This is a genomic window from Amycolatopsis sp. NBC_00438 (genome assembly GCF_036026695.1).
Classification (GTDB): domain Bacteria; phylum Actinomycetota; class Actinomycetes; order Mycobacteriales; family Pseudonocardiaceae; genus Amycolatopsis.
Window position 1 is genome coordinate 1,809,319 of the sequence record NZ_CP107923.1, and the last position, 53,947, is coordinate 1,863,265.

The following is a 53,947-nucleotide window of genomic DNA, read 5'->3' on the forward strand; positions in this document are numbered from 1 at the left end:
TGGCCACCGCGGGTGGTGCGGCGGCGGTGCTGGAACCGCGGCACGCCGACGTCCGGGTGCTGCGCCTCGAAAGCGACGGCCGGCCGATGTTCGTCGTGCTCAGCGAGCGCGCCGACGCCGTCGAGCTGACCGCGACCTTCCCGGCGACCGGCGTGCCCGAGGTGTGGGACCCCGACACCGGCACCACGGCACCCGTCGGCGTCTGGCGGCGGGCGCCGTCCGGGAGCACGGCGACCGTCCTGCGCTTGGAACCGAAAGCCACGCTGCTGGTCGTGTTCCGCGCCGGGCCGGAACCCGCGCACGCGGTGAGCGCGTCGGCGCCGGTGGAGCGGGTGCGTGCCGACGGCCGGGCCGCGACCTTGCGCGCGGTCGCCCCGGGACCGGTCAGCGTTACGGTGAATGCGGGCGGCCGGACGCTTTCCGGAACTGCCACGGTTTCCGATCCGCTCACGGCCATTCCGTCCGGCGGGGACTGGGTGTTCCGCTTCGATCGTCCGGACGCGCCGGCGACCGCGCGCCCCTTGGGTTCCTGGACCGACCTGGAACCGGCGTACTCCGGATCGGCTTGGTACGAAAAGGACTTCGATGTCACGGCCGCGACGTTGGCCGGTCGCAAGTGGACCCTCGACCTCGGCGACGTCCACGAAGTGGCCGAGATCGAGGTCAACGGGACCGCACTCGGGTCGCGCCTGTGGGCGCCGTACCGGCTGGACGTCACCGCGGCCCTGAAGCCGGGCCGCAACCGGCTGCGGGTGCGGGTCACCAACACGGGCGCGAACGCGCGCGGCGACGTGCTCGCGTCCGGTTTGCTCGGTCCGGTGAGCCTCCGGCCGTACCGCCTCGTCGACGTCTCACTGTCCCCGGCGGCCGGACCGCGCTAGCTCGCGTCCACATCGGACGGTGTGGTGATACACGCGGGCCGGAAATGTCCCAGAAAGGCGGGCGCGGCATTCAGTCGAATGGAAAAGGCCGTTCGGTCGAGGTCCCTTTTCCGGAGGCCGGGCGCCGGGTCGTGTTACAGTGTCCTTTGGGGACGGTGGGCAGGCGCCCTGCCACAGCAAATGCTCCGGGCGTGGGAAAAAGAGTGGTGTGGACGACTGGCCGCCGGATTGGTTACGGTCCGCGGCGGTGTCGATCAGTTGAGATTGCTCACGCCGGGATATTCCTGTTTTCGGGTTTCCGGTTCCGCTCACGGTGCACTCCTACGAGGTCGAACCACCCCTCGAAAGGAGCCTTCAGTGAGAATCGGAAAGCTCGGCCGCTCCGCGGTCGTCGCCTTGCTCGTCACCGGCCTCGTAGCCTTCTTCGCCGGTGCGGGAACGGCTTCCGCGGCTCCGGCCCCGGCCGCCCAGGCCGCTTCGGCGCTGACCGCGCCGATCACCGGCACGTTCACCGACGCGTCGGGCGGAACCGGTACGGCGGCGGGTACCTTCACGCCGACCGGCTTCACCACCGACGGCACCAGCACGCTCGCCGACGGTGTCGCCGACCTGACCATGGTCGACTCCGCCGGCCAGCAGGTCGGCACCGTCTCGCAGGCCGTCACCGTGCCGGTCGGCGTCGCGGCGGCGTCCTGCCAGATCCTCGACCTGGTGCTCGGGCCGCTCGATCTCGACCTGCTCGGCCTGGTCGTGCACCTCAACCAGGTGCACCTGAACATCACGGCCGACGCCGGTCCCGGCAACCTGCTGGGCAACCTCCTGTGCGCGATCGCGGGCCTGCTCGACCCGGGCCCCTTGAGCAACCTGCAGGCGCTGGTCAACCTGCTGAACCAGATCCTCGCGATCCTCGGCGGCTGACCATCCACATCGGACACCCCGGTTCGCCGGAGTGACGGAACGGCCCACCCGGAAACCCCGGGTGGGCCGTCGTCGTGTGCGCTACTGCGTCGAGAAGTCCGCCATCATCGCCATGTCCTCGTGTTCGAGGTTGTGGCAGTGCAGCATGTACCGGCCCGCGTAGTCGGTGAACTTCACCGCCACCTCGACCGCCTCCGACGGGCGGACGTCGACCGTGTCCTTCCAGTCCGCGTCGTACCGGCCCGGCGCCAGCGCGAAGAGCATGCCCGACATGCGGTGCGCGGCCAGCATCGAATAGTGGCCCTGCAGGAAGGCGCCGGCCGGCACCGGCTGCAGGCAACCGAGCACAGTCGCCACGACGGCGCTCGCCCGGAGCAGCACGAGCGCGCCGCGGAAAAATTACCGTAGCCGAAAATATCCGGGCGGTGCACTAAGTTGGAGCCCATGAGTCCGCGAACGGTGAACTGGGCGGCCTCGCGCACCCGGCGCAACGGGGAGTCCGAGGTCGAGGGGTTGCGAGAGCGCAAGAAGCGGCTGATGCGCCAGCAGCTCTCGGACACGGCGACGGAGATGTTCGTCGAGCGGGGTTTCGACGCCGTGCGCGTGGCGGAGATCGCCGAGGCGTGCGGGGTGTCGGAGAAGACCGTCTTCAACTACTTCCCGACCAAGGAGTCGCTGATCCTCGACCACCCGGACGCGGCGCTGACCGCGCTGCGGGCCGACTTGGCCGAGCCCGGCGTGTCCCCGGTCGAAGCGGCGCTGCGGATCCTCGCGGAGGAACGCGCCGCCGTCCTGTCCTGGCTCGCCGAGCAGGACGACCCGGCCGAGGCGATCACGAAGTCCCGGCGGTTCGGGCTGCTGATCGCGACCACGCCGGCCCTGCGCGCGCACCGCCTGGAGATGACCGAGCAGCTCGTCGTGGCCGCCGCCGAGGCCTTGGCCGAGCGGGCCGGGACCACGCCGGACGACCCGGAACCGCGGGTGCTGGCGACCGCGCTCGTCGCGCTCTGGCAGATCCAGTTCCGGTCGATGGCCAAGCACCTCGACGTCACCCGCACGGCAGAGCAGGTCGAGGACTTGGTCTCGGCCGACGTCGGGCGGGCGGCGGGACTCGTCGCAGCCGGGCTCGCGGCTCTCCCGGAGTTCGCGGGAGAAGCCTGAGCCCGGCTGGTCCGCTACTTCGTGACCGAACGACGGCGGGCGATGTGGTGCGCGACGGCGGTCGCGACGCCGACCGCGGTGAACACGCCGGTGGCGACCGGGCTCAGGAACTTCGACAGGCTCGGCGCGTCGCTCGGGCCGAGCAGCCAGACCGCGAGCGACCCGGCGTAGACGGCGGTCAGGGCGGCCGTCGGCCAGCGGACGGCGTGCAGGCGGGGTTCGCGCAGGGTGCCGGCCAGCACGACGACGATCGGGATCCCGGCGAGCAGGGCGAACTGTCCGGCGACGAAGACCGGGACGGCCCAGGCCGCGATCAGCACGGCGAGCGAGGTCTTGCGGGCGGTGGTGGTGGTCATCGTTCTCTCCTGACGGTTGCGGGGTTTCAGCAGGTTTCGGCGGCGGTCTTGAGCGCGGCCAGCCAGGCGTCGAGGCCCGGGGCGAGGTACCGGATCGCGGTGGCCGGGTCGGTCTCGATCTGCGCGCCGGTCCAGCTCTCCTCGGTGCTGACGAGGACGCCGCCCCGGACCGGGGTGAAGGTCCAGACGTGGACGCCGCGGTCGATGCTCAGGCCGTCACCGATCGCCGGCCCGGTCCAGCGGATGCACTGACCCGGCTTGACCTGCTGGACGGTCGAGGTGATGACGAGGGTCGTCGCCGGGGTGGTGGGCGTGGCGGGGGCCGGCGTCGTCCACCGGAACCGCGAGCCCGGCCGCAGCGGGCCCGGATCGAGCCGCTTCATGCTGGTGACGGCGTTCTGCCAGGACGGCCAGCCCTCGACGTCGGTGTGCCGTTTCCAGACGGTGCTCAGTGGCGCCTTGATCAGCGTCTCGGTCCGGTGGTGGAGCTGGGCGGCGGCGTCGATCCCGGCGCCGCGGCAGGTCAGGCTCGTCGCGGCGTCGGCCGGGGCGGCAGCGGTGACGCCGAAGATCCCGGCGGCGGCCAGCGGGATCGCGATCAGAGCGGAACGGAAGCGCATCGGATGCTCCTTGTTAGTGGTCGTTGTGTTGGTTAGAAGCTATAACTCTTCTGCTGTGAGTGTCAATAGGAAAAGTGATAGCCTCTAACTCATGACGGATCCAGCTGGTCAGAGCCCACGCGAGCGCTACCGGGCCCAGGTGCGCGCGGAGATCAAGCAGCACGCGTGGGAGCAGATCGCCGCGGCGGGCGTGCCGGCGCTGTCGCTCAACGCGATCGCCAAGCAGGTGGGCATGAGCGGCCCGGCGCTGTACCGGTACTTCGCGAGCCGCGACGAGCTGATCACCGCCCTGATCCGCGACGCCTACCGAAGCCTCGCCGACACGGTCCGAGAGGCCCGCTCCTCGGGCGCCGGGCTGGCGGAGCTGGCCCATGTCGTGCGGGACTGGGGGCGCAGTGACCCGCAGCGGTACTTCCTCATCTACGGCACCCCGGTCCCCGGCTACCACGCACCGGACGACATCACGGCGATCTCGTTCGAGGTCATGACGGTGCTCCTCGACGCGAGCGACGCGCTACCGGAGGACCGCCAGCAGACCCCGTTCGACACGCACTTAGAGACCCACCGCGACTGGGCCGCGAATCACCCGGCGGACGCCGCGACGTTGCACCGGGCACTGTCGTTCTGGACGCGCCTGCACGGCGTGCTGTCCCTGGAACTGGCCGGCCACTTCGCGGGCATGAAGTTCGACCCGGACCTGCTGATCGACGAGGAACTCAAGTCCCTGCTGGAAAACTGACCGGCCGCCTTGCGTACGGCGGGCGCTGTCGTGAGTGTTTAGGGGGGTTCTAACCCTCCTAAACACTCACGACGACCCACGGCGGAACTCGGCGGCGGGATCGGTGCTGGAGGCCTCGGGAACTGAGCGGCGAACATGTCCGCCGGAAGTAGCGAACTTGCTGCCTGGTGAGGTCAACTTGCCGTCGGGAGCGGCGAGGCGCGCCACTGTATGGGTGCGGGTCTGCCCGCCAGGTCAAAGCCGTGAGGGGCACCCTCATGGCTCTTGTGTCCCTGAGGGGTGCCCCTCACGGCAGGCCGGTTCGACGGCCCGCGGCCGACACGCTGCCGGGCGCGGCCAACACGTCCGCCGGGAGCGGCCAAGTTGCCGACTGGCGCGGTGAACTTGCCGCCGGGGGCGGCGAGGCGCGACACCGCACGGGGGCGGGTCGGCCCGCCAGATCAAAGCCGTGAGGGGCACCCTCATGGCTTTTGTGTCCCTGAGGGTGCCCCTCACGGCAGGCCGGTCCGACGGCTTGCGGCCGACCTGCTGCCGGGGAGCCAGCGTGCGACGGGAGCGCCGCCGACAGTGGCCATCATGCTGACCGGGCGACCCGGGGCCGGTGCTCAGACGATGCCCGCCGCGATCAGCATTGGCCAGATTTCACCCTGGTCGACTACCTCGACGCCGAACTTCTCCGCCTTCGTGAGCTTGGCCGCGCCGACGTCGGTGCCCGTGATGAGCATGTCCGTCGTCGCCGAGACCGAGGACGCCGTGGTGGCGCCCGCCTTTTCGCACAGGCGCTGGAATGTCGGGCGGGGGACCTTCTCGCCCGAGCGCGGGTCGTTGATGCCGCCGGTGATCACCACCGTCTTGCCCGCCAAGGGCGCGCCGGCCGCGACGACCGGGGGCAGGTCTTCCTCGCGGACGTCCAGCGAGACGCCGGCTTCGCGCAGCCGCTCGAGTTCGGGGCGCAGCCGGGTGAGGTGCTCGATCAGCGACGTCGCGACCTTCGGGCCGATGTCCTCCACTGCGACCAGGCCGTCGACGCCCGCGTCCAGGACGTCTTCCAGAGAGCCGAACCCGGCTCGGCACAGCCGGGCGGCGGTGCCCTCGGACGCCATCGGGATCGCGAGGCCGATCAGCGCGCGGCGCAGGCCGACCCGGCGGCTCGTGTCGATCGACTCGATCATGCGGGTGGCCGAGACCTCGCCGATGCGGTCGTACTCCAGCAGGGTTTCCTTCGTCAGCCCGTAGAAGTCCGACGGCTGTTCCAGGATCCCCGTCTCGGCCAGCCGTTCGATCCACACGCCGCCGATGGCGTCGATGTCCGCCGCCGCGCGCGAGGCCCAGTGGATCAACCGCCGCACGGTCTGGGCGGGGCAGGACACGTTGGTGCAGAACAGTTCCCGGCTGTTGCCCTGCTCGGTCAGCGGATGCCCGCACGACGGGCACACCGTCGGCGGCACGATCTCCTGCTCCGCGCCCGTGCGCTTCGACGCGTCGAGCACTCCGGCGACGAACGGGATCACGTCACCGGCGCGGCGCACCAGCACGGTGTCGCCGATCTTGATGCCGCGGGCGCGGATCACCTCCTGGTTGGCCAGCGTCGCGCGGGTCACCGTGGTGCCGCCCACGAAGACCGGCTCCAGCCAGGCGACCGGGGCGATCTTGCCCGTCTTGCCGACGTCCCAGACCACGTCGGCCAGCACGGTGGTCTTCTCCTCGGCGGCGAACTTGAACGCCAGGGCGCCACGCGGTGAGCTCGACCGGGTGCCGGCGGCGGCGTACGCGTCCCGGTCGGCCAGCCGCAGCACGGCGCCGTCGAGGTCGTAGTCCAGGTCGTTGCGCTGCTGCTCGATCGTGGTGATCACCGCCTGCGCGGCCTCCGCGTCGGTGCAGCGCCGCATGTCGGCCGCGGTGAACCCGAGGGTCTGCAGCGCGCTGCCGAGGTCGGTCTCCGCGCTGTCCGGGTCGGTGTAGAGGTCGAAGGCGAAGAACCGCAGGTTCCGCCCGGCGACGGTGGCCGGGTCCTTGGCCCGCAGGGTGCCCGCGGCGGCGTTGCGCGGGTTGATCAGCGGCTTGTCCGGGTGTGCGGTGTTGTAGGCCGCGAAGGTGGACCGCAGCATCACGGCCTCGCCGCGCACCTCGACGCGGCCCGGGGCGTCGAGCCGGTCCGGGATCCCGTCGGTCAGCGCGCGCACCAGCAGCGTCACGTCGTCGCCGGTCGTCCCGTCGCCGCGGGTGACCGCGCGGGCCAGCCGGCCGTTCTCGTAGACCAGCGCCAGCGACAGGCCGTCCAGCTTCGGCATGACGACCACCGGCTGGCCGGGGAAGCGCTCGAAGAACGCCACGACCTGCTCGGGCCGGGTCGCCTTCTCCAGCGACAGCATCGGGCGCGAGTGCCGGATCGGGGCGTGCAGCACCGCGGGCGCGCCCACCTGCTCGAGGGGGTTCGGGTCCGGGGCCAGCTCCGGGTTCGCCTCGACCAGGCCGCGCAGCTCGTCTTCGACGGCGTCGTACTCCGCGTCCGCCACCGTGGGCGAGCCCCGGTAGTAGGCGTCGCGCATGACGACGATCCGATCGGCGAGTTCCTGGATGCGTTCCCGAGCGTTCACGGCCCAGACGTTACCGGGGACCACCGACAGAAAGGACGTCCCGGATCGTGTCGCGCAACCACGTGTGGGCGGTGTCGCGTTCGTGGCGGGTGTGCCAGGCCAGCACCGCGGGGATTTCCGGCGTCGGCACGGGAAGCGGCCACGCGCGCAGCTCCGGCCCGAGCCCGGCGACGGCCATCCCGGGGACGACGGTGAGGAGCCCGGCGGCGGTCACGGCGGCCAGGGCCATCGCCAAAGTGGGCACGGTGAGAGAAACGCGCCGGGCGGTGCCGTGCGCCTCGAGGACGTCGTCGACGCGGTCGCGCCGGCGGCCGCGGCGGGAGACGACCACGTGCCCCACCGCGGTGAACCCGGCCGTGGTCGCCGGGTCGGCGGCCAGGTCGTGGCGGCCGACCGCGACCAGGGTGTCGGTCAGGACGGTCGCCGAGCGCACGTCGGCGGGGTGCGTCGTCTCGTCGGTCAGCCGGACGTCGACCGTGCCCTGGCGCAGCCCGTCGAGGTTGGTGTCCGCTTCGCCGAGCACGCGCAGGCAGACGCCCGGCGCGGTCGCCGCGACGCAGGCGGCGAGGCGGGGGACCAGGGCGCTCGCCACGACGTCGTTGCACTGCAAGGTGAACGTGCGCTCCAGGGTGGCCAGGTCGAGCTCGGTCTCGGGGACGAAGATCGTCCGGGCGCGCGCGACCAGCTGGTGCACCTCGCCGCGGATCTGCTCGGCGTAGGGCGTCGGCAGCATCACCCGGCCGGCGCGCACGAGGATCTCGTCGCCGGTCGCGCGCCGGATCCGCCCGAGCGTCCGGCTCATGGCCGGCTGGGAGAGGTGGAGCCGGTCCGCGGCGGCGCCGACGCTGCCCTCGTCGAGCAGGACGTCCAGCGCGACCAGCAGGTTCAGATCAAGATGCACGCAGGTAATGCTACAGATAGCGAGTATGCATTTGTCATTATGACGGCGTCGCCCTTGACTGGAGTCGGGAGCGAACGAAGGAGCGGGAGATGCACACAGTGATCGCGGGTGGCGGCCTCGTCGGGCTCACCACCGCCGCGGCCCTGCGGCGGATCGGGCACGACGTCACCGTCCTCGAGCAGGCGCCGGAAATCCGCGCCGCCGGGGCCGGGATCGGCCTGTGGGCCAACGCCGTGCGGGTGCTCGACGACGTCGGTGTCGACGTCCGCGCGCTGGGGCAGGAGATCACCGCGTGGTTCTTCGACCCGGCCGGAAAACCGTTGCGCGCCAACGGGTACGACGACAGCGACCACCGCTTCCTGCTGGTGCCCCGGCCGGCGCTGAACACGGTGCTCGCCGATGCCGTCGGCCGGGACCGGATCCGGCTTTCCGCCCGGCTGACCGGCTTCGAGGACCACGCGGACGAGGTCGTCGTCCACCTCGACGGCGGCGAGAGCCTGCGCGCCGACCTGCTGATCGGCGCCGACGGCGTCCACTCCCGCGTCCGCGCGCGGCTGCTGCCGGGCAGCGACGCCCAGGAGCACGCCGGGCACTACGCGTGGCGCGCGATCGTCCCGGCCGGGGACGAACGCCCCGAAGGCACCGTGCTGACCATCGGGACCGCCGGCACGCGCGGTGGGTACACCCGCGTCGCCGAGGGGCGGACCATGTGGATGGTCAACCAGTTCGAGACCGGGCCGCTGCCGGGAACCAGACGGGACCGAGCCCTGGCGCGCGCCCGCAACCTCGCCGACGCGGGCCGGCACGACGAGCTCCTGCGGATGATCGCGGCCACCCCCGAGGACACGATCCTGGAGAACCGGATCATGCTCGTTCCGCCGCTGCCGCACTGGACCGGTTCGCGCGTGGCCCTCATCGGCGACGCCGCCCACGGCCTGTCACCGCACATCGCCGCGGGCGGCACGCTCGGGGTCGAGGACGTCGGCGTGCTGCGGACGGCGCTGGCGACGTCGGACCCGACCGGGGCTCTCAAGCGGTACGAAGACTCTCGCAGGGCCCGGTTCGAGCGGGTCCGGGAGTTCTCCGCCGCGGTCGAGAAGGCCGTCGGTCCGGCCGATTTCGCGGAGCGGTACGCCGCTTTCAGCCACTGGATGCTGACCACCGCGCCGGGCTGAAGGAACAGAACGCAGTGGGCACGATCCGAGATGTCCGCCTCACCCGGCCGGCTTTTTCTTGCCAGAATCGGAGATATGGAGATCACGACCAGCAACGCGTCATACGTACTGATCGACGATGCTCGCCACCGGGGTGAGGCGTGAACACGACAGCCGCCACGTCCTACCGCGACGCGAAAGCCCACTACACCTCGCCCAAGCGCCGGGATCCGGTCAAGACCATGCTCGAAGAAGTGGTCTCGCACCAGGTCCTGCGCGACGCCGTCGGCCGGGTCCGGTCCCGGCCGGACCAGCCGCTGCGCGTGCTCGACATCGGGGCCGGCACCGGGGACGGGCTCGCCCTGCTCACCGAGCCGCACGGCGGCCTCGCCCCGGTGACCGACGACGGCCGGCTCGCCTACCTCGGCGTCGACCTCGATCCCGGGATGGTCGAGACGGCGCGCTCGCTGCACGCCGGGCGGCCCGCCGAGTTCGAGGTCGCCGACATGCGCGCCGAGCCCCCGGCGGGCGACTTCGACCTCTACATGTCTTGCGGGGTGCCCTATTCGCACCTCCCGCACGCCGACACGATCGAAGTCCTGACCGGCCTCATGCGGCGGATCGTCGAGACCCGCGACAGCGCGGTGCTGGTCGTCGACGTGCTCGGGCGGTACTCGGTCGAATGGACGCCACGCTGGCCGGAGACGCGGTGGGCGTACAACATGAGCTTCTTCGAGGGCGCGAACGAGACCGTCCACGACCAGATGAGCTTCTACGACCGCGGTTCCCTCGACGACGCCCTCGTCCAGGCCGCGATCGGCGCGGGCGCCCGGCTGGGCGCGGTGACCTTCACCGACCGGTCGATCCTGGCCGGCCGGCACACCGCCACCCGCGCGTTCAACCAGGGGATCCCGCCTTATCGCACGCTGCTCAACGAGCTCGCGCGCGGCGCCACCGACGTCACGGCCGCGCAGCTGCGCTTCAAACCGCCCGCGGGAGACGTCCCGCAGCGGGTCGAGACGTTCTTCGCGACGTTCGCCGAGCGCTGGAACGGCGTCCTCGCGTCGGCGGGGGAACTGCGCGCACCGGACCAGGCGAAGCGGCTGGCGCAGGCCCTGTTCGCGTGTGAACAGCAGTCCCAGCAGGGCCTGGGGGTCGGCCATTCCCTGATGGCCACGGTGGTCGTCGAGCGTCCGACCGGCGACTGAGCCGTGGGCGCGGGCCGCTCACCGGAGTGGGCGGCCCGCGCTCGTGCTCACTGGCAGGCTTCGCAGTCCGGGTCGTCGATGCGGCAGGCGGCACCGTCGGTGAGCGGGAAGTCGAAGTCGTCGAGCACGGGCACGACCGGCGCGGTGGACGCCTCCTGCGGCGTGGTGGTGGCGGACATGTCACTCCCTCGGATCGGAACGCTTTCTCTCCTGTGTTCAGCGCGGAAGATCGACAGGCATTCCGTGACGCGCGCCACACGGTCCCGCTCATCGAAACACGCGTGCGCGGCCGCTTGCCGGTCTTTGCTAGCTTCCCGGGAATGCGTGCACGGGTTCCGTTTGCAGCTTTCGTCCTGGTGCTGGTGATGTCGCTGCTCAGCACGGCGACGGCGAGCGCGTCGCCCGCCGGCTCGTGCGCGTGCGCGACCCCGTCGATCGACGGCTACCAGCAGTGGCTCGCCAGCGGCGAGGGCACGACGGTGCCGGCGACGGGCAGCCTGCTCGTGCGCGACCACGGCCGGTACGCGGCCGAGGTGAGCTTTCTCGGCGCCGAATGGCACGTGGCCGTCCTCTGGCTCGGCAACCGGTTCGAGGCGCAGGCCGACCTCTCCCGGTCGGCGGGCTTCCGGCTGACCTACAGCGCGACCGACGACCTCTACGTCCAGCTGCGCCCGGCGTCGCACTGGAGCGGCGGCGACAAGTGGCTGACGCTCGTGCCCTCGACGCACGGGAAGGTCGTGACGAAGTTCTTCAGCTTCGCGCCCCGCGCCTGGACGTCGCTGCCCGAACTGGGCACGCCGGCCTACTCGTTCGCTTCGGCGCTGACCGAGGCCCGCGGCCTGGTGTTCGTCGGCAAGACGCCGAACGTGCTGACCTTCCGCGGCCTGCACGTCGACGGTTACCGGCCGCCCTGCCTGTAGGCGCGCGCGGGCTCCGCATCACACCTTCGCCGACCGTGGCCGGACTCAACGGGGTGCGGCGGTCCAGCCGTGGGTGAGGATTGCGAACGCGGCTTCGGCTGTCGCGACCGGATCCGCGGCGCGCATCGCGAGCGCCGACGTCTCCAGGGCGAAGTGGGCCAGCGCGGCGCACCCGGGATCGTCTTCGGGGACGCCGGTTTCGGTGGCGAGGGCGCCTCTGAGCGCGTCCTCGTGGCGCATCCACATCCGGTGCCAGTAGCTGCTCAGCGCGGGCGTGCGGTGCACGAGTCCGAGGAACGCCGACGCGCCTTCGCTCGCGGCGCCCAGCCGGACGCGGGCGAGCGTGTAGTCCCGTAGCGCGTCCAGCACCGAGGTGGCGGGCGCGCGGTCGCGCACCGCGGCGATCAGGTCCTCTTCGACGGCGCCGTCGCGGTCGAAGACCAGGGATTCCTTGGTGGGGAAGTGTTTCTGCAGGGTCGTGGTGGACACGTCGGCGGCCTCGGCGATCTCGCGGACGCCGACGTCGTCGAACCCGCGCTCGAGGAACAGGCGCAGGGCCGCGTCGGCCAGCGCCCGGTGGGTGGCCGCCTTCTTGCGCTCGCGCCGGCCCGGCCCGGTCTCCGTGGTCATGGCTTGACGATATCACTAGTTGCACGGTGTACTGAGTTGTACCGTGTCACTTTTAGAGGGAGTCTTCCATGATCACACGTGTCCCCGTCCTGATCAGCGGCGGCGGGATCGCCGGCCTGACCGCCGCGTTGCTGCTGCGTCGCGAAGGGGTTTTCCCGGTCCTGGTGGACCGGCGCGACGGTGCGTCGCCGCAGCCGAAGGCGCGCCGGTTCAACCCCCGCAGCACCGAGTTGTTCCGCCTGCTCGGCCTGGCCGACGAGGTCGACGAGGCGAGCGCGCCACTGGCGGCGTTCAGCCAGGTGCTGACCGGCCCGACGCTGGCCGCGGCCCGCCCGCGGGAGCTGACCGACCTGCTGCGCGCCCGGCGGGGGCAGCAGGGACGGATGCCCGAACTGAGCCCGGGGCCGAACGTCCTGTGCCCCCAGGCCGTGCTGGAGCCGCTGCTGCGCCGGGCCGCCCGCGAGCGGGGCGTGTCCGTGCGCCTCGGCACCGAACTCGTGTCGTTCACCCAGGACGACCACGGCGTGACGGCACGGCTGCGCCCGGCGGACGGCGAGCCGTACGAGCTGGCCGCGGACTACCTGATCGCCGCCGACGGCGCCCACAGCCCGGTCCGCGAGGCGCTGGGCATCACCCGCAGCGGTCACGGCCACCTCGCCGACAACCTCGACCTGCACTTCCGCGCCGATCTCGCGGACCTGGTGCGGGACAAGCCGTTCAACCTCTGCCAGATCGAGAACCCGGTGGCCTCGGGCGCGTTCCTCTCGGTCAACGGCACCGACCGCTGGCTGTTCTCCACCGCCGACTTCCCCGACGCGGGCACCCTCGGCGACGGCGACTGGCAGGACCTCCTGCGGATCGTGGTCGGCGTGCCCGATCTCGACGTCGAGCTGCTCGGACGCTCACCGTGGGAGTCCGCGATGCGCGTGGCCGACCGGTTCGCCGACGGCCGGGTGTTCCTGACGGGCGACGCCGCGCACGTGATGCCGCCGATGGCCGCGGCCGGCGCCAACACGGCCATCGCCGACGCGGCCAACCTCGCCTGGAAGCTCGCCGCCGTGCTCGCCGGAAAGGCCACCCCGGCGCTGCTCGACACGTACGACACCGAACGCCGTCCGGCCGGCTACGCGATCGCCGAGGCGTCCAGCACGGTGATCGGGCACGTGGGCGACATGCTGTCCGCCTTCACCAAGGGCGGCGGGCTGCCGGGCGACCCGATGACCACGATGTTCGGCACCCAGTACGCGGAAGGCGCGTTCGTCCCGGACGGCCGCGACCCCGCACCCGCCGACCACTACGCCCCGGCGGGCCGGCCGGGCACCCGCGTCCCGCACGCGTGGCTCGACGCGACGACGTCCACTGTGGACTACGCCGGGCCGGGTCTGACGCTGCTCACCGGCCCGGACAACGGCCACTGGATCGCCGAGGCGGACCGGCTCGGGCTGCGGTGGGCCGAGGTATCGCACGAGGGCTGGCTCGCCGAGGTCTGCCTGCCCGCCGACGGTGCCTTGCTGCTGCGGCCCGACGTTGTGGTCGCGTGGCATTCGACGTCCGAGACGTCGCTGGCCGACGCGCTCACGCGGGTGCTCGGGTCCCGCGTGAGCGCCGGTCAGCTCAGCGGGACAGCGCGGTGATCAGCCCCGCGGCGCCGGGCGCGCCGAGGCGCACGAACATCGGGGTGGTGCCGAGCGGCGCCGGGTAGCCGCGCAGGGTGCGGCCGCCGAGTTCGACGCGGTGGGTGTTCGGGTCGAACCACAGACCGGCCGGCAGGACCACGTCTCGCGACGTGCCCGACATGATCACCGGCGCGGCCAGCAGAGCCGGGCCGAGCAGCCACTCGTCGTCGATCGTGTCGAAGCGGTGGTCGGCGGGGAAGTCGAAGAACACCGGCCGCATGATCGGGGTGCCGTCCGCGACCGCCTGCTTCACCTGCGTCTGCAGGTAACCGGCCAGCTTCGCGTGCGTGCGCACCGCGTCGGCGTACAGACGGGCGGTGTCGGCGGGGTAGGTCACCGGCTTGCCCGTGGTGGTGTCGACGGTCGTCACCGGGGACGTCGAGGCGTACATCAGCGGCATCAGCGATGCCGCCTGCGCCCAGCGCACCAGGACTTCCTTCGACGGCGGCGGCATGCTCTCGGAGCCGCCGATCATGTCGGTCTCGACGAACGGGTAACCGTCGGCAGAGATCGCCGAGGCCCGGCGCAGGGAGGTGCGCAGGCCGTCCCACGTCGTGTCCGCGTCGACCGCGCGGATCACGAAGCCGTAGCGCTGGTTGCCCCAGTGTGTGCGGATGCCGGCACCCTGCTGGTCGAACCGGTCGGTCATGTCCGCGCCGAGCTTCTGGTAGTCCTGCGGGGTCAGGCCGTTCGACGTCGCGCAGCTGTCGTCGAAGAACCGGGTGTCGAACTTGAAGCCGTCGACGCCGTAGTCCGCCATCAGCGTGCGCAGGTTCCCGGTGTACCAGTCGCGGGCCTGGGGGTTGCCGAGGTCGATGATCCCCGCCGTGCCGTTCCACCACTTCACGGTGCACGGCTCGGCGGGGTTCGCCTTGGCGTGCAACAGATAGCCGTGGTCGCGGGCGTACCCGTAGTTCGCCGAGTCGAGGTTGATCCAGAACGTCGTCCACAGCCCGAACTTCTGGCCCATGCCGTGGATGTCGGCGACGAGCTTCTTCGGGTCGGGGAACGTCTTCGCGTCGAAAGTCAGGTTGCCGTAGTTCGACTCCCACTTGTCGTCGAGCTGCACGGTGTGCCCGGCGACGTTCGCGGCCTTCAGGTCACGCGCCCACGCGACGACCTTGTCCTGGTCGATGTCCCGGTAGTACTGCGCCCACGAGTTCCACAGCGGACTGGCGTACTCGGCGTCTGTGGCGTCGCTCTTCTCGGGTTTGCCGACCTCGCCGACGTAGTCGTCGTAGACCGCGCGGCGGCTCGACTCGACGAACACCGTGCTCGAGTACTCCGCCGACCCGGTCACGGCGAGATCGGCGCGCCCGTTCGCCAGCGCGACCTTCATCGGCTGCGCGGTGCGGACGTACACCCCGACCGACTTCGAAGTGAAGAAGTACGGCTCCTGCATCATGTAGCTGGCCGGGGAGAACTCCGGTTCGTCCACCACGCCCGCCGAGAGCGGGTACGGCTGGACCTGGCCTTCGCTGGTCTCCCCGCCGCCGTACCAGTGTCCGGACGCCGCCAGGTCGAAGTGCGTCGCGCGGTCGCCGGCCGGCTCCCCGGCGACCGACCAGCTCAGGTCGAACCGGTCCGCGCGCGGCGTCAGCCGCAGGGTCACCGTCTTGCCCGCCGTGCTGCCGGCTTCGGCGACCACGGTCACGCCCTGCTTCGAGACGGACCGCACGCGCGTCGCCACCGCGTCGCCGAAGGTGAACGCGTCCGAGGCCGTGCGCAGCAGTGGCTCACCACCTCGCGAAACGGTGACGCCGAGGTGGGCGGTGTTGATCCGCACCTGGTAACCCGGGGCGTCGCCGCTGCGGGGGACCGTGAAGGCCGACGCCGTGAGCCGGTCCGCCGCCGCGGGCGCCGCGAGGGCTCCCGTGAGGGTCAGGGCGACGGCGCCGCACAGCAGCCGTCGAGGGGTTCCGCTGAGCCGTCGATGCACCCGAGCCTCCAGAAAGTGCGAGAAACTGCTCGTTTCTGCGTCCATTCGTGCAGGAGTAAGCAGACAGGCTGGCGGGGTTGCTTGTCAAGAGTTCGCGAGACCCGCGCCGTTGGGTCATGATCGGGACCCGAGCCCGCGGGGCTCCCGGCGGAGTGGAGTCGTATGTCGTCGCAGCCTGTCAAGGCCGGGAGCCGCGCGCTGCCGGTGTGGGCGTACCTCGCCCTGGTCGTCGGGTACGTGGTGGTGACCGGGCTGATCGGCTGGGCGGCGACGATCGGGATCGACGTCGCGTACGCCAGCCCGACCTCGCTCGACGAGGTCTGGCGCAGCCTCACGCTCCCGGTCGGCATCGGGCTGGTGCTGGTCGCCGTGGCGATCACGGCGCTGCGGTGGTGGCGGCCGGTGCTGACCGACGACCGGCCCGTGCAGCGCTGGGTGCTCGCCGTCCCGGTGATCATGGTCGTGGCGATCCTGCTCGCGACCGACTACGCCGGGCTCGCCGACCGCGGCCTCGGCTTCACGCTGCTGCTCCTGCTGAGCGCGTTGTTCGTCGGCTACGCCGAGGAGGCGCTCTTCCGCGGGATCGGCGTGACGGTCTTCCGCGCCCACGGCTTTTCCGAGGGCAAGGTCGCGCTGTGGTCGTCGGTCGTCTTCGGCCTCGCACACGCCGCGAACCTGTTCTCCACCGGCCCCAAGGCGCTCGTCCAGGTGCTGGTGGTCGCGGTGGCGGGCTACTTCTTCTACCTCGTCCGGCGGCGCTCCGGCGGGTTGCTGCTGCCCGGCCTGCTCCACGGGCTCTGGGACTTCTCGCTCATCTCGTCCGCGGTCGTCCCCGGTCGCGCGTACGCGGGTCCGATCGCGAGTGTGGTCGCCCTGATCGTGCTCGCGGTGCTCGTCCTCGTCCGGCGACGCCACATCGAGGTGTGACCCTCGGTCGCTCAGTCGTCGAGGGTGTGGTCGAGCGACTTCTACGACCACGACCGTGGTCGGCTGGTGCCGCGCGGCGCGTCAGGTTCCAGTGGTGTCAGTGGATCGGCTGCAGCAACGGCCGCGGGTCGGCCAGGACCGTCGTGATCGCGCTGTCCCGCGGTGACGGCGGGGGCAGGCCCGGGCCGGGGGTCATCACCGTGTCGGCGACCGGTACCTGCGCACCGCAGGTGACGCACGCGCCCGCCGGGGTCACCTCGCCGCCGCACGAACCGTGCACGAACACCCGCCGGCGGCCTTCGGGCGCGTAGTACTCGTCGCCCCACGCCGACAGTGAGCGGACGACCGGCCACAACGCGAGGCCCTTCGCCGTCAGCTCGTACTCGCTTCGCTTGCCCGGCCCCGGAACGCGGGTCAGGACCTCTTCGCGGACCAGGAACTCCAGCCGTTCGGTCAGCACCGCGCGGGGAGTGCCCAGGTGCTCCAGGAAGTCGCTGAACCGCCGGACGCCGAAGACCGCGTCACGCACGATCAGCAGCGTCCAGCGCTCGCCGACGATTTCCAGGGCGCGCACGATCGAGCAAGCCTGGCCGGTGTACTCGCGGGGGAGTGCCATGCCCCCAGTGTGCCACAGAAAGGTTCGGTGAACGAACAAACCGTGCTAGCCTCCGGGCAAAGAGTTCGGTCACCGAATCAACTGGAGTCCGCATGGACCGCCGCCCGGCCGCTGTGCTCGTCGCCTCCGGCGGCGGCACGCTACTCGCCATGTTCGTGTTCACCGCGCCGCTGTCGATCGTCCCGTCGGTGGCCCGCGGGCTCGGCGCCGGCGCGATCGCGACATCGTGGATCCTCAGCTCGATGAGCCTCGGCCTGGCGGTCGCGCTGCTGCCGGCCGGGGCGATCGGCGACGACTTCGGCCGGCGGCGCGTGTTCGCGGCCGGCGGGGGAGTGCTTGCCGCCGGATCGCTGCTGTGCGCGGTCGCGCCCGGGCCGGTGACCTTCATCGCCGGCCGGGTCGTCGAAGGGCTCGGGGCGGCCGCGCTGATCGCCTGCGGTCTCGCGGTGCTCGGGCACGCCTTCCCGGACGCCGCCGGCCGCGCCCGTGCCACCGGCGTGTGGGGCGCGTGCCTCGGCGCCGGCATCGCGACCGGTCCGGTGGCCGGCGCGGTCCTCGACCTCGCGGCCGGCTGGCGCACGCTCTACCTCGTCACGACCGTGCTGTCCGCGGGCGTCGCCGTGCTCGGCCGGGTCCTGCTCGAAGAGTCCGTCTCGGGCCGGGCGCGCAAGGTCGACGTCCTCGGGTCGCTGCTGCTCGGCGGCGGTCTCGCGGCGCTGCTCGCCGCGCTCACCGAAGGACGCCAGGGCTGGACGAGCCCGCTGGAGGTGACGCTGCTCGTCGCCGCGGTCGTCCTGCTCGCCGCGTTCTTCGCGCACCAGAACCGCGCCGAGGGCGGGATGCTCGACCTGACGCTGTTCCGCCGTCCGGCGCTGCTTTCGGCGACGACCGGCGCGTTCGTGGCGGGCGGCGGCGTCACGGCGTTGATGGCCTTCCTGTGCACGATGCTGGAGAACGGCCTGGCGTTCACCCCGCTGACGGCGTCGCTGGTGGTGCTGGTCTGGTCGGCGACCAGCGTGGTCTCGGCGCTGCTGACCCGGCGGCTGCCCGCGGCGTTCTCCGGCGGGGCGCGGCTGAGCGCCGGCCTGCTGGTGGTGGCCGCCGGGCTGGTGCCGCTCGCGTTCGTCACCCCGGGCTCCGGCGCGGGCCCGCTGCTCGGCGGGTTGCTGCTGGCGGGGATCGGGACCGGCGTGGTGAACGCGTCGCTGGGCCGCGAGGCGGTCGCGAGCGTGCCGCCGCACCGCGCCGGGATGGGGAGTGGCATCAACAACACGAGCCGGTACGTCGGCGCGGCGCTGGGCGTCACCGTGGTGACGGTGCTCGCGGTTCACCCGTCGGCGACCCCGGCAACAGACCTCGTCGCGGGCTGGAACGTCGCCGTACTGGTGGGAATCGCGCTGTCGGTGGCCGGCGCGGCGGTCATCGCCGCCCTGGGCGCGGCGGCGAAACGCGCCGGGGTTCCCGTCGCCCGGTAGCGCCGGCGGTCACCTGTACACGGGAGATGGGGGTCACACGATCGGGTCGTGACGATCTTCCCAGCGCGTTGTCTGTCCTGTGTGGAAGAACAATCAAGGGGCTTCCGCGACAACACAACGCATTCCCGATGTGCGAAGGAGACGTCATGACGAACGCCACCGCCACCAAGGTGCCCGCCCAGCAGGCACCGTCGGACCAGGCCAAGAAGAGCGGCGACGGCGCGCTGGTGACGACCGAGGGCGCCACGTCGATCGCCGACGTCGTCGTCCAGAAGATCGCCGGCCTGGCCACCCGGGAGATCCCCGGCGTGCACGCCCTCGGCGGCGGCGCCGCGCGGGCGTTCTCCGCGATCCGCGAGCGGATCCCGGGCGCGACCGCCTCGGCCGGGCAGGGCGTGTCGGTCGAGGTCGGCGAGAAGCAGGCGGCCGTCGACCTGCAGATCGTCGTCGAGTACGGCGTGTCCATCGCGGACCTGTCGCGTTCGGTGCGCCGCAACGTGATCACCGCCGTCGAGCAGATGACCGGCCTGGAGGTGGTCGAGGTGAACATCAACGTCGGCGACCTGCACCTGCCGTCCGAGGACGAGGGCGAGACCACCGAAACCGGCCGGGTGCAGTGAATCCCGAACCCGACGCCGCGCGGATCGCCGCCGCGGTCCGGATCGCGCCCGGGGTGACCGGGCTGCACGGCGGGCGGTTCGGCGAGATCGCCACGCTCGACCCGCCGCGGCGGATCGCCGGCGTCCGGGTCCGCGACGAGGACGTCACGATCGCGGTCACCACGCGCTACCCGCTGGTGGCCGCGGACGTCGCCGCCGCCGTGCGCACCGCCGCCGCCGTCGCGGGGCGGCCGGTGCACGTCGTGATCGCGGATCTGGCCGAGCCGGCCGGCGCCGCACCGGAGAGCACCGGACCGGAGATCCCTGCACCGGAGGTCCCCGTACAAGTGGTTGCCGCACAAGAGAAGGAGAGGGTCTCGTGAAGTCCACGCAGCTGGGCCTGCTGACCGGCCTCGTCCTGGGGCTGGCCGTCGCGTTCGGCGGCTTCGGCGCGTTCGCCGCGGTCGCCGTGCTGGGGGCGATCGGCTTCCTGGTCGGCCGCTACCTCGACGGCAAGCTCGACCTGTCGCAGCTCGCCGGCCGCGATCGGGGCTGAGCGTGACTGCCACCCTGACCGCGCCGGTCGCCGAGCGCGGCGTGCTGACCATCTCGGCGCAGGCGGTCGAACGGCTGGCCGCCTGCGCCGTGCTCGAGGTCGACGACGTCGGCGGCGCGGCCGGCCGGGTCCTCGGCGTCAGCCTGAGCGGTGAGGACCTCGACCACTCCGCGAAGGTGAGCGCCCACGTCGGCGACGGGACCGTGACGCTCGACGTCCGGATCTCGATCGTCTACCCGGCGTCGGTCGCGCGCACCACCGAGCGGGCGCGCGAACACCTCGTTTCGCGCGTGGAGGCGCTGACCGGGCTCGCGGTGACGCGCGTCGACCTCACGGTCACCGCCCTGCACACCACCGCGGGCCCAGTACGGAGGGTCGAATGAAACGCCGTCCCCGCCGGAGCGTCCCGGCCGTCCTGACCGCGGTGGTGGTGCTGGCCGCGTGCGTGCTCGTCGCCGTCGTGGCGGTCCAGCTGATCCTCGGCGAACGTCCGTGGGTGAGCCCCGACGCGGTCGCGTCCCGGCTGCACGACCTGCGCTGGACGGACGTGCTGCCGGCCGTGGCCGGGGGCGTCGTCGCGCTGCTCGGCCTGGTCCTGGTGCTCGGCGCGATCCTGCCGGGGACCCTGACCGTGCTGCCGCTGGGCGGATCCTTCGACGCGGGCGCCGCTCGCGGCGGCTACCGCTCGACCCTGCGCGCCGCCGCGGCGGGCGTCGACGGTGTGTCCGGCGCCGCGGTCAAGCTCGGCACCCGGCGCGTGAAGGTCCGGGTCGAGACGGCCCGGACCCGGACCGAAGGCCTCGCCGACGCCGTCCGCGAGGCGGTCGGCCACCGGCTCGACCAGGTCGGCCCGGCCACCCGGCCGGCGATCTCGGTGCGAGTCCGCGCTCCCCGGAAGAAGGCGTCATGACGAACCTGAACCGCCCGGCCCGGCTCAACCGCGTCCTGCTCGGCCTGGTCGGGCTGGTGCTGCTGGCCGCGGGCGGGTTCGCGGTCGCGACCCACTTCCGGCGCCTGACCGTCGTCGATCCCGAGGCGCCGCTGGTCCCGGGCACGGCCATGCCGCCGACGTGGGTGCTCTACGTCGCCGCCGCGGTGGCCGTGGTGCTCGGGCTGCTGGTGCTGCGCTGGCTGCTCGCCCAGCTGGCGCGTCGCCCGCGGACGCAGACGTGGCGCTTCGAGTCCGACCCGGACGGCGGCCGGACCGAGCTGGCGGCCGACGCCGCGGTGGCGCCGTTCACCGAGGAGCTCCGGACCTACCCGGGTGTGCACCAGGCCCGCGCCACGCTGGCCGGGACCCGCGAGGACCCGACGCTGGCGCTGGTCGTCTCGGTGGAGCAGGACGGCGATCCCACGGAGATCCGCGAACGCCTGGAGACCGAGGGCCTGCCCCGGCTGCGCCAGGCGCTCGACCTCGACGCGGTGCCGGTCGCCATCGAGTTCCGCTTCACCACGTCCGCCGGCCCGCGGATCCGCTGACGCGGCTTCCTGAGCCGGATGGGGCCGTATCGTGCCTGTTCGGTGGCTGTAAGCCGCGGCCGCGGTGACTTAGCGTGGAGGGATGGAACCGTCGGCAGGCGGGCTCCTGGTCACCGGGGACCGGGTCCACGGCGTGCGCCTCTGCGACGTCCTGCGCGAAGGCCCGTTGCCGGGGGACACGCGGCACAAGATGGCGAGCCTGACGGTCGTCGTGCCGGCGGTGGCCGAGGACGGCTTCCAGGTCGTGCTGTCCCTGGCGGAACTGGACCCGGAGTTCGGCGTGTGCGCGGCCTTGCCTGCGACCCGGTACAACGGCGAGCTGCCGGCCCGGCCGACGCTGGTGCTGCCGAGCGACCAGCGGGCGAGCCGGTACGTGCGGGGACTGGCCCGGCTGCAGCTGATGTGCGTCGGCGGCGATCCGGTCCGGAACGGCACTCGCGGTTCCGGACCGGATCGGGTCAGCGGCGGCCGCTGATGGTCGACGCGCCGGCGTAACGGGCTTCGGCGCCGAGCTCCTCTTCGATGCGGATGAGCTGGTTGTACTTGGCGGTGCGGTCCGACCGCGACAGCGAGCCGGTCTTGATCTGGCCGCAGTTGGTGGCCACGGCGAGATCGGCGATCGTGGTGTCCTCGGTTTCGCCGGACCGGTGCGACATGACGGCCGAGTAGCCCGCCTTGTGCGCGGTCTCGACGGCGTCGAGCGTCTCGGTGAGCGTGCCGATCTGGTTGACCTTGATCAGGATCGAGTTGCCGATCCCGCGCTCGATGCCGTCCTTGAGCAGATTCACGTTGGTGCAGAACAGGTCGTCGCCGACGAGCTGCACGCGGTCGCCGATCCGGTCCGTCAGCTGCTTCCAGCCGGCGAAGTCGTCCTGCGCCAAGCCGTCTTCGATGGAGACGATCGGGTACTTGGCCGTCAGCTCCGCGAGGTAGGCGACGTGCTCCTCGATGCTGCGCTTGCGGCCTTCACCGGTGTAGTCGTAGACCTCGCCGTTGTAGAACTCGGACGCGGCCGGGTCGAGCAGCAGCGCGATGTCCTCACCCGGCTTGTAGCCGGACTGCTCGATCGCGCGCAGGACGAACTCGAGCGCTTCGTCGGCGGAGCTGAGGTTCGGCGCGAAGCCGCCTTCGTCGCCGACGTTGGTGCCGTGCCCGGCTTCGTGGAGCGACTTGCGCAGCGTGTGGAAGACCTCGGAGCCCATCCGGACGGCGTCGGCGAAGGTCTCCGCGCCGATCGGGCCGATCATGAACTCCTGGAAGTCGATCGGGTTGTCCGCGTGCGCGCCGCCGTTGATGATGTTCATCATCGGCATCGGCAGCAGGTGCGCGAACACGCCGCCGACGTAGCGGTAGAGCGGCAGCCCGCTGGCGGCCGCGGCGGCCTTGACCACCGCGAGCGAGACGCCGAGCGTGGCGTTCGCGCCGAGCCGGGCCTTGTTCGGGGTGCCGTCGAGGGCGATCAGCGCGCGGTCGACCTCGGTCTGCGACTCGGCGTCGAGCCCGACGACGGCCTCGGCGATCTCGGAGTTGACCGCGTCGACGGCCTTGCGCACGCCCTTGCCGTGGAACCGCGACTTGTCCCCGTCACGCAGCTCGACCGCTTCCTTCGTGCCGGTGGAAGCGCCCGACGGCACGGCGGCCCGGCCGAGCGAACCGTCCGCCAGCTCGACGTCGACCTCGACGGTCGGGTTGCCCCGGCTGTCGAGGACCTGGCGGCCGTGGACCCGGACGATGGCTGTCATTTCGCTCCTCGATGAGTTGGTGCCGCAACACGCTTACGGTGCAACAGCTACAGGCGCGGCGCCACGGTGAGCCGCGAAACACGGGGGAGACTAGCAGAATTTACTGAATCGATCCTGAACTTTTCCCTGCGAAGGGATTGATTCCGTTGCTGCTCAAGGTGCTTCCGGTGCCGATCCGCGGATCGTGGGCAGTTTGCCGACCACCATCGACGAGTTCCCGGCCACCGTCATCTTCAACGTCAACGGCGCACAGCAGTGTGCGGGCACCCCCGGTGCCGGCGGCAGCACGTACGACAAGGCGTCCCTGTTCTGCGCGGGTTTCGTGGGGCCGGGCTCGCGCATCGGCTGACCTGTGCGCGTCCGGCTCGGACAACTGAATCATCCTTGACAAATTTTCTTGTCGGTGTGACGCTCTGCTCGTCAGCAAGGACGAGCAGGCGGAGGTCGACATGGGCAGGCGCATCGCGGCACTGGTGATCGCGGCGGCGGCACTACTGGGCACCGGGGGCGTCGCCACCGCCCAGGGCCAGGACGCCGGGGTGGTGCGGACCGACGCCGGTCCGGTCCGCGGCACGGTCACCACGGACAGCAAGACGTTCCAAGGGGTGCCCTACGCGGCACCGCCCGTCGGCGAACTGCGGTGGAGAGCGCCTCAGCCGCCTCGACATTGGACCGTGCCGAGAGACGCCACCACCCCGGCGTCGCGCTGCGCCCAGCCGCAGAACATCGGGCCGGCCAGTGCGTCCGAGGACTGCCTCTACCTGAACGTCACGGCCCCGCGCACCGGCGGGCTCAAGCCGGTCATGGTGTGGCTGCACGGCGGTGGCAACGCCTTCGGCGCGGGCAGCGACTACGACGCGCGGCGCCTGGCCGTGGGCGGTGACGTCGTGGTGGTCACAGTGAACTACCGCCTCGGCGTGTTCGGCTTCCTCGGCCTGCCCCGCCTCGACGGCGCCGGCACGTTCGGGATGCAGGACCAGCAGGCGGCGCTGCGCTGGGTGCAGCGCAACGCGGCGGCGTTCGGCGGGAGCCCGGCCAACGTCACGCTCTTCGGCCAGTCGGCCGGTTCGTACGACATCTGCGCGCAGCTCACCTCGCCGGCCGCCCGCGGGCTGTTCCAGCGGGCGATCATGGAGAGCGGGTCGTGCTCGATGACCTGGCCGCGCAACGGCGTCAACCCCGGCATCCCGGCCGGCTCGCCGTGGCAGGCACAGTCCTCAGTGGACGCGCAGGGTGCCACGCTCGCGGCGTCGCTCGGCTGCCCGGCCGGACCGTCCCAAGTGGACTGTCTGCGCCGGATTCCGGTGCCGCAGCTGCTGTCCGCGTCGCAGAGCGCCGCGCTGCCCGCGGTGGCGTACGGCAACCGGGTGCTGCCGTCGCGTCCCGACCGGGCGCTGGCCGAAGGCCGTTACGCGAAGATCCCGGTGATCTCCGGGACCAACCTCGACGAACAGCGCCTCGCGACGGCCTTCCTGCCCCAGGCCTTCACCGAAGAGGGCTACCAGCAGCTGCTCGCCGACGCGTTCGGCACGAAGGCCCCTGCGGTCGCGGCGAAGTACCCGTCGAGCGCGTACGCGTCCCCGGCCGTCGCCTGGGCCACGGTGGCGACCGACCGCGTCTGGTCCTGCACCCAGGTGACCGACCAGCGCACGCTCGCCCGCTCCGCGCCGGCGTACGCCTACGAGTTCGCCGACCGGACCGCGCCCGCGCAGTTCCCGTTCCCCGAAGGCCTGCCGTCCGGTGCCTACCACGGCGCCGAGATGGAGTACCTGTTCGACCTCAACGGCGTGCCCACGCCCCTGAACGCCGAGCAGCAGGCCCTGGCCGACCGGATGATCCGCTACTGGACGACGTTCGCCCGCACCGGCAACCCCAACGCGACGGGCACGCCGACGTGGCCGCGCTTCGGCGGCGGCACGACGACACTGTCGCTCGTCCCGGGTGCGGCGCGCACCGTGGACCTGGCCGCGGAGCACAACTGCGCCTTCTGGGCGGGTCTCTGATCCCCGGACGGGGCGGGGTTCGAGTGGACCCCGCCCGTTCAGGCGTCCAGTCCGAGGTGCTCCCGCAGTGTCGATCCGGTGTATTCGGTGCGGAACGAGCCGCGTTCCTGCAGCAGCGGGACCACCTTGTCGGCGAACTCGTCGAGGCCGCCGGGCGTGACGTGCGGGACGAGGATGAAGCCGTCGCTCGCGTCGGCCTGGACCAGGTCGTCGATCGTGGCGGCGACGGTCGCGGGGGAGCCGATGAACGTCTGGCGCCCGGTGACCTCGATGATCAGCTCGCGGATGGACAGGTTCTTCGCTTCCGCCAGCTGACGCCATTCCCTGGACGTCGCCAGCGGATCGCGGTACATCCGGACGCTGGCCCGGCCGCGGGCGATCGTGTGCTCCCCGAGCACCGGGTCGATGTCGGGCAGGGGGCCGTCCGGGTCGTAACCGGACAGGTCGGCGTTCCACAGCTGCTCGAGGAACTTGATCGCCGTCTGGCCGCTCACCTGCTGCAGCCGGACGACGTGGGCGCGCTCGTGGGCGTCGGCGTCGGTGTCGCCGAGCACGAACGTCGCCGCCGGGAGGATCACCAGCTGCTCCGACGTCCTGCCGTACTTCGCCAGCCGGCCCTTGACGTCGGTGTAGAACGCCTGCCCGGCCTCGAGGGTGCCGTAGCGGCTGAAGATCGCGTCGGCGGTGGCCGCGGCGAACTCGCGGCCCTCGTCGGAGTCGCCGGCCTGGATGATCACCGGGCGGCCCTGGGGGCTGCGCGGCACCGGGAACCGGCCCTCGATGTCGAAGTGCTCGTCGTGGTGGGCGAAGGCGCCCGCGTTCGCGTCCCGGAGGAAGACGCCGGTGCCGGCGTCGGCGGCGATCTCGTCGCCGCGCCAGGAGTCGAACAGCTCCCAGGCGGTGCGCAGGAACGTCGCGGCGCGGGAGTAGCGCTGGTCCTGCGGCAGGAAGCCGGCGCGCCGGAAGTTCTCGCCGGTGAAGGCGTCCCACGACGTGACGACGTTCCAGGCCGCGCGCCCGGCGGAGAGGTGGTCGAGCGAGGCGAACTGGCGGGCCACCTCGAACGGCTCGTTGAACGTCGAGTTGATGGTGCCGGCCAGGCCGAGCCGCTCGGTGACCGCGGCCAGCGCCGACAGCACGGTGAAGGTGTCGGGGCGGCCGACGACGTCGAGGTCGTAGATCTCGCCGTTCTGCTCGCGCAGCCGGAGGCCTTCGGCGAGGAAGAAGAAGTCGAACTTGGCGCGCTCGGCCGTCTGCGCGAGCTTGACGAACGAGCTGAACTCGATGTGGCTGCCGGCTTCGGGGTCGCTCCACACGGTCGTGTTGTTCACGCCGGGGAAGTGCGCCGCGAGGTGTATCTGCTTGCGGGGCTGGGTCATCGCGGGCCTCCTCAGGCGGTCGCGTAACGGTTGGCGGGCTTCGCGAGGCCGAGCAGCCCGCGCAAGGTGGCCGCCTCGTACTCGGTGCGGAACGCGCCGCGGGCCCGCAGCTCGGGGACCAGGCCGCGGGTGATCGCGGTCAGGTCGTGCGGCACCGCGCCCGGCCGCAGCCGGAACCCGGAGAGCCCGGCGGCCTGCCAGTCCAGCAGCAGGTCGGCGAGGCCGGCGGGGGTGCCGGTGAAGACGTGGGCGTCCGAGGTGTACTTCGCGCCGGACAAGTCGTCGAGCCGGGCCTTGCGGTCGGCCGCGGCCTGCTCGGTCTCGTCGAGGAAGACGACGACGTCGCCGAACACGTGCAGCGTCTCGGCGGCGCGCCCGGCCCGGTCCTGCTCGTCGCGGACGGCGGTGACGATCTCGCCGGCCTGCGTGCGGTCGAATGGCGTCACGTAGACGACGTCGGCCGAGCGGGCGGCGAGGCGGTAGGGGACCGCCGCGTGCGCCAGCGCGGTGACCGGCGGCTGGCCCTGCGGCGGGCGCGGGGTGATCGACGGGCCCTTGACCTTGAACCAGCGGCCTTCGAAGTCGATGTAGTGCAGCTTCTCGCGGTCGACGAACCGGCCGGTCGCGACGTCGCGGATCTCGGCGTCGTCCTCCCAGCTGTCCCAGAGCCGGCGCAGCACCTCGACGTAGTCCGCGGCCTCGTCGAACAGCTCCGACAGCGGGCTCGGCACGTCCGGGGTGGCGGAGTCCTCGAGCCGGAACTCGCCGAATTCACGGCGGCCGAAGTGGCGGTTGTCCGCGGGCCGCCCGGCGACCTGGACGCGAACGCCGGCGCGGCCGGTGCTGACGTAGTCGAGCGTCGCGATCGCCTTCGACAGGTGGAACGGCTCGGTGTGGGTGACGATCGCGGTCGGCACGAGCCCGATGTGCGAGGTCAGCGGCGCGACACGGGCGGCGATGAGCACCGCGTCGAGGCGACCTTGGACGATGTCGGTGCGCTCGCCCGGCCGGTCGAGGTACTGCTCGGTCTGCAGGGCCAGCGAGTCCTCGAGGGTGACGAAGTCCAGCTTCGCGGCCTCGGCCTCGCGGACCAGATCGGCCCAGTACCCCGCGGTGAGCAGCTCACCCGGCCGCGCCCCCGGCTCACGCCACGCGGCGGGGTGCCACCCGGCACCGTCCAGCGCGACGGCGATCCGTGGTCCGTTTCCTGCTGCCATCCCGGCTTTCCTTCCCTCGGCCCGTACCGACAGTGTGCGCCGGTTCCCGGCCGGCGGGCAGGAGTGGCCAGGGGGTGGGATCGCGGGAACTTTCCGGACGGGCCGGGAATAACCACGGCGCGCACGAAACGGCCGCCGCACTCCGGAGTGCGGCGGCCGTCTTGCGAGAAAATCAGTCCTTGTGACCCGTCACGGCGTCCTTGACCTTGTCGGCGGCCTGCTTGAGGGCACCCTTGCCCTGCTCGGCCTTGCCTTCGGCCTGCCACTGCTCGTTCCCGGTGGCGTCGCCGACCGTTTCCTTGGCCCGGCCCTTGAGCTCTTCGGCCTTGTGTTCCGCCTTGTCGTTCATCGTCCACCTTTCCTGGGGTGCTCTACGGCTACCCGGTGCCGCGGCGGCTACACATCGCGGCGGAAATCAGGGGCGTGGCGGCCTCATCGCCGCGGCGGAGTTCCACGGAGGTCCGGCTGTGGTCGTCCGGCCTGCGTCCGGTCTCCGGGTAGCCGGGCGCGTGCCGCCAGAACGTGGCGTACCTCGGGTCCACAGAGGAATGGCGGACCGCGGGCGTGTTCCGCAGCGCCGTGGAAACTTCCCGCATGACCAGGTCCTGGACCCTCTCCGGGCCCCCGGCGCGTCCATCGCCGGACGGGGGAGCGCGGGTCCCGTGCCGGAGCCGCGTGCGTGCCACGGCCACCGGATACCCGGGGGCGATCTTCCGAAAACGGACCGAAGCGTCGCCCGAGTCTGACATCATTCGGACGGATGTCACCAGACCGCGCAAGGGAGACACGATGTCCGCGCACATGGACGAGCTGATCGCCCAGTTCCAGAACTTCCAGGCGAAGGTTCGCCAGGCCGAAACCCGCTTCGCCGGGGTCGGCGACATGCAGGAGCGGATCGCCCAGCTCGAGACCACCGTGACCTCGCCGGACGGCAACGTCACCGTGGTGGCCGGCGCCGGCGGGACCGTCACCGACCTGCGGCTCGCCGCCGGCGCGACGCACCTCGAAGCGGGCCGCCTGGCCACGATCATCATGACCACCCTGCGCCAGGCCGTGGCCGGGGCGGTCCAGCAGCAGGCCGGGATCGTGGACGACGCCTTCGGCGACACGCTGGGCGTCAACACGCAGGAGCAGGTGCGCGAGGCCCAGGCCGAAGCGTTCGGAACCGTGGCGGAGCCGCCTGCGTCGGAGCCGCAAGCGCCCCCGGCACCGCAGGCCGCACCGCGACGCCGGCCCGCCCCGCGGGACGACGACTACTTCGAAGAGAACACGATCCTCCGCCGCGACTGACCCCGACCGAGAGAGCTCCCGCGATGCCAGAAGGAATACAGACGAACATCGGCGCGATCTCCGCGTACGCCAAGCAGCTGCCGTTCTACGAGCAGGAAGCGGACAAGTTCGGCGCCAAGATCGACGCCGCCGACGTGACCGACGAGGCGTGGGGGCTCATCGGCCTGTTCGCGAAGCAGGGCTACACCGACCGCCTCGGCGAACTGCGCTCGCTGCTGACCGACCTGAAGGACGGCGTGGACGGGTTCACCACCAAGCTGACCAAGGCCGCGGAGATGTACCAGGGCATGGAAGACGCCGGTGTGGTCACCTTCGGCCGGTACGAGGCGGAGATCGACGCGGTCGGGGAGGGCAAGTGAGCGAGCACAAGAGCATCGCCGACGCGCTGGACGTCCAGCCGTACGACGAGAGCACGGGCGCGAACCTGGACCGCGCGGCGGGGTACGTGCCGGTGGCGGGCACGGCGTACAAGGCCGGCAAGTCGATCGGCGAGCACGCCCAGCAGGCGGCCCAGGCGGGCAACTTCGGCGAGCTGGCCTCCGCGGGTGGCGCGCTGGTCGGCGACGGCGCGACGTTCGTCGGCGCCGCGGCCAGCGACATGGTCACCTTCGCCATGGACCCGATCGGCTGGCTCGTCAGCCACGGCCTGAACATGCTGCTCGAGCTGGTCCAGCCGCTGCAGGACGCGCTGCACCAGGTCACCGGCGACGGCCCGGCCATCGGGCACGCGTCGGAGAACTTCGTGACGATCGCCCAGGGCTTCGTCGCGCTCGCCGAGGACTTCGAGAAGACCGGCGACACCGCGCTGGCCGAGTGGGTGGACGACGCCGGCAACGCCGCGAAGGCAGCGCTCGGCGACTTCTCCTCCGGCATCCGCGGCGTCGGCTCGGCCGCCGGTTCGGTGGCCGAAGTGCTGCAGATGTGGTCGATGGTGATGGTGGTCATCGAAGAGGTGATCAAGGGGATCATCACCGAGCTGGTGTCCTGGCTGATCACGCTCTGGCTGCCCGCGCTGGCGGCGTCGGTGATCAGCTTCGGCAGCTCGGTCGCCGCCGCGATGACCGCGTCGATCGCCAAGGCCGCCAGCGTGCTGAAGAAGGTCACCGGCTACCTGGGCAAGTTCGGGAAGCTCCTCGACACCTTCATCGAGTTCATGGCGAAGTACTCGACGAAGCTCGTGGAGTTCACCACCAAGCTGCGGGTCGGCGTGATGCCCGGCCAGACGAAGTTCGGGTTCGGCGCGGCCGCCCAGGGCTTCCAGCCGAGCAACCGGGTGCTCACGACGATGTTCGGCACCTCGGCCGGGGCCGGGCCGCTGCTCGCCGGCGCGGGCGTCAAGGCGGGCATCGGCGCGGCGAAGGGCGCCTTCGCCGAAGGCAAGGAAGCTGTCACGCCCGAGGGGGACGAACCGTGGTTCGACAAGAGCGAGATCGGCGGGGACCGGAGTCCGGAGGACACCCGGAAGGACCTCGACATCTGACCGACCGCGCGGCCGGGCTCCAGGACCGCGCCGAGCGCTGGGCGGCCGACGCCCAGGTCCGTCCCGGGTTCCGCGAGCGGGTCGAAGGATTCCTCCGGGACCAGTGGCACGAGCCGGTGATCGTGCTGCGCCTGGGCGACACCGACCTGGGCTTCGGCGTCCCCGGCCGGCGCCACGACGGGACGGTCGCGGGAAAGCGGCTGGTCCGCAGGTTCTTCTGGAACATCGCCCGCGGCATCGGCGGCGCGGTGATGTACGTGTTCTTCCTGGCCAACGGAGGAGGCGAGGCGGGCCGCCCATTCCAGCGGGAGATCCGCGTCGCCGGCCCGGCGGACGCGCAGGCCCTGGACCTGGTCGACCGGCTCCGGGCGGTGCGCGGGCCGTGGCTGGCGTTCTCGCCGACGGCGGTCGCGCTGGTGGACACGGGATCGACGTACGTGGACCCCGCCGACGCGCCGGCGCCGCGGATCCTGTGGCAGGCAAGGGTTCCGCAGGCCCCGGAGGTCGGCTTCCGCAAGCGGACGCTCACCTGGCCGGACGGGTCGAGCTTCCGGTTCCCGCTGCACGGCCGGACCGAGGACCAGCACTTGCGGAAGTTCGTGGAGCCGCCGGACGTCGTGCACTGGAACGGCCGCCCGGAGTAGGGAACCGCTGAGGCACGGTCGATGGGGCTTCCGGTGCGGCCGACGTGACCGCAGGGTCGACGGGTCCTGACCGCGGGGTCGACGGGTCCTGCTGCGGCCGGCCTTGGTGTCGGGAGCAGCCGACACGGCGCTCGGGACGGCCAACACGGCGTTCGGGACGGCCAACACGGCGTTCGGGACGGCCAACACGGTGCCCGGCGGGGCCAGCACGTTGCCTGGCGGGGCCAGCACGGTGCCTGGCGGGGCCAGCACGGTGCTCGGGTGGCCAAGACAGCGCCCGGTGCGGCCGCCACAGTGTCCAGAGTCGCCACCACGGCGCCCAGGCCGACCGATGCGGCGCCCGGAATGGCCAACACCAGGCCCGGACCGGCCAACGCAGCACTCCGGCCAGCCAGTTCGGCGTCCGGAGCGGCCAACACAGTGCCCGGAGCGGTCAAACGTGGCGTGCGGAGTGGCTACGCCGCACTCTGGCCAGCCAACACGGCGCCCAGCGCGGTCAACACGGTGTCGGAGCGGCCAGCAGAGTGCTCGGTGCGGAACACGGTGCCGGAGGGGTCAGCCAGCGCCGGTGTTCGGGCCCATCAACGCGGTGCCGGTGCGGTCAACCAGTGCCAGTGTTCGGTCAGCCAACGCGGTGCCGGTGCGGCTAACACGGTGCCGGAGCGGCCAACCAGTGCCAGCGCTCGGGCCAGCCAATGAGGTGCCGGGGTTGGCCAACGCGGTGCCCGGGGTGGCCAACACAGCGTCCGGCGCGGCCCACTCGGCTGCCGAGCGCGGGAGCGCCCGTGTAGTTACTGCTGTGCGGTGGCGGGATCGCCGAAACGTACGCCGCCGCGGCGGTGGCGGGGGCCCAGCTCCTCCGCGAGGATCGCGTCCAGGTCGCTCGCGGCCCGGCGCAGCGGCCGCCGGACCGTCCACAGGACGGCCAGGGTCGCGAACACCAGGATCACCACCGTGACCCCGAGGGCCGTGTCGGCCAGCAGCAGGATCGTCGCCGCCAGCACGAGGACCGGGGACAGCCCGATGGCCGGGCGGCGTGCGTGGCGCGGGCGGTGCGTCCAGGCCCGTAGGCCCGCCTGCCGGTGGTGCGTGGTCATCCGTCCTCCACCCCCTCTGCGCCTCCGACGAGTCGCTACGCTGCGTTCTCGCCATTAGCTCCAAAGTGTCGCAGACGACGGCGTTCGGATGATCAGTCCGGGGCGTGGTGTACCCGAAAGACTGTCCCCCATCGCCCAGTAGGCCGTACAGGATCGGGCCAGATGCGCAATGAGGTGAGGAGCGTGTCGGGATATTTCACCGTATCGGGTGATGGTCTACGGATTCCGCGGTCAAACACCGTCACTCTGAACAGGACTGTTTAAAAGTCACGGCGACCGGCTACCAGTCCGAGGTGGCCCCCGAACGGAGCAGCGAGTCGGTCGTCCACGCCGCGCGCCGGGCGCAGCTGGTGGACGCGGCGATCGACGTGCTCGCCCGCGACGGGTACGCGGCCGCGTCCACCGTGCGGATCGCGCGGGCGGCCGGGGTCAGCCGCGGGGTGCTCACCTACCACTTCCGGGACCGGGCGGACCTGATCGCCGCGGTCGTCCAATCCGTGTACGCGCTCGCCGGGGCGGAGCTGGGGCCGCGGGTGGTCCGGGCCGGGTCGCCGCGGGCGAGCCTGCTCGCGTTCATCGGCGGCAGCGTCGGGTTTTACGCCGCCCACCCCCGGCACCTGGCCGCGCTGAGCGCCGTCTTCACCGCCCAGGAGCGGGACGGCACCCGGCACCACCGGACCGAGATGGACGACGTCGGCGCGTTGCTGCGCGCCGGGGTCGAGGCCGGCGAGTTCCGGGCCTTCGACGTCGAAATCATGGCCGGCACGATCCGTGCCGCGCTCGACGCCGCCCTGGTCCGGGTCACCGCCGACCGCACGCCCGCCGCCGCGGCGCGGGTGCGCGACGAACTGGTCCGCACGTTCGACCTGGCGACCCGAAAGGAAAACCCATGAGCGTCCTCGCCCGGACCGCCGGCGCGCTGGCCGTGGCATCGGCCCTCACCGCGGCCGCGTGTTCGAGCCCGCGACCCGAAGGGCCGCAGCTGACCGTCGGCACCACCGGCGGTCAGGTGCACGGCCTGGCCACCGCGTCGGCGCGGGAGTTCCTCGGCCTCCGCTACGCGCTCGCGCCGACGGGGGAGCGGCGCTGGACCGCGCCCCAGCCGGCCCCGGCCCGGGACGACGTCGCCGACGCGACCCACCCCGGCGCCCGGTGCTCCCAGGGGACGCAGGCCGCCGGCACCTCCGAAGACTGCCTGTTCCTCAACGTGACGACCCCGCGCGACCAGGCGCCCGGCGAGCGGCTGCCGGTCATGGTGTGGTGGCACGGCGGCGGGTACACCAGCGGCTCCGGCGCGGACTACGACGCTCAGCGGCTGGCCTCCCGCGGGCACGTCGTCGTGGTCACGGTCAACTACCGCCTCGGCGTCTTCGGCTACCTCGGGCTGCCCGGCCTGGCCGGCTCGGGCAACTTCGGCTTCGCCGACCAGCTCGCCGCCACCCACTGGGCGAAGGACAACGCCGCGGCGTTCGGCGGCGATCCGGGCAACCTCACCGTCTTCGGCGAGTCCGCGGGCGGGATGTCGGCGTGCGCGCTGCTGACGTCGCCGCAGGCCGCCGGGCTCGTCCAGCGCGTCGCGATCTCCTCCGGCTCCTGCTTCCTGAACTGGCCGGCGGGCGGGCTGTTCCCCGGCACGCCGGCGCAGACGCCCTACACCTCGCTGGCCACCGACCAGGCCGACGGCGTCGCGACCGCGAACCAGCTGGGCTGCACCGGATCCGGTGCGCTGCGGTGCCTCCGGGACCTGCCCGCCGCCCAGCTGCTGCCGGTGAGCACGGCGTTCTCCGACCACCTGGCCTACGGCACCGACCTGCTGCCGGAGAACCCGCCGGACGCGGTCCGCGCCGGCCGGATCGCCCGGATCCCGGTCCTCTCCGGCGGCAACCACGACGAAGCCCGTTCGTTCGCGGGCGGCGCCGCGATGGCCGACCCGGCCGCGATCACCGAGGCGACCTACCCCGGCCTCCTGCGGACGGCCTTCGGCGACCCGAAGGCCTCGGACGTCCTGCGGCAGTACCCGCTCCAGCGCTATCCGACGGCCGTCGAGGCCTGGTCGAGCGTCGTCACCGACTCGGCGTGGAGCTGTCCCACCCTGGCGGGCGACCAGGCTCTCGCGCGCGCGACGAAGGTGTTCCCCTACGAGTTCGCCGAGCCCCACGCACCCAACGTCAGCCAGGTGACCGTGCCCGGGATGGCCCAGGGTGCCGCGCACGCCACCGACACGCCGTACTTGTTCGACCTCGGCGGCAAGAACCTCCTGGCCGATCCCGCGCAGGCCCGCCTGGGGGAGCGGATGATCGATCTCTGGAGCGGCTTCGCCCGTACGGGAGCACCCGCGGGCGCCGTCCCCGGTACCGCCACCTCGACGACCGTCCTGAGCCTGACGGCCGGCGGCGCCACACCCGTCGACAGCGGATCCGACCACCGCTGCGGGTTCTGGCCGCCGAACCGGTAGCCCGCCGGACGTATTGCGCCGAACGTGCGACCTGCGTAACGGCCCGGTCGCTCTGCGGGACTGACTTCTCAGTGCAACGGGGAGCAGACCCGAGAGCCGACGGAGGCCGTGGATGCAGATCGACCTGTTCAACGAGATCCAGAACCCCCGGCCGTGGCCGGAAGGCCACGAGCAGCTCAGGTTCACCCAGGCGATCGAGCAGGCCGTCCTGGCGGACGAGCTGGGGTACGGGTGCTGGTGGCAGGTCGAGCACCACGGCGCGGGCGAGTTCAGCCTGTCGTCGGCGCCGGAGCTGATGCTGGCGGCGCTTTCCCAGCGCACGAGCCGGATCCGGCTGGGGCACTCCGCGGTGCTCGCGCCGGGCCGGTTCAACCACCCGATCCGCGTCGCCGAGCGCGCCGCGACACTCGATCACCTCAGCGGCGGCCGGGTGGAGCTCGGCCTGACCCGCTCGACCATCCCGGAGTGGCGCCTGTTCGGCATCGAACCGGACGACGCCCGCGCCCAGACGCAGGAAGCGTTCGAGATGGTGCCGCGGATGTGGACCTCCGAGCGATTCTCCTACGAGAGCGACGCCTACCGCGTCGACGACGTCGCGATCGCGCCGAAACCGTTGCAGCGGCCGCATCCGCCGCTGTGGCAGGCGGCGGCGAGCGCGTCCTCGTTCGAGGAGGCCGGGCGCCGCGGCGTCGGCGTGCTGGGCACGACCATGTGGGAGTCGCTCGAGCGCGCCGGCCGGCTGATCGGCCTGTACCGGGCGGCGGCCGCGCAGTGCACGGACCCGGTCGGCGCGTTCGTCAACAACCAGGTCGGGTTCTTCACGTTCGTGCACTGCGCGGACACCGACGAGGAGGCGATGCGCAACGGCGCCGCCGCGGCCGCGGCCTGGTACACCGTGACGGCGTTGACGTTCTTCGAAGCGGCGAGTGAGTTCGTCCGGTTGAACGCCCGCCAGCAGGAGATCGCGGCGGCGCCGGACGGCGGTGGCCTCACGGGTGAGTTCCTGCGTGGCGAGGCGCAGAACGGCCCGACGGACGCGAACCTGCTGATCGCCCGGATCCTGCAAGGGGAATCGGTGCCGGACGACGAGATCTTCGCGGTGCTCAGCGCGCAGGACTCACTGATCGTCGGCAGCCCGGACACCTGCCGCAAGAAACTGCGGGCCTACGCCGACCTGGGCATCGACCGGCTGATGTGCCTGCAGCAGATCGGCGGCATCCCGCACGACAAGGTGCTGAAGAGCATCCGCCTGATCGGCGAGCTGATCCCGGACCTGGCCTGAGGTTCAGGCGGCGGCGCCGAGGTCGTCGAGCACCGGCGGCAGGCCCTCGGCCAGCATCCGGCGGCGGACCCGCTGCAGCAGACGGGACATGACCAGCCCGCCCACGCCGTGGAAGCCGGTGTGCGAATAGGTGAAGCGGGTGCCGCCGGCGGTGTCCTCGAGGCGGTAGGTGACGAAGCTCGGCTCGTCGGTTTCCTTGTTGCGCCAGGAGAAGCGCAGCAAGGCGGGCGCGTCGGCGGCGAGGACCTCGCAGCGGACGACGCCGTCCCAGCCGGGCACGGGCTTGCCGACGAACCGGAACCGCGTGCCGACCTCCGGCGCGAAGTCCTCGGGGCGCCCGCCTCGCCCGGTGGACGTCCACCGCGGCACCAGGGCCGGGTCGGTCAGGGCCTGCCACACCCGGTCGCGGGGGTGGGGGTACTCGGTGACGATCTCGAACTCGCTCACGGGCGGGGTCCTCTCGTTGTTTACAGTCACCGTATCACTTCAGTGACTGTAAACAACGAGGGATCCGGCCTCAGTTCAGCTTGCGGGTGTCGGCCGGCAGCCCGCCGCCGGCGTAGACGTCTTCGGCCAGCTTGGCCAGGGCGGTCAGCGCGACGTTCTGGCTCCACGGCCCGTAGGACACCCGGGAGACGCCGAGCTTCTGCGCGGCGGCCAGGGGGATCGAGCCCGGGATGCCGATCAGGTTGACCTTGCGCTCGCCGAGGGCCTCGACCAGCCGGCCGACCTGGGTCTCGTCGAGCTTGCCGGGCGCGAAGAAGTTCGACGCGCCCGCGTCGAGGTAGGCGCGGCCGCGGGTGATCGCCTCGGTGAGCGCCTCCTCCTGGTCGGCGATCTTGAGGAACGCGTCGGTGCGGGCGTTGAGCACGAAGTCGATTCCGGCCGACTGTGCGGCGGCGACGGCGGCTTCGACCGCCTTGACCGACTCGGCGAGCGGCTTCATCTGGTCTTCGAGGTTGCAGCCGACCGCGCCGGCCTCGATGGCCCGGGCGACGGTGCCGCCCGGGTCGCCGTACCCGGCCTCCAGGTCGGCGGTGACCGGCAGGTCGCCCGCGGTCCGCACGATCAGCGCGACCTCGGCGATCATCTCGTCCCGCGGGATCTTTTCGCCGTCCGGGTAACCGCGGGAGGCGGCGATGCCGTGGCTCGGGGTGGCGAGGGCCTGCGTGCCCGGCGTCTCGGCGACGACCTTCGCGGTGATCGCGTCCCAGACGTTGACGACGAGCAGCAGTTCCGGAGCCGCGTGCAGCTCCTGCAGGCGCTTGGCCTTGTCGGCGGTGGAAGTCATGTCCCCAATCTAGGAGGAGAGCGCGACGGCGGCGAATGCTATCGTCGCGAATGCTTTCGAACGAGGCCTCGCCGGGTGACGCCGAGGAGATCGCCGGACCCCTCACCCGCGCCGCGATCTTCCTCGTACTGCGGATCGACAGCGGCGGCGAGGACGTCGTCAAGGATCTGCTGGCGGATCTGCCCGGGCTGCGGCGCTCCGTCGGGTTCCGGTCGCTGACCGGCGGCCTGTCGTGCCTGGCCGGGATCGGCTCCGCCGCCTGGGACCGGATCTACGGCGGCGCGCGCCCGGCCGAGCTGCACGAGCTGCCCGTGTTCAAGGGCGAGCGCCACGAAAGCGTGACGAGCGACGCAGATCTCCTGTTCCACCTCCGCGCCGACCGGATGGACCTGTGCTTCGAGCTGGAGACGCTGATCATGGCGCGGCTCGCCGGCGCGGTCACCGTCGTCGACGAGGTGCAGGGCTTCCGCTACTTCGACGCGCGTGACGTGCTGGGGTTCGTCGACGGCACCGAAAACCCGACCGGCCGCGCCGCGCGGGCGGCTGTGTTCGTCGACGACGACGGCGGTTTCAACGGCGGCAGCTACGTCGTCGTCCAGAAGTACCTGCACGACATGACCGCGTGGAACGCGCTGTCCACCGAAGAGCAGGAGCGGGTGATCGGCCGGCGCAAACTGTCCGATGTGGAGCTGTCGGACGCGGAGAAGCCGAGCGATTCCCACATCGCCCTGAACGTGATCACCGACGACGACGGCAACGAGCTGGACATCCTGCGCGACAACATGCCGTTCGGCCGCCCGGCGTACGGCGAGTTCGGCACCTACTTCATCGGCTACGCGAAGTCGCCGGTGGTGATCGAGCGGATGCTGGAGAACATGTTCGTCGGGTCGCCGCCCGGCAACCACGACCGCATCCTGGACTTCTCGACCCCGCACACCGGGGCGCTGTTCTACGTGCCGACGGCGGACTTCCTGGAGGACCCGCCCGAGCCGGCACCCGAAGCGGAACCGGAAGAAGCGCCGGCGGCGGAAGCACTGCCGGCACCGGAAGAAGCGCCGGAACCCGACGACTCGCTCGGCATCGGCGGCCTCCGGGAGACCGCCGAGCCGGCCGCGGGTGTCAGCTGGTTTCGAGGGTGAGGCCGTAGCGGTCCAGCACCTCCTGCACGGGCTGGAAGAAGGTGTTGCCGCCGGTCTCGCAGTCACCGGACCCGCCGGACGTCATTCCCTGCGCCTGCACCGTTTTCGTGCCGGCACCGGCCGCCGGGCGGCTGACGAACGAGCCGCCCGAGTCGCCGGGTTCGGCGCAGGCGTCGGTCTGGGTGAGCCCGTGGACGATGTTGCCGTTGCCGTAGTTCACCGCCTGGTCCAAGGCGATCACCCGCCCGCACTGCCAGTGGGTGGTGATGCCGGACCGGCAGATCCGGCCGCCGGCCGGCACGACGTCCGTGCCGTCGATCCGCACGTCGGTGCCGTCTTCGTAGCGGTCCACCCGCGGCGGGGCCGAGACGTTGCCGTCGGTGACCTTGACGGTGCCGTAGTCGTTGTCGGGGAACGAGGATTTCGCGACCTTGCCGACGGGGCCGCCGGCGCCGCTCACCGCGCCGCCGAGTGCGGTGCAGTGTCCCGCGGTGATGACGAAGTGGACGTCGTCGTCGTTGTACGCGTTGAACCCGATGGAACAGGCGCCGCCGCTGAAGTAGAGCCCCTGCCCGCCGACGGCGTCCCACAGCGGCCGCGGGGCACTGGCGACGCGCTCGACCCGGACCGGCGCGCCGCCGGCGGTGGCCCACGCCAGGCCCGCGGGGTCGCCGCCCACCACGCTCACCACGACCTCGTTGGCCGGCGCGTCGACGTACCAGCCGGCGACCGAGGCGGGTACGCCGGCCGCTCTGCGGTCCAGTGTGGACTGGACGTCCTTCAGTTCGGACGCGCTGTGCCGCACCACTTTCGGCGTCGCCCCGGCGGCCCGGATCTGACCGGCGCGGGCGGCGTCGGTCGTGCCGACGACCAGGCCGCCGGTGGCGGCGTCCAGCCAGGACAGCCCGAACGCGCCGCCCAGGGAACCGCCGAGGGTGTGCTGCGCGGCGGCCAGCGCGGCCGGACCCGTGGCTTCCGTCAACGGTACGGCGGCCGCCGAGGCCGGCGTCGCGAACGCGGTGGTCGCGGCCGCGGCGCCGACGAGGGCGGCCACAGTGCGCAGGGGTCGTCGGATCACGAGAACCTCCAGGAGTCGCGAGTGCGAGAACCGCACCCGTGAATCGACGCTACGGCAGTGATCAGCGGGTCGGATAGCTGCCATTTGAGTAGCGCTCGCAATTCCCCTTTCCGGCTCAACGGGCCTGGTCAACGGCCCGTCGGTTGTCACTCCTGTGAGTGATCACGGCGTTTGCGGCGCCCCGCATGGGCGCTCGAAGCGCGACAATCCGCGACGGCTTTCGCGGCATTGGGGAATCGTTTCTTCTTGATGAACCACCGGTTTCTCACCTGATCGGGGCCGAAACCTGGGTTCGGTAGCAGCCGGGCCCGCGCAGGCTGGGGACGTCCCGAACGAACGGAGGTGGGTGCGGTGAACACGAAGGATCCGGCGCGGGCCCGGCACGAACGCCTGGAACGGTGGCGCGGGCACCCGGTGGTGCTCGCCGCGGTGGTCGTGGTTTCGCTCGCGACCGTGGCGCTGGGCGTGTTGGCCGGGCTCGGGTTCGGCGGGTTCATGGAGCAGTTCCGGACCATGGCGATCGACAGCGTCTTCGACGACCGCGGCGACGGCGACCCGCCGTACGTGGTCGTCTGGGGCACCCTGGGCGTCTTCGGCTGCCTGCTCTCGGCCACCCTGGCGGGCGCCGCCGCGCGACGGTACGGGGGACGGCCGGCGGGCCCCGCGTTCCCGGCGGTCCTCGCGCTCGCGGGTGCCACGGCCGGTGCCTGGGTGTCGGCCCGGGCGTGGCTGCCGCCGCTCGCCGTCGGCACGGCGGTCGACCTGGTCTTCCACCACGACGAGCCGTGGGGTTTCTGGCGCTGGTTCTTCTACTACGCCGACTGGTGGGTGCCCGCGCTGCTGCTCGTGGCGACCTCGCTGGTGCTGGGGTACGCCGTGGCCGGCCACCGCCGGTACACCGCGATGGTCCGGACCCGCGGACGGCTGCCGGCGCACGGCCGCCGCGTGCCGGCGGACGTCGTCGAGGTCAAGCTCCGCCTCGCGGGCGACGAGACGGGCACGCGGGTCGTCGGCGCGACCGTCACCGTGTCCTTCGCCGACCTCGCGGGCGTCCGGCGCTGGGTGACCCGCCGCAGCCGGGACACCGAGGTCAGCGCGGCGGAAGTACTGTTCGACCCGGCGCGGCCCGGGGACGAGAAGTCGATCTTCGTCGCCCTCCGCCGCCACCCCGTCCTCGCCGACTGGCTGCCGGTCCGATGAGTTCCTTCGAGAGTCCGGAGTTCCCCATGATCAGGCTCGCTCGCGGGTTCCTGACCGGCGGCGTCGTCGGGGTGACGCCGAGCGCCTTCGTCACCGGCATCATCATCGGGAACGTCCCGTTGCTCCTCACCGGGGCAGGACTCCCGTTCGCCTACGGCTTTCTCCTGTTCGTGGCCGGGATCCCGCGGCGGGCGCGGGAAGCGGCGGTCGTGCCGCGCACGGCGCTCGCGAAGATCGAGAGCCTGCGCGCCGGCGGCACGGAGACGGGTGACGTGTCGCTCCGGTTCGACCTCACGATCGCCCCGCACGGCGAGCCGCCGTTCCGCGCCGAAGCCCGCCTCGACGTCAACCTGGTCGACCTGCCGGGCTATCGGCCGGGTGACGTCCTGGTCGTCGCGTACCCGCCGGACCGGCCGTGGCAGGCCCGGATCGTGAAGCCGGACGCGGAGTGGGCGCGGCGGGCGGCCGGCGCCACCGTGGTGTCCGCGCCCGAGTCCACTGTGGTCCGGAAGCCGGCGGGGGCCGGGGCCGGCTTTCTCGTCCTCCTCGGGTTCCTGCTCGGCGTGGCCGCGATCGTCCTGCCGTTCCGCGCCGAGCTGTTCGCCCCGTCGGCGGACGCCTCGGAGGTTTCGGAGTCCGCCGAACCCACGTCGGTCACGTCCTCCTCGGGCTCGGCGACGGTCACCGTCGGCCCGGGGCAGTCCATGGCGGACGCGGGCGAGCTGCGCCGGGCGGTCGACGGCCTGGCGCAGCACGCGGACGTCGCGAAGGTGCTCACCGCGGTCGTCGAGGAGCACCGCCTGTCGGTGGTGTTCGCGCCGACCGGCGTCACCGCTCCGTCGTTCGACCTGCGCTCCCTGCCGGTCGACCGCATCCCGGCCCTGGTGACGAAGGCCCGGACCACCCTGGACGTCGGCTCGCCGCAGACGTGGCAGGTCACGGTGGTCCCGTTTGCGGGCGAGGTGACCCTCCGGATCGTGGCCACCGGCCCCGGCGGCAGCGGCTCCCTCGGCGGCTGAGTCAGAAGCCGATGGCTTCGCGCAGCAACAGGACGGTGACGCGCCCCGGGCCTTCCGCGTTGAGGACCAGCAGGCGGTTGATCGCGCTCGGCTGGCCGTAGACCGCCCGGGCGCGGGCGTTTTCCAGCGGCAGCGCGTGTTCTTCGAGGCGGCGCAACGCGGTGGCCATGTCGGGGACCACCTTCTGCGCGCCGACGATCCAGATCGCGCGGCCCGCGCCGCCGGCGTAGGCGGGCACCTGGCTGCCGCTGCCCGAAGCGACGACCACGGACCCGGTCTCGGTGACCGCCGCGACGCTGCCCACCACGAAGTCGGGCGTGGCGATCAGCCGCCGGATGTCGTCGGCCCGGGTGGCGCGGTCCAGCGCCAGGACCCGGGGTTTGACGGCGTCGTACCGGCCGCCGGTGTTGAGGTCCTGCTCGATGCCGGACAGCCGGGTCGTTTCGCTGGCGGAGGTGAACACGCTCGCGCCGGCCGGGATCAGGTCGCCGACGCGGCCGCGCGCGGCCGCGACGTCGTCGAGGATCTCGACGGCGAAGCCGTGTTCCTTCAGGGCGGTGGCCGCCCGCTCCAGGCTTTCGGCGGGGGCGGCGTCGGTGAACGGGGTCATGGGTCTCCTCCTGCGCGGTCGTGTCACAACGAAGCCGTGGGGTTCGTCAGGACTACGACCACGCAGTACCGCGGAATGTGAGGCAACGATGACCCGGCCCGACCCGATCACGAGCGAGCGACGGCACTTGACGAACCTCGCCTACCGGCTCCTCGGCTCGCTGGCCGACGCCGAGGACGTCGTCCAGGAGACCTACGCCCGCTGGTACGCCCTGTCCGCGCCGGCGCGGAACGCGATCGAGGCGCCCGGGGCCTGGCTGACGACGGTCGCGAGCCGGATCTGCCTGACCCAGCTCGGTTCGGCCCGCGTGCGGCGCGAGGCCTACGTGGGGGAGTGGATCCCGGAGCCGCTGCCGGGGCGCGCGGAGCGGCCGGACGTCGTCGACCCGGCGGACCGGGTCACCCTCGACGAGTCGGTCGACATGGCCTTCCTCATCGTGCTCGAGGCGATGACCCCGGCCGAGCGCGTCGCGTTCGTCCTCCACGACGTCTACCGCTACCCGTTCGCCGAAGTGGCCGGGATCGTCGGCCGGTCGACGGCGGCGTGCCGGCAGCTGGCCTCCTCGGCCCGCCGGCGGATCCAGGCGTCGCGGGCACCGGTGGCGACGCCGACCGCCCGGCAGGCGGACCTCGTCCGCGCCTTCAAGGCGGCCTGGGAAGCCCAGGACATCGCCGCCCTCGTCGGCCTCCTCGACCCGGACGTCACGGCGACCGCCGACGGCGGCGGGCTGGCGGCCGCCCGCCTGGAACCGATGTACGGCGGCGAAGCGGTCGCGCGGGCCTGCGCCGGGATCCTGGACGTGCTGCCCGGCATGACCTTCTCGGAGACCACGGTCAACGGCCGGCCCGGCCTGCTCTCCCGGCAGGACGGCGTCACCGTGACGGTCTTCGCGTTCCACGTCGAGGGCGACCGGATCAAGCACATCTGGGCGATCCGCAACCCCGACAAGCTGCGCGCGTGGACGGCGGCCTGAGCGTCAGCGGGCCGGGGGAGCGACGGTGGCGTCCGGCTGGTTCGCACGCCGCAACGCGTCGGCGACGAAGCCGCTCGCCTTCAGGTCCTCGACGACGTCGTGCAGGAACGCGACGGTCCCGGGGCGGCGGTCCTTCGCCGTGCCGACGGCCTGCTCGATCTGCATGAACCGGTCGGGGATCACCCGGACCTCCGGGTGCGCGGCGGCGTACGACGTCATCGGCCGGCGGATGCCGGCCGCCGCTTCGAGGCCCTGGGTTTCGAACGTCGTGACGCCTTCGTCGCCGCGGACGACGGTCGCGTGCTCCAGGGTGCGGGAGAGGAACAGGTCGTAGGCGGAGCCCTGCTTCACGCCGATCCGGACGTCCGGCCGGTCGACGTCGGCCGGGGTGGTGAACGCCGAGCCGCGCGGCACCACGTACACGCCCTCGATGACGACATACGGTGCGGTGAAAGCGACTTCCGTCGCGCGCGCCGGGTCGATCGCCAGGAAGCAGAGGTCGGCGGCGCCGGAGGTCAGGGCCGCGAACGACTTCCGTGCCGCGTCGAAGCACACGAACGCCACCGGGACGGCCAGCCGCGCGGCTACTTCGCGCGCGATGTCGACCGTGACGCCCGTCGGCGCGTCCGGGGTGCCCTGCGCGAGGACGGCGTTGCCCAGGTTGATCGAGGCGCGCAGGACGCCGGTCGGGGCGAGGTCTTCGGTGATCGGCGTTCCCATGTCCGCGACCCTAGCGACGGGCCGGATGAGATCCAGGTCACGTCGACCTCACCCGGCGCGCCGCCGCGACGCCCGGCTGCCATCCTGTGCCGTCTAGGTCGAGCGTGGATGAGAGGAGCAGTCCGTGGGCATCATCGGCTGGATCGTGCTGGGGCTCATCGCCGGCGTGATCGCGAAGATCCTCATGCCGGGCAAGGATCCCGGCGGCTGCATCGTCACGATCCTGCTCGGCATCGGCGGCGCCTTCGTCGGCGGCTGGGTCGGCAAGACCCTCTTCCACACCGACATCGGCACGTTCTTCGACCTGCGGACGTGGGGCCTGGCCGTGCTGGGCGCGCTGATCATCCTCGTCGGCTACCGCATGATCTTCGGCAGCCGCCGCGACTGAGGTGCGTGACGCGCAAAGGTAACCCGATCACCTTGGGGCATGACTACGCTTTTCTTCGGCGCGCGCCTGGGCGCCCGGCTTCGCGTTCGTCGTCCGCGCCCGGAGCAGTACGACCACCTCTGCCGGTACGTCGCGGCCCGGACCGGCGCGTTCCGCCCGGTCGCCCCGGTCACCTCACGAAAGCGTTCGCGATCGTGCGGGAAACGGGCACCGGTGTGCGAGAGTGGCCGATGTGGACGAACGAACCGCGCGGCGCCGCGAGCCGGCCTCGGTGGCCGAGCTCGCCGGGACGCGGGTCTGGACGGTCACCGCGTCGAAGGGCTGGTGGCTCACCGCCGAGCGCACCGTCGAGGCGCACGGCCGGCGCTGGGTCGTCGGCCTGACCCCGACCGCCGGCGGTCTCACCGCGTTGATGCTCTGGCGCGACGACGTCGTGGTGTCCCACCGGCGCGGCCCCGAAAGCGTGCTCTGCGGGCTCGCCGCGCACTGGGTGACGAACCTCCTCGCCGGTCGTGCCTGGGATGCCGCGTGATCCACTAGAGTGGCGACAAGCCTGGGGGCCGCTACGCACGAGGAGAAACCGTGGCGACCACCACCACCGAAACGCCGCACTGGACGATCGGCACCGCCGGCGACACGGCCACGTTCACCCGGGTCCGGCCCGCACCGGCCGGGCCGCGCGTGTGGAGCGGCCGGGGCCTCGCAATGCCCGAGGAAGATCTGCCCGCGTTCGGGAAGGCCCTCGGCGAGATCATGAAACTGCCGGTCTACTGGACGGCGAAGGCCCGGGCGGCGGACCGCGCGGCCGGCGAGCAGGATGTCTGGTCGGCACCGCGCCACGACCCCGGCGACGGCTTTGTCCACATCGCGGGCCCGTGTCACCTTCCCGAAGAGGAGCCCGGGGCGGCTTTCACCCTGAGCCTGGTGCACGTCCGCGGCTTGCGCGTCCGGATCGCGGCGTACCTGCGCGACCGGGAGTGGTGACTAAACGGTCTCTTTGGCGAGCAGGTGGAACATCAGCCCGCCGACGAGGAGCAGCAGGCCGAGCAGGAAGAGCACGCCGACGCCGAGGACCAGCCCGGTCGCGCCGAGGGTGATGCCGATGAGGACCACGAACCGCTCCTTCTCCGGGGACGCGTCGCGTCCGGCCGCGGGCTGGCTACCCGCCCCGCGACCCGGCAAAACCCATGTCCCCCACCCGGGTGACGGCCGGTGGCGCCGAGGTAAGCCGGGCCGCCCGGACGCCGCCCGGCACGGAGATCATCGTGACCGGCGCCGGATCGGTCAGCCGGCGACCGGCGCGCAGTCGATGGCGACCTGGCCCAGCGGCGTCGTCCGGACGGCGGCCACCGTCAGGCCGGCGCCGGCCGCGAGCGCGCGGTAGTCGTCCAGGCCGCGCTCGCGCCCGCCGCACAACACGAGCATCCGGAGGTCCATCTCCGCGCGGTCGCCGCCCTCGGTGCCGTGCTGCTGGAGGATCAGCACCCGGCCGCCGGCGCCGGCCGCCTCGGCGCAGCGGCCGAGGATCCGGGCCGCGTCGCGGTCGGCCCAGTCGTGCAGGACGCTGCTGAGCACATAGACGTCCCCGCCCTCGGGCAGCGGGTCGAAGAAGCTCTGGCCCGCGAAGGCGCACCGGTCGCCGAGTCCCCGGGCCGCCAGGTGCTCCCGGCCGCGTCGCACGGTGTCGGGCAGGTCGACCAGCGTGCCCCGCAGCGCCGGGTCGGTCTCGAGCACCGCGGCCAGCAGCGCTCCGGTGCCGCCGCCGACGTCGACGACGTGGCGGGCGCCGGACCAGTCGTAGCCCGCGGCCGCGTCGATCACGTAGTCCGTCCCGGCCGCCATCGTCGCGTCGAAGGAGGCGGCCATCGCCGGACGGGCGGCCAGGTACTCCCAGAACGGGGTGCCGAAGACCGTCTCCCACGCGGGGCCGCCGGTGCGCAGGGTGTGCAGCAGCCCGGTGAACGCCAGGTCCATCTGCCCGCCGAACCCCTCGAGGTCCAGGCCGACCCGCATCCCGGACGGATGGTCCGAGCGCAGCAGGGCCGCGAGTTCGCTCGTCCCGAACGTCCGGGGGCCGGCTCGGTGAACACGCCGTGGGCGACGAGGTGCCGCAGCAACCGGTCGAGGGCGTCGGGATCGGTGCCGCAGCGGCGGGCCAGCTCGTCGACGGGCACCGGGCCGTCCGCCACGTGGTCGGCCACCCCCACCGTGGCGGCCGCGCGGACGGCCAGCGGGGTGACCGGATCGAGCACCGGCGCCAGCAGCTGCCAAGCCGACTGTGGGGTGCCGTCCGGAGTCGTGGTCATGCATCCTCCCGTGCGTCGTCGCCGGTCGATCAGCTTTCCGGCCCGAGGCGGACAGGGGAAGCCCGGGTCTCGCTAGGCTCCCCGCCATGCCGAAGCTGGGACGTCTCCGGAGCCGGTGGGCGAGCGTCTCGCTCGAAGCCCGGGACCGGGGGCTCGCCGTGCTCGTCACGGCCGCCGCGTTCGTGCCGGGGCTCGCGATGCTCGGTGCCCAGTTCGGCGATCTGCCGCGGCAAGAGGGCGGGTTCCTCGCGGTCGTGCTGGTGCTCGGGCAGACCCTGCCGCTGGCGGTGCGGAGCCGGTGGCCCGCCGCGGCGTTCGGGGTGACTGCGATCTGTTTCGCCACGCACGAGGTGCTCGCGTACCCCACCACCGTCGGCACCCTCGCGCTGTACTTCGCGCTGTATTCCGCCGGAGCGCACGAAGAACGGCTTCGCCGGGCGCTCCCGGCGATCGCGACCGCCGGGTACGTCGTCTTCGCGGTCGTGCTGGCCCTTCGCGGATCGCCGTCGGGGCTGCTCGACTACGCCGTCTACTACACGGTGCTGACGCTGTTCTGGCTGCTGGGCGCGCTGGTGCGGCAACGGCGCCGGCAAGAGGCCGAACGGCGGCGGCTCACCGCGCGCGCCGCCGCCGCGGAGGAACGCGCCCGGCTCGCCCGCGAACTGCACGACGTCGTGACCCACCACGTCACCGCCATGGTGGTGCAGGCCGACGCCGCCCGGTACCTCCCGCCCGAGCGTGTCCCCGAAGTGCTCACCACCATCACCGGCTCGGGGCGCGACGCGCTCACCGAGCTGCGGTTCCTGCTGGGCGTCCTGGAAGCGACCGGCGCGCGGACGCCCGGCCTGAGCGCGCTGCGCACCCTCGTCGACCAGCCGGGGCGGGCGGTGCGGCTCGTCGAAGAGGGCGAACGTCCGGCGCTGCCGGCGGAAACCGAGCTCACGGCGTACCGGATCGTGCAGGAGGCGCTGACCAACGCGGCCAAGTACGCCGCCGGCCGGCCCACCGAGGTGCGCGTCGGCTACGGTGCGGACCTCCTCGAAATCGAGGTGAGCACCGAAGGCCCGGCGACGGCGGCGGGCGCGCTCGGTTCCGGCGGCCGCGGGCTGGCCGGGCTGCGCGACCGGGTCGACGCGCTCGGCGGCCGGTTCACCGCGGGCCCGTCGGGGGACGGATTCGTGGTCAGCGCCCAGATTCCCGCCCAGATTCCCGCCCAGATTCCCGCCCAGATCCCCGCCAGGAGAGACCGATGACCGACGGCCCGATCCGCGTCCTGATCTGCGAGGATCAGGAGCTGATCCGCGCGGGCTACGTGACGGTCCTCGGCGCCCAGCCGGATCTCGAAGTCGTCGGCCAGGCCGCGAACGGCCGCGAAGCGCTCGCCGAGTTCGACCGGCTGCATCCGGACGTCGTCGTGATGGACATCCAGATGCCGCTGCTGGACGGGATCGAGGTGACCCGCCGCATCGCCGGCCCCGGAGCGGCCGACCCGGCCAAGGTCCTGGTGGTCACGACGTTCAACGTCGACCAGTACGTCTACGACGCGTTGCGCGCGGGGGCGAGCGGGTTCCTGCTCAAGGACGCGCCGCTGGACGAGCTCGTCGAAGGCGTGCGCACGATCGCCCGGGGCGAGTCGCTGCTCGCGCCGTCGGTGACGCGGACGCTGATCGGCCGGTACGCCGACCGGATCCGCCCGGCTGCTCCCGCCGGCGGTCCCTTGGAGGGGCTCGCCCGACGGGAGCTGGAAGTGCTGAAGCTGATCGCCGCCGGCTTGTCGAACGCCGAGATCGCGGCCGAGCTGGTGCTGAGCGTGGAGACGGTGAAGACGTACGTCTCGCGGATCCTGACCAAGCTGGACCTGCGGGACCGGGTGCAGGCCGTGGTGCTGGCCTACCGGACCGGGCTGGTCAGCGCCGAGGGATGAGCTTGGCGCGGCGCAGCAGCAGCGCCGTCGTCACCAGGCAGCACAGCAGCGCGAACAGGCCGGCCTCCGGGCCGAACGAGCCGCCGGTGAGCGCGTCCGGTCCGGAAAGGACGGTGCGCAGCAGGCCGGGTTCGCTGTCGGCGCCGGAGACCGCGGTGCCGAACACGCCGCCCTGCAGCCAGTTCCAGGCGAAGTGCAGGCCGATCGGCACCCACAGCGACCGGGTGGCGGTGTAGGCGACGGCCAGCATCGTGCCGCCTTCGACGGCGATGGCGAGGGTGCCCCAGAGCGTGGCGTTGCCGTTGATCAGGTGCGTCAGGCCGAACAGCAGCGACGAGACCACGATCGCGATGACGCTGCCCGCGCGCTGCTCCAGGATGCGGTGGAGCACCCCGCGGAACAGTAGTTCTTCGGTGACCGCGACGGAAGCCATCGAGCCGGCCACGCCCAGGCAGGCCCAGAACGAGCCGCCGCTGATGTCGGCGTGGGTGAAGATGATGCCGAGCAGCATGGTCCCCACGAAGGCGGCGCCGCCGATGAGCGCGCCGCGCCCGAGGCCACCCCAGCGCCCGGCGGTGGCCAGTTCGGTGATCTCGTCCCGCTTCTCGACCCGCCGGGCTACCCACTTGTAGGCGACGACGGCCCCAGCGGCCGCGCCGACCCCGACGAACAGGCGCAGGATCGGCACCCCGGACACGAGCGCGTCCAGCCCGCGGGCCGCGATCAGCAGCACGGCGGTGGCGACGAGCAGCACGGGGAACCGGAAGCGCTGCAGCCGGGGCTTCCGCTCGGTCAGGGTGGTCATCGGGGTTCCTCTCGCCGGACTTCCTCGTGGAGTACGGCGAGATTACGAGCGCGGCGGGCCCGGCCACATCACTCCGTGACGGACACCCGGAGTAGCTCCCGAGAGGGACAAGAGGGCTCTGAACTGCGCTTTCAAGCCGCGTTCCGGTCGTCGAGGGCGCCGGCGTGGGCGCGCCGGAGGATGTCGAGCAGCAGCTCCCGCGTCGGCTCGACCGGCGCGATCGCCAGCAGCCGCGCCGACTTCAGGGCCAGCTCGGCTATCTGCGGCAGCTGGTCGCGCCCGATGCCGAGCTCGGCGAGCGTCGCGGGTACGCCGATCGCCCGGTTGATCCCGGCGACGCGGGCGATCGTCCGCTCGGCCGAGGCGTCCCGCTCCGGGATCCCTTCCACGGCGGCGCCGAGCCGCGCGATCCGCTGGGCTGCTTCGGGTTCGGCGCGGAGCACGTCGAGCGCGTAGGGGAGCAGCAGCCCCGTGCCGAGCCCGTGCGGGGTCTTGGTCAGCGCGCCGATCGGGTACTGGATCGCGTGGCACAGGTGCGTCCCGGTCGAGCCGAAGGCGATCCCGGCCAGCAACGCGCCCAGCGCGACCTCACGCCGGGCGTCCCGGTCGCCCGGCGAGCGGACGGCCGTGGGCAGCCACGGACCCAGCTTTTCCGCGGCCCGCAAGGCGATCGGCTCGGTGAGGGCGTTGCGCCCGGTGAACACCGGGAGCGGCGCGGACCAGTCGAGGGGCAGCGGCCGGGCGGTGTACGACTCGACCGCGTGCACGAGCGCGTCGATGCCGGAGAACGCCGTGACGCCGGCCGGCGCCCCCAGGGTGAGCTCCGGGTCGACGACCGCCGCGGCCGGCACCAGGAACGAGCTGGAGATCCCCACCTTGAGCTCGCGGTCCGGGTCGGACACCACGGCCACCGGCGTCACCTCCGACCCGGTGCCCGCCGTCGTCGGCACCGCGACGACCGGGGCGATCGGGCCGGGTACCAGGTTCTCGCCGTAGAACCGGGCGAGCGGGCCGTCGTGCACCGCGAGCAGCGCGATCAGTTTGGCCGCGTCGAGCGCGCTGCCCCCGCCGATCGCGAGGACGACCTCCGCTTCGTGCTCCCGCGCGACGGCGGCGCCCGCGGTCAGCGTGCCGACGGGCAGTTCCGGGGTGATGGCGGAGTACGTCCGCACCTCGAGCCCGGCCGTGGCCAGGGCGCCGAGGATGGCGGCGAAGTGCGGGGTGGTTTCGAGGAACGGGTCGACGACGGCGAGCACCCGCGTGCCGTGCCCGGCCACGATCCCGGGCAGCTGGGCGCGGGCGCCGTAACCGAAGTGCACCTGCGCGGGCAGCCGCAGGGTTCCGGGCAAGTCAGGCAAGGAACCCCCCGTCCACCGGGAGGACGACGCCGCTGAGGTGGCTCGCCCGGTCGCTGAGCAGGAACGCCGCCGTGGCGCCGGCCTCGGCTCCGGTGCCCGCCTTGCGCAACGGCGTCGCGGCGATCCGGGCTTCCACGCCGCCGGGGATGGTGCGGCGCAGCTCGTCCAGCATCGGGGATTCGGTCGGCCCGGGGGCGATGACGTTCACGCGGATGCCGAGCGGGCCGAAGTCGTGCGCGGCGGTGCGGGTCAGGCCGATGACCGCGTGCTTGGTGGCCTGGTAGGCGCCCATGCCGGAGCTGCCGCGCAGGCCGCCGATGCTGCTCACGTTGACGATCGCGCCGAAGCCCTGCGCCTCCATCACCCGCACTTCCTCGCGCAGGCACAGCCAGGTGCCCTTGACGTTCACCGCCATGATCCGGTCGAAGTCCGCCTCGGGTACCGCGTCGAGCCGGCCGCCTTGGCCCATCGCGGCGTTGTTGTACGCGCCGTCGAGGCGTCCGAAGCGGGCGACCGTCGCGTCGACGAAGGCCGCGACGCTGTCCGCGTCCGCGACATCGCCGGTCGTGTACGCGACGTCGTGGCCCGCCGCGTCGAGGGTTTTCGCCAGCGCGGCAAGGGGTTCCTCGGTCCGGGCGACGAGCATCACCGAAGCGCCGTCTTCGGCGAAGACGCGCGCCGCTTCGGCGCCGATGCCCGAGCTGGCGCCGACGACGAGGACGGCCTTGTCCGCGAGCAGGGGGGTGCTCATGAGTTCTCCTTGTTTTCGACGGTGGCCCCGCGGAGCGCGAGCATCGCCCGCGCCTCGTCCGGGGTGGCGATCTGCTTGCCCATGTCCTCGACGACGGCCCGGATCTTCCGCACCTGCTGGGCGTTGCTCTCCGCGAGCTGGCCCTTGCCGATCCACAGGCTGTCTTCGAGGCCCACGCGCACGTGCCCGCCGAGCCACGCGCTGTGCGTGCCGAATGCCAGCTGGTCACGCCCGGCCGCGAACGCCGAGAACTGGTAGTCGTCGCCGAAGAGCTTGTCGGCGATCCGCACCATGTGCTCCAGGTTCGCGTGGTCGGCGCCGATGCCGCCGAGGACGCCGAACACGCCCTGGATCAGCAACGGCGGTTTCGCCAGGCCCTTCTCGACGAAGTGGGCGAGCGAGTACAGGTGCCCGATGTCGTAACACTCGTACTCGAACCGGGTGCCGGCCGCGCCGAGCGTGCGCAGGGTGTGCTCGATCTTGTCAAAGGTGTTCACGAACGGGTGGGAGTAGGTGTTGAGGACGTACGGCTTCTCCCAGTCGTGCTGCCACTCGGTGACCTTGTCGGCGATGCCCGAGTAGACGAAGTTCATCGACCCCATGTTCATCGACGCGAGCTCGGGCCGCACGTGGTGGGCCGCCGCGAGCCGCTGGTCCATGGTCATCGACGACGCGCCGCCGGTGGTGATGTTGATGACGGCGTCGGTCTCCGCGGTGATCGGCTCGAGGATCTCGTCGAAGACTTCGGGTTCGAACGCGGGCCGCCCGTCCGGGTGCCGGGCGTGCAGGTGCACGACGGCGGACCCGGCGGCTATCGCCTCCAGCGCCGCCTTGCTCACCTCGGCGGCGGACAACGGCAGGTAGGGGCTCTGGGACGGGATGTTCACCGACCCGGTGATGGCGGTCGTGATGATGACTTTTTCCGCTGCCCGCATCAGTTCTCCTGTTCGGCGAGGGCTCGGTAAGCGTCGAGTTTGGCGTCGTCCAGCGGGCCGACCAGGCTGATCGCGACCTGCGTCGCGCCCGCGTCGTACTGCTGCCGCAACGACTCGCGCACCTGCTCCGGCGTGCCGTACGCGACGAGCGCGTCGAGCAGCCGGTCGGAGCCCGGCGGCGTGAGGTCGGCGTCGGTGAAGCCGAGCCGCGTCAGCTTCGCGAGCTGGTGCGGCAGGGTCAGGTAGTAGGCGAGGCGTTCGCGGGCGACGTCGCGGGCCGCTGCCCGCGAACGGCCCACCACCGCCCACTGGACGACCGACAGGAACAGGTCCGGCCCGATCGTCTCGCGCGCCCAGCGGGTGTGCTCGGGCGTGACGAGGAACGTGAGCAGGCCGTCGGCGCGTTCGGCGGCCAGGCGGGTGATCCCTTCCGAGTACGCGCCGAGCACCCGCGGCACGGCCCGGGGCAAGGTCGCCCCGACCCCGTCGAGGTAGTCGCGGAGGAACGGCAGCGGTCCGACCCCGCGTTCGCGGACCGCCCCGCTCACCCCGAGCCCCAGCACGTACCGGCCGGGATAACCGGCGGCGAGGTCCCGCGCCGCGGACGCGGCCGACTTCGGCACCCGTTCGAGAGCGCGCGCGACGCCGTTGCCGACCACCAGCCGCTCGGTGGACTGGAGCACGAGAGCGGCCGTCGTGAACGCTTCGCGCCCCGCCACCTCCGGGATCCAGACCATCCGGTGCCCGGCGTCTTCGAGCCCGCGCACGAACCGGACCACGCCGTCGTGGTCGAGATCGTCGAGTTCCGCGATCGACAACGCGTTGCGCGGCAACGAGAGCGTCATCCGGTCGCTTCCCGGAACGCCTTGACCAGGGTGCGCGCGGCGTCCGCCAGCATCGTCGTGTCGTTGCTGAGCAGGACGAAGTCGCAGCCGTCGCGCACCGCCTGCGCGGCCCGCTCGGGCACCCCGCCGAACGCGAGCCCGCAGCGCTTGCCGGCGGCGTGCGCGGCTTCGATCGCCGACGCGATCAGGTCGAGCACGTCGGGCGAGGACGGCGCCGAGCCCATCGACATCGACAGGTCCGCCGCGCCGACGAACACCGCGTCCACGCTGTCCAGCGCCAGGATCTCCGGCGCGGCCTTGATCGCCTCGACGCTCTCGAGCTGCGGGATGCACAGCACTTCGTCGTTGCCGGTGGCGAGGTACTCGGCGTTCGGGCGCAGGCCCCACGCCCCGGCGCGGCTGGTGCCGCCGGCGCCGCGGACGCCGTGCGGCGGGAACCGGCACGCGCGCCCGACGGCGGCCGCCTGCTCGACGGTGTCGACGTGCGGCACGAGGATGCCCATGGCGCCCGCGTCGAGGATCTTCTGGATGGTCGACGCGGTCGTGTCCGGCACCCGCACGATGGGTGTGACGCCCAGCGCGGCGGCCGAGTTGATCAGCCGGTACGCGGTCTGCAGGTCGAGCGGCGCGTGCTCCAGGTCGATCACGACGAAGTCGAACCCGG

The 53,947-nt window shown here is 72.3% G+C and carries 62 protein-coding genes and 1 pseudogene (2 of these 63 running past the window's edge); 35 read left to right on the top strand and 28 right to left on the bottom strand.

The window, feature by feature from the left end; genetic code table 11:
* Both OG494_RS08635 and OG494_RS08640 read left to right on the top strand, forming a co-directional pair.
* Window positions 1-881: the final stretch of a glycosylhydrolase-like jelly roll fold domain-containing protein gene (locus tag OG494_RS08635; RefSeq protein WP_328453681.1), read on the top strand. It extends 2,482 nt beyond the left edge of the window; the window shows 881 of its 3,363 coding nt (coding positions 2,483-3,363); its start codon lies beyond the left edge, outside the window; the stop codon is at window positions 879-881.
* A gap of 357 nt (window positions 882-1,238) precedes the next feature.
* Window positions 1,239-1,799: a hypothetical protein gene (locus OG494_RS08640; protein ID WP_328453683.1), complete on the top strand. Its 561-nt coding sequence runs from the start codon at window positions 1,239-1,241 to the stop codon at window positions 1,797-1,799.
* Window positions 1,800-1,880: 81 nt separating this feature from the next.
* Here the strand turns inward: OG494_RS08640 and OG494_RS48340 are convergent, their stop codons facing one another.
* Entirely contained in the window at window positions 1,881-2,156 is a 276-nt protein-coding gene (locus OG494_RS48340) for a multicopper oxidase domain-containing protein (RefSeq protein WP_442874397.1), read from the bottom strand.
* Between the two features lie 87 nt (window positions 2,157-2,243).
* On the opposite strand from OG494_RS48340, the gene OG494_RS08650 reads away from it, so the two are divergent.
* Complete coding sequence (locus OG494_RS08650) at window positions 2,244-2,960, top strand: TetR family transcriptional regulator (protein ID WP_328453685.1); 717 nt, start codon at window positions 2,244-2,246, stop codon at window positions 2,958-2,960.
* A gap of 14 nt (window positions 2,961-2,974) precedes the next feature.
* Here OG494_RS08650 and OG494_RS08655 read toward each other — a convergent pair whose 3' ends face one another.
* Together OG494_RS08655 and OG494_RS08660 are read right to left on the bottom strand one after the other, a co-directional pair.
* Complete coding sequence (locus OG494_RS08655) at window positions 2,975-3,316, bottom strand: hypothetical protein (RefSeq protein ID WP_328453687.1); 342 nt, start codon at window positions 3,314-3,316, stop codon at window positions 2,975-2,977.
* A 26-nt stretch (window positions 3,317-3,342) separates the two neighbouring features.
* Window positions 3,343-3,936, bottom strand: a complete 594-nt coding sequence (locus OG494_RS08660) for an SRPBCC family protein (protein WP_328453689.1) — start codon at window positions 3,934-3,936, stop codon at window positions 3,343-3,345.
* Between the two features lie 91 nt (window positions 3,937-4,027).
* On the opposite strand from OG494_RS08660, the gene OG494_RS08665 reads away from it, so the two are divergent.
* Window positions 4,028-4,675 carry a TetR/AcrR family transcriptional regulator gene (locus OG494_RS08665; RefSeq protein ID WP_328453691.1) on the top strand — a complete coding sequence of 216 codons (648 nt, stop codon included), beginning with the start codon at window positions 4,028-4,030 and terminating at the stop codon, window positions 4,673-4,675.
* Between the two features lie 605 nt (window positions 4,676-5,280).
* On the opposite strand, the gene ligA is transcribed toward OG494_RS08665, so the two are convergent.
* Both ligA and OG494_RS08675 read right to left on the bottom strand, forming a co-directional pair.
* Complete coding sequence (gene ligA / locus OG494_RS08670) at window positions 5,281-7,272, bottom strand: NAD-dependent DNA ligase LigA (protein ID WP_328453693.1); 1,992 nt, start codon at window positions 7,270-7,272, stop codon at window positions 5,281-5,283.
* A 10-nt stretch (window positions 7,273-7,282) separates the two neighbouring features.
* Complete coding sequence (locus OG494_RS08675) at window positions 7,283-8,173, bottom strand: LysR family transcriptional regulator (protein ID WP_328453695.1); 891 nt, start codon at window positions 8,171-8,173, stop codon at window positions 7,283-7,285.
* A 29-nt stretch (window positions 8,174-8,202) separates the two neighbouring features.
* Between OG494_RS08675 and OG494_RS08680 the strand changes: the two genes are divergently transcribed.
* Both OG494_RS08680 and OG494_RS08685 read left to right on the top strand, forming a co-directional pair.
* A complete protein-coding gene (locus OG494_RS08680) occupies window positions 8,203-9,348 on the top strand; it encodes an FAD-dependent oxidoreductase (RefSeq protein WP_328458905.1) in 1,146 nt (381 codons plus the stop codon).
* A gap of 140 nt (window positions 9,349-9,488) precedes the next feature.
* Window positions 9,489-10,535 carry a class I SAM-dependent methyltransferase gene (locus tag OG494_RS08685; protein ID WP_328453697.1) on the top strand — a complete coding sequence of 349 codons (1,047 nt, stop codon included), beginning with the start codon at window positions 9,489-9,491 and terminating at the stop codon, window positions 10,533-10,535.
* Between the two features lie 47 nt (window positions 10,536-10,582).
* Here OG494_RS08685 and OG494_RS08690 read toward each other — a convergent pair whose 3' ends face one another.
* Complete coding sequence (locus tag OG494_RS08690; protein ID WP_328453699.1) at window positions 10,583-10,714, bottom strand: hypothetical protein; 132 nt, start codon at window positions 10,712-10,714, stop codon at window positions 10,583-10,585.
* A gap of 186 nt (window positions 10,715-10,900) precedes the next feature.
* Between OG494_RS08690 and OG494_RS08695 the strand changes: the two genes are divergently transcribed.
* Entirely contained in the window at window positions 10,901-11,455 is a 555-nt protein-coding gene (locus tag OG494_RS08695) for a hypothetical protein (protein ID WP_442874472.1), read from the top strand.
* 45 nt (window positions 11,456-11,500) lie between these two features.
* Here the strand turns inward: OG494_RS08695 and OG494_RS08700 are convergent, their stop codons facing one another.
* The gene (locus OG494_RS08700; RefSeq protein WP_328453703.1) at window positions 11,501-12,085 is read right to left on the bottom strand and encodes a TetR/AcrR family transcriptional regulator; all 585 of its coding nucleotides are present in this window, start codon (window positions 12,083-12,085) and stop codon (window positions 11,501-11,503) included.
* A 68-nt stretch (window positions 12,086-12,153) separates the two neighbouring features.
* Here OG494_RS08700 and OG494_RS08705 point away from each other — a divergent pair, with 68 nt between their 5' ends.
* Window positions 12,154-13,719: an FAD-dependent monooxygenase gene (locus OG494_RS08705; RefSeq protein ID WP_328453705.1), complete on the top strand. Its 1,566-nt coding sequence runs from the start codon at window positions 12,154-12,156 to the stop codon at window positions 13,717-13,719.
* Here OG494_RS08705 and OG494_RS08710 read toward each other — a convergent pair.
* Window positions 13,700-15,700 carry a glycoside hydrolase family 31 protein gene (locus tag OG494_RS08710; protein ID WP_328453707.1) on the bottom strand — a complete coding sequence of 667 codons (2,001 nt, stop codon included), beginning with the start codon at window positions 15,698-15,700 and terminating at the stop codon, window positions 13,700-13,702. The genes OG494_RS08705 and OG494_RS08710 overlap by 20 nt on opposite strands.
* A gap of 162 nt (window positions 15,701-15,862) precedes the next feature.
* Between OG494_RS08710 and OG494_RS08715 the strand changes: the two genes are divergently transcribed.
* On the top strand, window positions 15,863-16,627 hold the full coding sequence (locus OG494_RS08715) for a CPBP family glutamic-type intramembrane protease (protein WP_328453709.1): 765 nt from the start codon (window positions 15,863-15,865) through the stop codon (window positions 16,625-16,627).
* Window positions 16,628-16,724: 97 nt separating this feature from the next.
* Here OG494_RS08715 and OG494_RS08720 read toward each other — a convergent pair whose 3' ends face one another.
* The gene (locus tag OG494_RS08720) at window positions 16,725-17,243 is read right to left on the bottom strand and encodes a winged helix-turn-helix transcriptional regulator (protein ID WP_328453711.1); all 519 of its coding nucleotides are present in this window, start codon (window positions 17,241-17,243) and stop codon (window positions 16,725-16,727) included.
* 92 nt (window positions 17,244-17,335) lie between these two features.
* Between OG494_RS08720 and OG494_RS08725 the strand changes: the two genes are divergently transcribed.
* The 8 genes from OG494_RS08725 to OG494_RS08760 all read left to right on the top strand — a co-directional run bounded on the left by OG494_RS08725 (window position 17,336) and on the right by OG494_RS08760 (window position 21,827).
* Window positions 17,336-18,718 (top strand): MFS transporter, encoded by a 1,383-nt coding sequence (locus OG494_RS08725; protein ID WP_328453713.1) that lies wholly within the window; start codon window positions 17,336-17,338, stop codon window positions 18,716-18,718.
* 146 nt (window positions 18,719-18,864) lie between these two features.
* Window positions 18,865-19,338, top strand: a complete 474-nt coding sequence (locus OG494_RS08730; protein ID WP_328453715.1) for an Asp23/Gls24 family envelope stress response protein — start codon at window positions 18,865-18,867, stop codon at window positions 19,336-19,338.
* Window positions 19,335-19,700: a hypothetical protein gene (locus tag OG494_RS08735; RefSeq protein ID WP_328453717.1), complete on the top strand. Its 366-nt coding sequence runs from the start codon at window positions 19,335-19,337 to the stop codon at window positions 19,698-19,700. The genes OG494_RS08730 and OG494_RS08735 overlap by 4 nt, the downstream gene beginning before the upstream one ends.
* Window positions 19,697-19,873: a hypothetical protein gene (locus OG494_RS08740; protein ID WP_328453719.1), complete on the top strand. Its 177-nt coding sequence runs from the start codon at window positions 19,697-19,699 to the stop codon at window positions 19,871-19,873. Before OG494_RS08735 ends, OG494_RS08740 begins: the two co-directional genes overlap by 4 nt.
* A gap of 2 nt (window positions 19,874-19,875) precedes the next feature.
* Window positions 19,876-20,256, top strand: a complete 381-nt coding sequence (locus tag OG494_RS08745; protein ID WP_328453721.1) for an Asp23/Gls24 family envelope stress response protein — start codon at window positions 19,876-19,878, stop codon at window positions 20,254-20,256.
* A complete protein-coding gene (locus OG494_RS08750; RefSeq protein ID WP_328453723.1) occupies window positions 20,253-20,783 on the top strand; it encodes a DUF6286 domain-containing protein in 531 nt (176 codons plus the stop codon). Before OG494_RS08745 ends, OG494_RS08750 begins: the two co-directional genes overlap by 4 nt.
* Window positions 20,780-21,352 carry an alkaline shock response membrane anchor protein AmaP gene (gene amaP / locus OG494_RS08755; RefSeq protein WP_328453725.1) on the top strand — a complete coding sequence of 191 codons (573 nt, stop codon included), beginning with the start codon at window positions 20,780-20,782 and terminating at the stop codon, window positions 21,350-21,352. Before OG494_RS08750 ends, amaP begins: the two co-directional genes overlap by 4 nt.
* An 82-nt stretch (window positions 21,353-21,434) precedes the next feature.
* Window positions 21,435-21,827: a hypothetical protein gene (locus tag OG494_RS08760; protein WP_328453727.1), complete on the top strand. Its 393-nt coding sequence runs from the start codon at window positions 21,435-21,437 to the stop codon at window positions 21,825-21,827.
* Here OG494_RS08760 and eno read toward each other — a convergent pair.
* Entirely contained in the window at window positions 21,811-23,094 is a 1,284-nt protein-coding gene (gene eno, locus OG494_RS08765) for a phosphopyruvate hydratase (RefSeq protein WP_328453729.1), read from the bottom strand. The two genes, OG494_RS08760 and eno, sit on opposite strands and share 17 nt — an antisense overlap.
* Window positions 23,095-23,287: 193 nt before the next feature.
* On the opposite strand from eno, the gene OG494_RS08770 reads away from it, so the two are divergent.
* On the top strand, window positions 23,288-23,443 hold the full coding sequence (locus tag OG494_RS08770) for a hypothetical protein (protein ID WP_328453731.1): 156 nt from the start codon (window positions 23,288-23,290) through the stop codon (window positions 23,441-23,443).
* A gap of 100 nt (window positions 23,444-23,543) precedes the next feature.
* Complete coding sequence (locus OG494_RS08775) at window positions 23,544-25,097, top strand: carboxylesterase/lipase family protein (protein WP_328453733.1); 1,554 nt, start codon at window positions 23,544-23,546, stop codon at window positions 25,095-25,097.
* A 38-nt stretch (window positions 25,098-25,135) separates the two neighbouring features.
* On the opposite strand, the gene OG494_RS08780 is transcribed toward OG494_RS08775, so the two are convergent.
* From OG494_RS08780 to OG494_RS08790, 3 genes are all read right to left on the bottom strand, one after another.
* Window positions 25,136-26,476, bottom strand: a complete 1,341-nt coding sequence (locus OG494_RS08780) for an NtaA/DmoA family FMN-dependent monooxygenase (RefSeq protein ID WP_328453734.1) — start codon at window positions 26,474-26,476, stop codon at window positions 25,136-25,138.
* 11 nt (window positions 26,477-26,487) lie between these two features.
* The gene (locus tag OG494_RS08785; protein ID WP_328453736.1) at window positions 26,488-27,693 is read right to left on the bottom strand and encodes an LLM class flavin-dependent oxidoreductase; all 1,206 of its coding nucleotides are present in this window, start codon (window positions 27,691-27,693) and stop codon (window positions 26,488-26,490) included.
* A 172-nt stretch (window positions 27,694-27,865) separates the two neighbouring features.
* Window positions 27,866-28,042, bottom strand: a complete 177-nt coding sequence (locus tag OG494_RS08790; protein WP_328453738.1) for a CsbD family protein — start codon at window positions 28,040-28,042, stop codon at window positions 27,866-27,868.
* 440 nt (window positions 28,043-28,482) lie between these two features.
* Here OG494_RS08790 and OG494_RS08795 point away from each other — a divergent pair, with 440 nt between their 5' ends.
* The 4 genes from OG494_RS08795 to OG494_RS08810 are packed head-to-tail and all read left to right on the top strand — an operon-like array spanning window position 28,483 to window position 31,107.
* Entirely contained in the window at window positions 28,483-28,983 is a 501-nt protein-coding gene (locus OG494_RS08795; RefSeq protein ID WP_328453740.1) for a YbaB/EbfC family nucleoid-associated protein, read from the top strand.
* A 23-nt stretch (window positions 28,984-29,006) separates the two neighbouring features.
* On the top strand, window positions 29,007-29,342 hold the full coding sequence (locus tag OG494_RS08800; RefSeq protein ID WP_328453742.1) for a hypothetical protein: 336 nt from the start codon (window positions 29,007-29,009) through the stop codon (window positions 29,340-29,342).
* Window positions 29,339-30,463 carry a hypothetical protein gene (locus OG494_RS08805; RefSeq protein WP_328453744.1) on the top strand — a complete coding sequence of 375 codons (1,125 nt, stop codon included), beginning with the start codon at window positions 29,339-29,341 and terminating at the stop codon, window positions 30,461-30,463. The genes OG494_RS08800 and OG494_RS08805 overlap by 4 nt, the downstream gene beginning before the upstream one ends.
* A complete protein-coding gene (locus OG494_RS08810; RefSeq protein WP_328453746.1) occupies window positions 30,394-31,107 on the top strand; it encodes a hypothetical protein in 714 nt (237 codons plus the stop codon). Before OG494_RS08805 ends, OG494_RS08810 begins: the two co-directional genes overlap by 70 nt.
* Window positions 31,108-31,898: 791 nt before the next feature.
* On the opposite strand, the gene OG494_RS08815 is transcribed toward OG494_RS08810, so the two are convergent.
* The gene (locus OG494_RS08815; protein ID WP_328453748.1) at window positions 31,899-32,204 is read right to left on the bottom strand and encodes a hypothetical protein; all 306 of its coding nucleotides are present in this window, start codon (window positions 32,202-32,204) and stop codon (window positions 31,899-31,901) included.
* A gap of 293 nt (window positions 32,205-32,497) precedes the next feature.
* On the opposite strand from OG494_RS08815, the gene OG494_RS08820 reads away from it, so the two are divergent.
* The 3 genes from OG494_RS08820 (at window position 32,498) to OG494_RS08830 (ending at window position 35,941) form a co-directional block, all read left to right on the top strand.
* On the top strand, window positions 32,498-33,097 hold the full coding sequence (locus tag OG494_RS08820) for a TetR/AcrR family transcriptional regulator (RefSeq protein ID WP_328453750.1): 600 nt from the start codon (window positions 32,498-32,500) through the stop codon (window positions 33,095-33,097).
* Entirely contained in the window at window positions 33,094-34,659 is a 1,566-nt protein-coding gene (locus OG494_RS08825; protein ID WP_328453751.1) for a carboxylesterase/lipase family protein, read from the top strand. Before OG494_RS08820 ends, OG494_RS08825 begins: the two co-directional genes overlap by 4 nt.
* Before the next feature lie 112 nt (window positions 34,660-34,771).
* Window positions 34,772-35,941: an LLM class flavin-dependent oxidoreductase gene (locus tag OG494_RS08830; protein ID WP_328453754.1), complete on the top strand. Its 1,170-nt coding sequence runs from the start codon at window positions 34,772-34,774 to the stop codon at window positions 35,939-35,941.
* 3 nt (window positions 35,942-35,944) lie between these two features.
* On the opposite strand, the gene OG494_RS08835 is transcribed toward OG494_RS08830, so the two are convergent.
* Both OG494_RS08835 and OG494_RS08840 read right to left on the bottom strand, forming a co-directional pair.
* Window positions 35,945-36,388, bottom strand: coding sequence for an SRPBCC family protein (locus tag OG494_RS08835; protein WP_328453755.1), 444 nt, complete (start codon window positions 36,386-36,388; stop codon window positions 35,945-35,947).
* 70 nt (window positions 36,389-36,458) lie between these two features.
* Window positions 36,459-37,232 carry an isocitrate lyase/PEP mutase family protein gene (locus tag OG494_RS08840; protein WP_328453756.1) on the bottom strand — a complete coding sequence of 258 codons (774 nt, stop codon included), beginning with the start codon at window positions 37,230-37,232 and terminating at the stop codon, window positions 36,459-36,461.
* Window positions 37,233-37,282: 50 nt separating this feature from the next.
* On the opposite strand from OG494_RS08840, the gene OG494_RS08845 reads away from it, so the two are divergent.
* Window positions 37,283-38,371, top strand: a complete 1,089-nt coding sequence (locus tag OG494_RS08845) for a Dyp-type peroxidase (RefSeq protein WP_328453757.1) — start codon at window positions 37,283-37,285, stop codon at window positions 38,369-38,371.
* Here the strand turns inward: OG494_RS08845 and OG494_RS08850 are convergent.
* Complete coding sequence (locus OG494_RS08850; protein ID WP_328453759.1) at window positions 38,352-39,449, bottom strand: S1 family peptidase; 1,098 nt, start codon at window positions 39,447-39,449, stop codon at window positions 38,352-38,354. The two genes, OG494_RS08845 and OG494_RS08850, sit on opposite strands and share 20 nt — an antisense overlap.
* A gap of 351 nt (window positions 39,450-39,800) precedes the next feature.
* Here OG494_RS08850 and OG494_RS08855 point away from each other — a divergent pair, with 351 nt between their 5' ends.
* Window positions 39,801-40,649 carry a hypothetical protein gene (locus OG494_RS08855; protein ID WP_328453761.1) on the top strand — a complete coding sequence of 283 codons (849 nt, stop codon included), beginning with the start codon at window positions 39,801-39,803 and terminating at the stop codon, window positions 40,647-40,649.
* 26 nt (window positions 40,650-40,675) lie between these two features.
* On the top strand, window positions 40,676-41,668 hold the full coding sequence (locus tag OG494_RS08860; RefSeq protein WP_328453763.1) for a DUF3592 domain-containing protein: 993 nt from the start codon (window positions 40,676-40,678) through the stop codon (window positions 41,666-41,668).
* 1 nt (window position 41,669) lies between these two features.
* Here OG494_RS08860 and OG494_RS08865 read toward each other — a convergent pair whose 3' ends face one another.
* Window positions 41,670-42,278: an LUD domain-containing protein gene (locus OG494_RS08865; RefSeq protein ID WP_328453764.1), complete on the bottom strand. Its 609-nt coding sequence runs from the start codon at window positions 42,276-42,278 to the stop codon at window positions 41,670-41,672.
* An 88-nt stretch (window positions 42,279-42,366) separates the two neighbouring features.
* On the opposite strand from OG494_RS08865, the gene sigJ reads away from it, so the two are divergent.
* Window positions 42,367-43,251: an RNA polymerase sigma factor SigJ gene (gene sigJ, locus OG494_RS08870; protein WP_328453766.1), complete on the top strand. Its 885-nt coding sequence runs from the start codon at window positions 42,367-42,369 to the stop codon at window positions 43,249-43,251.
* A gap of 3 nt (window positions 43,252-43,254) precedes the next feature.
* On the opposite strand, the gene OG494_RS08875 is transcribed toward sigJ, so the two are convergent.
* The gene (locus OG494_RS08875; RefSeq protein ID WP_328453768.1) at window positions 43,255-43,971 is read right to left on the bottom strand and encodes a transporter substrate-binding domain-containing protein; all 717 of its coding nucleotides are present in this window, start codon (window positions 43,969-43,971) and stop codon (window positions 43,255-43,257) included.
* A gap of 124 nt (window positions 43,972-44,095) precedes the next feature.
* Here OG494_RS08875 and OG494_RS08880 point away from each other — a divergent pair, with 124 nt between their 5' ends.
* The 3 genes from OG494_RS08880 (at window position 44,096) to OG494_RS08890 (ending at window position 45,343) form a co-directional block, all read left to right on the top strand.
* Entirely contained in the window at window positions 44,096-44,359 is a 264-nt protein-coding gene (locus tag OG494_RS08880; protein ID WP_328453770.1) for a GlsB/YeaQ/YmgE family stress response membrane protein, read from the top strand.
* 232 nt (window positions 44,360-44,591) lie between these two features.
* On the top strand, window positions 44,592-44,891 hold the full coding sequence (locus OG494_RS08885) for a hypothetical protein (protein ID WP_328453772.1): 300 nt from the start codon (window positions 44,592-44,594) through the stop codon (window positions 44,889-44,891).
* 50 nt (window positions 44,892-44,941) lie between these two features.
* Window positions 44,942-45,343 (top strand): hypothetical protein, encoded by a 402-nt coding sequence (locus OG494_RS08890; RefSeq protein WP_328453774.1) that lies wholly within the window; start codon window positions 44,942-44,944, stop codon window positions 45,341-45,343.
* Here OG494_RS08890 and OG494_RS08895 read toward each other — a convergent pair whose 3' ends face one another.
* The 3 genes and pseudogenes from OG494_RS08895 to OG494_RS48345 form a co-directional block, all read right to left on the bottom strand.
* Window positions 45,344-45,472, bottom strand: a complete 129-nt coding sequence (locus tag OG494_RS08895; RefSeq protein WP_328453776.1) for a hypothetical protein — start codon at window positions 45,470-45,472, stop codon at window positions 45,344-45,346.
* Window positions 45,473-45,643: 171 nt separating this feature from the next.
* Complete coding sequence (locus OG494_RS08900; protein ID WP_328453778.1) at window positions 45,644-46,372, bottom strand: methyltransferase; 729 nt, start codon at window positions 46,370-46,372, stop codon at window positions 45,644-45,646.
* A 65-nt stretch (window positions 46,373-46,437) separates the two neighbouring features.
* A pseudogene (locus OG494_RS48345) lies at window positions 46,438-46,665 on the bottom strand (methyltransferase family protein); the annotation flags it as partial.
* Window positions 46,666-46,751: 86 nt separating this feature from the next.
* On the opposite strand from OG494_RS48345, the gene OG494_RS08905 reads away from it, so the two are divergent.
* Both OG494_RS08905 and OG494_RS08910 read left to right on the top strand, forming a co-directional pair.
* Window positions 46,752-47,918, top strand: coding sequence for a sensor histidine kinase (locus OG494_RS08905; RefSeq protein WP_328453780.1), 1,167 nt, complete (start codon window positions 46,752-46,754; stop codon window positions 47,916-47,918).
* Window positions 47,915-48,589 (top strand): response regulator transcription factor, encoded by a 675-nt coding sequence (locus tag OG494_RS08910; protein ID WP_328453782.1) that lies wholly within the window; start codon window positions 47,915-47,917, stop codon window positions 48,587-48,589. Before OG494_RS08905 ends, OG494_RS08910 begins: the two co-directional genes overlap by 4 nt.
* Here the strand turns inward: OG494_RS08910 and OG494_RS08915 are convergent.
* The 6 genes from OG494_RS08915 to OG494_RS08940 all read right to left on the bottom strand — a co-directional run.
* Window positions 48,573-49,394, bottom strand: coding sequence for a CPBP family intramembrane glutamic endopeptidase (locus tag OG494_RS08915; RefSeq protein WP_328453784.1), 822 nt, complete (start codon window positions 49,392-49,394; stop codon window positions 48,573-48,575). The genes OG494_RS08910 and OG494_RS08915 overlap by 17 nt on opposite strands.
* Before the next feature lie 131 nt (window positions 49,395-49,525).
* The gene (locus OG494_RS08920) at window positions 49,526-50,743 is read right to left on the bottom strand and encodes an iron-containing alcohol dehydrogenase (protein ID WP_328453786.1); all 1,218 of its coding nucleotides are present in this window, start codon (window positions 50,741-50,743) and stop codon (window positions 49,526-49,528) included.
* Window position 50,744: 1 nt separating this feature from the next.
* On the bottom strand, window positions 50,745-51,503 hold the full coding sequence (locus OG494_RS08925; RefSeq protein WP_328453788.1) for an SDR family NAD(P)-dependent oxidoreductase: 759 nt from the start codon (window positions 51,501-51,503) through the stop codon (window positions 50,745-50,747).
* Window positions 51,500-52,438 carry a 3-keto-5-aminohexanoate cleavage protein gene (locus tag OG494_RS08930; RefSeq protein WP_328453790.1) on the bottom strand — a complete coding sequence of 313 codons (939 nt, stop codon included), beginning with the start codon at window positions 52,436-52,438 and terminating at the stop codon, window positions 51,500-51,502. The genes OG494_RS08925 and OG494_RS08930 overlap by 4 nt, the downstream gene beginning before the upstream one ends.
* Window positions 52,438-53,283, bottom strand: coding sequence for an LLM class flavin-dependent oxidoreductase (locus tag OG494_RS08935; RefSeq protein WP_328453792.1), 846 nt, complete (start codon window positions 53,281-53,283; stop codon window positions 52,438-52,440). Before OG494_RS08935 ends, OG494_RS08930 begins: the two co-directional genes overlap by 1 nt.
* On the bottom strand, window positions 53,280-53,947 hold the 3' portion of the coding sequence (locus tag OG494_RS08940) for an HpcH/HpaI aldolase family protein (protein WP_328453794.1). 103 nt of this gene lie beyond the right edge of the window; 668 of the gene's 771 nt are visible here — the last part of the coding sequence; its start codon lies beyond the right edge, outside the window; its stop codon occupies window positions 53,280-53,282. Before OG494_RS08940 ends, OG494_RS08935 begins: the two co-directional genes overlap by 4 nt.

Coding starts and splice junctions, on each gene's coding strand:
- OG494_RS08650 (WP_328453685.1), top strand. CDS start 2,244: ATGAGTCCGCGAACGGTGAACTGGGCGGCCTCGCGCACCCGGCGCAAC.
- OG494_RS08655 (WP_328453687.1), bottom strand. CDS start 3,316: ATGACCACCACCACCGCCCGCAAGACCTCGCTCGCCGTGCTGATCGCG.
- OG494_RS08660 (WP_328453689.1), bottom strand. CDS start 3,936: ATGCGCTTCCGTTCCGCTCTGATCGCGATCCCGCTGGCCGCCGCCGGG.
- OG494_RS08665 (WP_328453691.1), top strand. CDS start 4,028: ATGACGGATCCAGCTGGTCAGAGCCCACGCGAGCGCTACCGGGCCCAG.
- OG494_RS08690 (WP_328453699.1), bottom strand. CDS start 10,714: ATGTCCGCCACCACCACGCCGCAGGAGGCGTCCACCGCGCCGGTCGTG.
- OG494_RS08695 (WP_442874472.1), top strand. CDS start 10,901: ATGTCGCTGCTCAGCACGGCGACGGCGAGCGCGTCGCCCGCCGGCTCG.
- OG494_RS08700 (WP_328453703.1), bottom strand. CDS start 12,085: ATGACCACGGAGACCGGGCCGGGCCGGCGCGAGCGCAAGAAGGCGGCC.
- OG494_RS08705 (WP_328453705.1), top strand. CDS start 12,154: ATGATCACACGTGTCCCCGTCCTGATCAGCGGCGGCGGGATCGCCGGC.
- OG494_RS08715 (WP_328453709.1), top strand. CDS start 15,863: ATGTCGTCGCAGCCTGTCAAGGCCGGGAGCCGCGCGCTGCCGGTGTGG.
- OG494_RS08720 (WP_328453711.1), bottom strand. CDS start 17,243: ATGGCACTCCCCCGCGAGTACACCGGCCAGGCTTGCTCGATCGTGCGC.
- OG494_RS08725 (WP_328453713.1), top strand. CDS start 17,336: ATGGACCGCCGCCCGGCCGCTGTGCTCGTCGCCTCCGGCGGCGGCACG.
- OG494_RS08730 (WP_328453715.1), top strand. CDS start 18,865: ATGACGAACGCCACCGCCACCAAGGTGCCCGCCCAGCAGGCACCGTCG.
- OG494_RS08750 (WP_328453723.1), top strand. CDS start 20,253: ATGAAACGCCGTCCCCGCCGGAGCGTCCCGGCCGTCCTGACCGCGGTG.
- amaP (WP_328453725.1), top strand. CDS start 20,780: ATGACGAACCTGAACCGCCCGGCCCGGCTCAACCGCGTCCTGCTCGGC.
- OG494_RS08760 (WP_328453727.1), top strand. CDS start 21,435: ATGGAACCGTCGGCAGGCGGGCTCCTGGTCACCGGGGACCGGGTCCAC.
- eno (WP_328453729.1), bottom strand. CDS start 23,094: ATGACAGCCATCGTCCGGGTCCACGGCCGCCAGGTCCTCGACAGCCGG.
- OG494_RS08775 (WP_328453733.1), top strand. CDS start 23,544: ATGGGCAGGCGCATCGCGGCACTGGTGATCGCGGCGGCGGCACTACTG.
- OG494_RS08780 (WP_328453734.1), bottom strand. CDS start 26,476: ATGACCCAGCCCCGCAAGCAGATACACCTCGCGGCGCACTTCCCCGGC.
- OG494_RS08785 (WP_328453736.1), bottom strand. CDS start 27,693: ATGGCAGCAGGAAACGGACCACGGATCGCCGTCGCGCTGGACGGTGCC.
- OG494_RS08790 (WP_328453738.1), bottom strand. CDS start 28,042: ATGAACGACAAGGCGGAACACAAGGCCGAAGAGCTCAAGGGCCGGGCC.
- OG494_RS08795 (WP_328453740.1), top strand. CDS start 28,483: ATGTCCGCGCACATGGACGAGCTGATCGCCCAGTTCCAGAACTTCCAG.
- OG494_RS08800 (WP_328453742.1), top strand. CDS start 29,007: ATGCCAGAAGGAATACAGACGAACATCGGCGCGATCTCCGCGTACGCC.
- OG494_RS08815 (WP_328453748.1), bottom strand. CDS start 32,204: ATGACCACGCACCACCGGCAGGCGGGCCTACGGGCCTGGACGCACCGC.
- OG494_RS08825 (WP_328453751.1), top strand. CDS start 33,094: ATGAGCGTCCTCGCCCGGACCGCCGGCGCGCTGGCCGTGGCATCGGCC.
- OG494_RS08830 (WP_328453754.1), top strand. CDS start 34,772: ATGCAGATCGACCTGTTCAACGAGATCCAGAACCCCCGGCCGTGGCCG.
- OG494_RS08840 (WP_328453756.1), bottom strand. CDS start 37,232: ATGACTTCCACCGCCGACAAGGCCAAGCGCCTGCAGGAGCTGCACGCG.
- OG494_RS08845 (WP_328453757.1), top strand. CDS start 37,283: ATGCTTTCGAACGAGGCCTCGCCGGGTGACGCCGAGGAGATCGCCGGA.
- OG494_RS08860 (WP_328453763.1), top strand. CDS start 40,676: ATGATCAGGCTCGCTCGCGGGTTCCTGACCGGCGGCGTCGTCGGGGTG.
- OG494_RS08865 (WP_328453764.1), bottom strand. CDS start 42,278: ATGACCCCGTTCACCGACGCCGCCCCCGCCGAAAGCCTGGAGCGGGCG.
- sigJ (WP_328453766.1), top strand. CDS start 42,367: ATGACCCGGCCCGACCCGATCACGAGCGAGCGACGGCACTTGACGAAC.
- OG494_RS08875 (WP_328453768.1), bottom strand. CDS start 43,971: ATGGGAACGCCGATCACCGAAGACCTCGCCCCGACCGGCGTCCTGCGC.
- OG494_RS08900 (WP_328453778.1), bottom strand. CDS start 46,372: ATGCGGGTCGGCCTGGACCTCGAGGGGTTCGGCGGGCAGATGGACCTG.
- OG494_RS08905 (WP_328453780.1), top strand. CDS start 46,752: ATGCCGAAGCTGGGACGTCTCCGGAGCCGGTGGGCGAGCGTCTCGCTC.
- OG494_RS08910 (WP_328453782.1), top strand. CDS start 47,915: ATGACCGACGGCCCGATCCGCGTCCTGATCTGCGAGGATCAGGAGCTG.
- OG494_RS08915 (WP_328453784.1), bottom strand. CDS start 49,394: ATGACCACCCTGACCGAGCGGAAGCCCCGGCTGCAGCGCTTCCGGTTC.
- OG494_RS08925 (WP_328453788.1), bottom strand. CDS start 51,503: ATGAGCACCCCCCTGCTCGCGGACAAGGCCGTCCTCGTCGTCGGCGCC.
- OG494_RS08930 (WP_328453790.1), bottom strand. CDS start 52,438: ATGCGGGCAGCGGAAAAAGTCATCATCACGACCGCCATCACCGGGTCG.
- OG494_RS08935 (WP_328453792.1), bottom strand. CDS start 53,283: ATGACGCTCTCGTTGCCGCGCAACGCGTTGTCGATCGCGGAACTCGAC.